Consider the following 56,622-nt stretch of genomic DNA (forward strand, 5'->3'; position numbering starts at 1 on the left):
CTCGAACACCTTCGCGGCTCAGCCCTGGGCTTCAGGAACCTCACCAACTACATCACCAGATCACTCCTGGAATCAGGCGGCTTCAGACCCCAACTGCACTCTCAATTACGATGAGCCGGTTTTGCCCGCTAGTCACGCCAGACAATTAGGTAACTTTAAAGACGCTCTTAGAACTACGCCCACCCGTCGCTTCTCCTTCGATTACATGGTTAAAGAGCTCGACGGGGAGCTAACCTCCGGGCAAATTAAAGCGCTGCTGAAGCAGATGTTCGAAACAGGCGGAATAGGCATCCAGAACGGGAGTTATACAGATTTTGTCTTTCGCGCCACTTCTGGGGGCGGTTTCAGCACTAGATATACGTTTTTACTACACGATGCTCTGGTTAGAGCTTGGAATCGGCCCTGGCACTGATGCATACGCGTCCGAGAGACAGCGAGTGCGCAAGTTCTAGCCTCGATCTTTCATGAGGCGGTTCCGTTGGTGTGATCGGGGCTTACTGGCCGCCTGATTGTGTTGATTCTGGCATGTGGGTGTGACGATTCCTGCCGCTGTCCGGTGGCGGTGGTCGGTGATGGTTCCACGTCCATCACGGTGGGGTGGTGCTGGTCTTTCCTGGTCAGTGGTCGGCTGCTGGTTGTGGGTGGTCAGGGTGGGGCGAGGGTGTTTAGCCGGTGGAGGGCTGTGATGAGCAGCGGCGTTTCGGGTGCTCGTGCGGCGAGGTGCACGGTCCACCGCCGGGCGTGAGAGGTCACCTTCCCGGCGATCTCGAAGATCCTCATCCGGAGTCTCTTGGGTTCCCAGCGTCTAGCTTTGGTGCTGTGGAGGGCGAGCATTTGGGACCAGGCGATGAGCTCGGCGGCGAGCATCACCAGGTGACACCACAGTGTGTTCCCGGCGAAGGAGTGCAGGGGTAGGTTCGCCAGTCCGGTGTCCTTGGCGTTACGGATCCGGTCCTCGCAGCGGGCCCGTAAGCGGTGCCGGACCTCCAGGTCCGCTAACTGACCGGTCTCCTGGTTCGTGGCCAGGGCGGTGTAGCGCATCCCGTCGACGTCGGTGATCCGCAACTGCGCACCGACGTGAGGGACTTCCTTGCGGACGATCACGCGCATCCCCTCCGGCCAGGAGGAAAGATCCAGCATCCCGGTGATGTCCGCGACCTGCTCTCATAGACGATGACCCGTCGCGTTCTACCCCGTCGCTGTTATACGCCCTGGTCCAGGCGTTCTGCGGGACCTTGGGCAGGACGGCTTCGACGGCCCCGTGCAGCGGAAAGCCCACGGAGTAGCTGAGGTTCCGGCGTGGGTGGGTCAGCCAGTCCAGGAACTCGTGGGGGCCACCTGCTGAATCGGTGCGGATCATGACTTTCCGCCCGGACCGGAACCCGGCCGGCAACTGCTTGAGCGCATCACGGGTGACCTGGATGTGGTCGGCTGCGGTGTTCGATCCGGCGTTCCCGGGCCGCAGGAGGACCGCCAGGGGTTCTCCGGTGCCGTCGGCCCCGTGGTCGACGAACGCGGCCAAAGGGTGGAAGCCGTAGCCTCATCTTCCACGTCGGGCGGGCGTCCTCTTTGTCCGAGTGCGAGGCCACCAGGGTCGCATCCAGGTCCACGACCAACGGTGCCTGCTTGCTCACCCCGTGCACCGGGGAGTGCTCCCCGGCCAACATCCATACCTGGGCCCTGGCTGCGGCGCGGGCGGTGTTGATCGCCGCCAACGCCTTCGAGGGTTGGATCGTGGACAAGGTCGTGATCAGCCGGCTCACCGTCGGATCCGACGCGACCCGCCCGTAGACCTGAGGTTGGGAGCGCAGCCGGTCCACGTCCGCCAAACAGTCACCGCCGGTCGCCAGCGACAAGCCCAGATCGGTGAGGATCTTGCCCGGGTCGTGCACCGCGAACGGTTTACGCCATCCAGTCAACGCCTCCGACAGTCCGGCGCCGAGACCTGAGACCCGAACCGTCTGAGTCAGCAACAGACCGCCGGCCTGGGACACCACCCCGGTTCCGGCGGAATCAACGCGAACCGACGGATACAAGTGGGTAGTGTTGTTCACCTGAAAGGTGCTCCTTCTGACGCGGTACAAATGATGTGTGGTAACAACATTTTCCCACGTCAGGAGCACCTTCCAGGCCTTAAATACACCGCCCACCGGACCACCCTCATGAAAGATCGAGGCTAGGACGCGTCAAGAGCTTATGGTCCGCCGTTGCGCTGCCTGCTGACCTGTACGGCAGAGGGCCCCGCGGCGCCTGGCTGCGGGACCCTCTGTAATCCATAACAGGGAACCTGTCCCTGTCTTCATTTACAGTTTAGTCCCATGGCTTCAGCGCAACAACCACCCATCGAACGAACCCTGCAGCGCCAGATCACCCCGCAGCGCCTGGCGCCTTATCTCGCCGAGACCGGCACCCTCAGCGGCGCAATTCAGTTATACCGGTGGAACACCGAGCTCTCCGGCGCCGTCTATGAAGCCCTTCACGTCTTCGAAGTGTTCCTCCGCAACGCCATCGATGAACAACTCTGCCGTTGGAACGCCATACAGCCCGACCCGGACCAGGGACGACTTCACTCTCCCGACTGGCTCCTGGACCCCGCCGTGCTCCTGAGCAGAATTGCCGGTCGCGACATACCCGAAGCCCGCCGACGCGCCTCGAGATCCACCAGCCGCCGGCCCCACGGTCACCGCGACCCACGCCACGAAGACATCCTCGCAGCGATGCCCCTGGGCACGTGGCGGTTCCTCCTACCTGGACGCAGCGACGCAGGCAAGCAGAGAATCTGGGACGAAGCGCTCCATGAAGCATTTCCCCACCTCACCCGCACGCCCGTCCAACTCGAGCGAGCCGTGGACGGCGTGTACCGGCTCCGCAACCGGGTCGCCCACCTCGAGCCGGTCATCAACTCCAACGTCCCAGCGCAGCTGACCAACATGCGCACCGTCATCGGCGCCCTCGATCCTCGGCTCCTGTCCTGGTTCTCCAGCACCGAACGCATCAGCACCACCCTCCGGAACCGCCCAACTAGACCGTGCCCACCGACTCCTGGTTGAACATCACAGCCCCGACCCGAACCGGCTGCCTTCCTGAGGTGAATGTCTCGCATCCCAAGAGTCGCGAAACGGTCGGACGATACAGCACGACTCCCCTGCCACTACTGCGCTTGCACTGTCTTGCCCCCGTGTCCCGCAAGCAGCTGCGTCGACGCGTGACGGGAGAGCCGGCTTCGACACACTTTCGGGCGGAGCGTCGTGTTGCCATGATTACACTCAGCACCGCTGCGAACTGGTCGGTGCGGGTCTGCTCGTCCGGCGCATCGAGCGAACCTCTCGAACCGATCCACGACGACTCTCGTCCGCGTCTCTTTCCGCATCGCCCCTTTCCTGAGAAGGTAGCGGGATGACCCTGGACATCGCGGCCCTCCGCGCTCACTTCCCCGCCCTGCTCACCGGCACCGCACATTTCGACGGCCCCGGCGGAACACAGACCCCCGCCGTTGTAGGGGCTGCCATAGCCGACACGCTCACCGGGCCGCTGTCCATCCGCGGCACCGGTACGAGCTCGGAGAACAACGCCGAAGTGGCGGTCCGCGGATTCCGAGAGGCGATGGCCGACCTGCTGGGAGCGCAACCCCGCGGTGTCGTCTACGGGCGGAGCGCCACACAGCTCACCTATGACTTCTCCCGCAGCCTCGCGAAGACCTGGCAGCCAGGGGACGAGATCGTCGTCTCACGTTTGGACCACGACTCCAATATCCGCCCGTGGGTGCAGGCAGCCGCCGCGGTCGGCGCCACGGTGCGCTGGATCGATTTCGACCCCGACACCACGGAGATCGACGACGCGTCCGTCGCAGCCGCGATCACCGAGCGGACGAAGCTCGTGGCGATCACCGCGGCGTCGAACCTGCTCGGCACCAAACCGCCGGTACGCCGCATCGCCGATGCTGCCCATGAGGTCGGCGCCCTGGTCTACGTGGACGGGGTGCACTACACCGCTCATGCACCGGTCGATGTGAAGGCGTTGGGATCCGACTTCTTCGTCTGTTCGCCCTACAAGTTCCTCGGACCCCACTGCGGTGTTCTCGTGGCCGACCCGGATCTGCTGGAGTCGTTGCAGCCGGACAAGCTGCTGCCGTCCACGAACGAGGTACCCGAGCGATTCGAGTTCGGTACCCTCCCCTACGAGATCATGGCTGGAGCCACAGCGGCCGTGGATTTCCTCGCCGCGATCGCTCCCGGCACCGCAACCGGCCGCCGTGAGCGCCTTCTCCCGTCCACTCACGTGGTCGAGGAGCACGAACACGCCATGCGCTCCCGCATCGAGGCAGGACTGGCAGAACTCGGCGACGCCGTCACACTGCACTCCAAGGCCCGGGACCGGACGCCGACTCTGCTGGTCACCTTCCCGGGCCGGTACTCCACGAACGCCTACCGTTTCCTCACAGAACGGAACATCCTCGCGCCGGCCGGCTCCTTCTACGCCTACGAAGCCTTCCGTCGCCTCGACCTCGAGGACAGCGCCGCCCTACGGATCGGCGTGGCCCCGTACACCAACGACGACGACGCCGACCGCCTCCTGGCCGCGCTCGGCGAGTTCGTCACGTCGCAGCGCGGATACAGGTTCTACAGCTCCGCGAGCATCCCGCCCGGGTTCTCCATCGCGTCCGCGACGAAGCGCAGGAACCCACCGGCGGTACCGCCGTCGCAGACGCGGTGATCGAAGGCGAGCGTCAGCTCGGTGATCTTCCGCACCGCCAGCTGACCGTCCACCACCCAGGGCCGGTCCATGATCCGGCCCATGCCGAGGATCGCGGACTCCGGGTAGTTGATGATCGCCGCACTGCCGTCCACCCCGAACACGCCGTAGTTGTTGAGCGTGAACGTGCCGGAGGACAGGTCCGTCGGCGTCGCCCTGCCCTCACGCGCAACGGCGGCAAGGCGGCGGATCTCGGCGTCGAGCTCGCGCGCCGACATGGTGTCCGCACGCCGGACACTGGGCACCACGAGCCCGCGGTCGGTCTGCGCCGCGATGCCCAGATTCACGCCGTCCACGCGGATCAGTTCCTGCGTGCCGTCGTCGCCCGTGGCGATCCGGCTGTTCAGCTCGGGATAGCGGGCCAGACCGGCGACGACGAAGCGCGCCACGAAGGCCAGGATGCCCGGTACGGCGTCGGGTGTGCGGCGCTTCATGCCCTCACGCAGCTCCACCAGCGCGGTGACGTCGACGTCGACCCAGACGGTCGCTTCGGGGATCTCCCGCCTGCTGCGCGTCATGGCGTCGGCGATCGTGCGGCGGACCCCGCGCAGGGGTGTTCGCTCCAGGACGGCCAGACCGGACCGGGTGTCGGCTGCGGGTTCAGATCCGGGTACACCGGCAGACTCCGCTGAACCCGATGTGCCGGCATCCAGCGCTTCAACGGAGGCAGGTGCGTCCATGAAGTCCGCCGAATCCGTAGCGCTTGCTGAGATCGCCTCAACGACGTCGCGGCGCAGGATCAGGCCCTGGTCCCCTGATCCGTCCACATCAACGAGTCTCACGCCGTTCTCCCGGGCGAGTCTGCGCACGAGGGGCGAGATGCACAGGGGAGCCACCAGGTCCGACGGCGACCTCCGGCCGGATGCCGGCTCGACATCTGATCCTGGCGCGGCATCGGCTCCTGCATCGACTGTCCCGAGCTCCGGCGACGTCATCCCGGTCTGCGGCTGGATGGCCCGGCGGATCTGCGGAGACGGCTCCGCGGATATCCGGCTCGCCGCAGCACTCGAGGCCATCCTCTTCCGTGGACGCGTCCGCCCTCCGGTCAGACCGCCGGGGGTGCCGTACCCGATGAGCACATTGCCCGACCCCTCAGCGGCCACGGGCGGATCATCGTTCGCCTGGGTAGCGGCGGTCGGCACCCCGGCCTCCTCGCGGACCGTGGCTGCCGCCGTGAGCACGGCGGGGTCCTCGGAGCCGGGCGCTACGCCACCGGCGGCCTGTGCATCATCGGAGCCGTCCGAGCCGGCGGCACCCGGGCCATCAGCACTCTCCATACCCTCGGGACGTACGGACAGGAACGGAGCCCCGACCTCGAGCACCTCCCCGGGCTTGCCGTGCAGGACGGCGACGGTTCCCGCGAAGGGCGAGGGTACCTCCACGACGGACTTGGCGGTCTCCACCTCGGCGATCGGCTGATCGACGGCGACGGCGTCGCCCTCGGCGACGAGCCAGGACACCAGCTCCGCCTCGGTGAGTCCCTCCCCGAGATCGGGGAGGGCGAAGACCTGGAGTTTCGCTGTCTCTGGAGCGGCAGTCATGTCAGTCCTCCCACTGCAGATCATCGACGGCGTCGAGGATGCGGTCCACGCTCGGCAGGTAGAAGTGCTCGAGCTTCGGTGACGGGAAGGGGATGTCGAATCCGGTCACGCGCAGCACCGGCGCGGCGAGCGAGTGGAAGCAGCGCTCCTGGACCCGGGCCACGATCTCGGAGGCCACCGAGGCGAAGCCCGGGGCCTCGGCCACGACGACGGCGCGGCCGGTACGCCGGACGCTCGCGCTGACGGTCTCGTCGTCGAACGGGACGATGGAGCGCAGATCGATGACCTCGATCGAGCGTCCCTCCTCGGCGGCCGCAGCAGCGGCGGCGAGCGCCGTCGGCACGGACGGGCCGTAGGTGATGAGGGTCGCGTCGGTCCCGGCGCGGGCGACGACGGCGCGTCCGATGCGGCGCGGTGCCTCGCCGTCGTCGAAGGTCCTGCGGAGGTCCGCGAGATCGACCTCCTCCTTGGACCAGTACAGCTTCTTGGGTTCCAGGAACACCACGGGATCCGGCGAGGCAATGGCCTCACGCAGCATGAAGTAGGCGTCGCGCACGGTCGCGGGGGCCAGCACCGTCAGACCGGGCGTGTGGGCGTAGTAGGCCTCGGACGAGTCGCAGTGGTGCTCCACCCCGCCGATCCCGCCCGCGTAGGGGATCCGGATGACGATCGGCAGGCGGACCTTGCCCTTGGTACGGTTCGGCATCTTCGCGACGTGGCTGACCACCTGCTCGAAGGCCGGGTAGGCGAACGCGTCGAACTGCATCTCGACCACGGGCCGCATGCCGTTCATCGCCATTCCCACGGCCATACCAATGATGCCGGCCTCGGCGAGCGGCGTGTCGAAGCAGCGCTCCTCACCGAATCGGGCCGTGAGCCCGTCGGTGATGCGGAAGACCCCGCCGAGGGGTCCCACGTCCTCGCCGAACATCAGCACGGCGGGATCGGCCTCCATGGCGTCGGCGAGGGCGGCGTTCAGAGCCTTGGCGAAGGTCGAGGTGACTTTTGCGGCGCGGGTCGGGGTGTCGGACTGTCCGACGGCGTTCCCGGCCGGCGCCTCTGTGGTCTGCGTCATCGCTGGTTCCCTTCCGTCCGGCTCGCAGCGGAATCCGGACCCGCGGCCGCCGGTTCGACAGCCCTCGCGAGTTCCTCACACAACTGCTCCGCCTGCTCGCGCAGCTGGGTGGTTTTCTCGGCGTAGACGTACTCGAAGAGCTCCGCCGGGTTGATCTCCACGTCCGTATTGAGGCCCTTGCGGATCACTGCGGCAATCGCGTCCGCCTCGGCGGCGAGGGCCGCCTCGCCATCCTCGGTGAGCAGGTCCAGTCCCGACAGGTACGAGCGCATGCGCACGAGCGGGTCCTTCGGGATCCAGCGGTCGACGTCGTCCGCCGACCGGTAGCGCGTGGCGTCGTCAGCGTTGGTGTGCGCCTGCATGCGGTACGTGTGCGCCTCGACGAGGGAGGGGCCTCCGCCGTCGCGCGCCCTGCTCACCGCGGAGCCGAGCACCGCCAGCAGCGCGGCCAGATCGTTACCGTCCACGCGCTCGCCGGGCATGCCGTAACCGATCGCCTTGTGCGCGAGGGAGGGTGCGACGCTCTGGCTCGCCAGGGGCACGGAGATCGCGAACTCGTTGTTCTGGACGAAGAACACCACGGGGACGTGGAAGACCGCCGCGAAGTTCAGGGCCTCGTGGAAGTCCCCCTCGCTCGTCGCGCCGTCACCGCACATGGCGAGGACCACGGTGCTCTCACCGCGCAGTTTCGCGGCGTGCGCCATCCCGACCGCGTGCAGCAGTTGCGTGGCCAGCGGGGTGGCCTGCGTCGCGACCCGGTGCTCGTACGGGTCGTAGCCGCTGTGCCAGTCGCCGCGCAGCAGCGTGAAGACCTCGAGCGGATCGACGCCGCGCGTGATCACGGCGACGGTGTCGCGGTAGGTGGGGAACAGCCAGTCCTCTTCACGGAGAACGACGGCGGCGGCGACCTGGCAGGCCTCCTGCCCGTGGGAGGACGGATAGACGGCCATCCGGCCCTGCCGGACGAGCGCATTGGCCTGATCGTTGATGCGACGTCCGGCGACGAGTCGGCCGTAGGCGCCGAGCAGGCTCTCGTCCGACGGTGAGGGGTAGCGCTCGTCGGGCGTGTGATGTCCGTCCGGATCCACCAGCTGGACCGGGCGCGCGGACGGCAGCAGTGCACTGTCCGTCGACTGCAGGGCAGGTGCATCCGCACTGCCCGTCGCGTGCTCACGGCCCTGGTTCGTTACCGCACTCATGCTGCCTCCATCACCGGCCGCTACCGCGGCGCACCTCGATCGCGCCGACCTCCAGCGCTGGATACTCTGTGGACAAGTATGATCCCGGGCCTGGTTTTGTCGCCATGAAATGCAGTGAATGTGGAATCTCTCGTCGGATGGACGGTATTCTGTGGACGAATCGTAAGTGTGAGCTGCATTACGCCAGGAGGCGTGGACACATGGAAGCAGGACGGCTCGACGACGTGGACCGGAAGATCCTCGCGGAACTGACCCGCGACGGTCGGCAGTCGGTGACCTCCGTGGCTGAGCGGGTCCACATCTCACGGGCGCATGCGTACTCGCGCATCGCTCGGCTGAGCGACGACGGCGTCCTGATGAAGTTCACGGCGATCATCGATCCCACGAAGGCAGGCCTCCGTTCCTCGGCCTACGTCACGCTGAAGGTGCGGCAGCACTCATGGCGTGAGCTACGGGGACGGCTGCGCGAGGTTCCGGAGATCCACCACATAGCGCTGGTCGGTGGGGACTTCGACGTCATCCTCCTGGTACGCGCCGAGGACAATGCGGGTCTGCGCCGGGTGGTGTTCGATCAGCTGCAGTCCATGCCGGGTGTCCTCGACACCCAGACGTTCCTCGTGTTCGAGGATCTCGACACGCGGTGAGTGCTATCGGCCGGCGAAGAACATGGAAACCCACGACGGCCACGAAGCAGCAGGAGCCGGGCAGATCCTGTCTGCCCGGCTCCTGGAAATGCTCTTGCGCACAAGGTATCAGCGCAACTTGGGGATTCCTCCGCCCCACAGCGCACCCGCAATGAGCGCCGGCTGGAAGAACAGACGGCCGAATCGTTTGCGATCGGAGGTCAGGTTGAACGCGTCCAGACGCTGCGCATACTGATTGATGTTGCCGGGGAAGATCGCCGTGTAGAAGCTCGCGAGGGCCACACCGATCAGGCGTCGATGGCGGGGCAGGGCGAGGAAGGACACGCCGAGACCGACCTCGACGACGCCGGAGGCAAGCACCACGAAATCCTTGTCCAGCGGAATCCAGCCCGGAACCTGAGCCTGGAATGGTTCCCGCGCGAAGGTCAGATGGGATGTTCCCGCAAAGGTCATGAACGCGCCAAGACCGATTCGGGCGACGGTCTGAGAAACAGGTGAGGAATTCATGCCTCAACCCTAGGACATGATCGGAGCGGGTCCACCTCGATGACTCATTGCCCTCGAGCCTGCCCTGCTCCACCTGCGGTGCTAGGCATCCTATGAACTCTCTGCCCTTGCGGGGAGGGTCCTTGTACCTGACATGGCGCAGGGTCCGCGCCCTAGGCTCGATCATGGTGCAGCGGCGCGAACTGCGTCCGAGCTGTTCCGGCCGCGCCCGGCTACACGGCAATGGGAAAACCCGCCGGATGTCCGTGCGCGTCGACAGCGGCAGGTGGTGGGCGTGCCCGCCGGAGAGGAATGGACAACGATGATGGAAGATCAGCACTCCCCGGCTCTGCGCCAGGGAGTGGATTTTCGCGGGACGCCGAACGCGACGGAGAGGGTGACGGAGCACCTGAGACCCGGGAAGAAGCGAGCGCCCCTGCTGCGCTACATCCGGATCAATCTTCCGAGGACCACCCGACTCCTGCTCCTGTTCGTCATCGCAGTCATCGGCATGGCTTCGGCCACGATAGCTCTCAGCGACTACGAGCCCTTTCCCTTCGCGGCTCCGCTCCTGTGGTGTGTGGTCGTTGCAGCCGTCATCTTCGTCGCCGTCGGGCTCCTGACGAAGAACCGGATCTGGACAGCAGGACTCGGCATCGCCGCGGCGTCGACGCTGATCTACGTCGGGGGCATCCTGGGCGATGCGCCCTACGTCTGGAACGGGGCCTCGATCACGCTGGCAGCGGTCTGGAACATCACCCTCTTCGCTTCGCTGGGGTACGCGCTTCTCTATTGGGCGCTGAGATACGGCATGATCGTGGCCGCTCCCGACGACCAACACTTCATGGACTGACGAAGGAGCACAATCATGGAATTCGGCTTCCCCTGGTGGCTCCGCGTCGAGCACTTCCTCAACATCATCTTTCTTTCGTTCCTTGTCCGTTCGGGTATCGAGATCCTGGGAACCTACCCCAAGCTCTACCGTTCTCAGCACACCGTTCCGGGTACGGCCTGGTCCCAGTTCACGGTGCAGCGAGCGGCGAAGCACAAGTACTACACCGTGGGCGGCGAGTACGACGACTACTCCCCGCGGATCTCACTGCCGGGTCGGGGGCTGCTGGGACTCGGCCGGTACTGGCACTTCATCACCGTCACGGGTTTCGTGACCAGCTGGGTCATCTACATCGTCCTGCTGTTCGGCACCGGGCAGTGGCGACGGTACATCCCGACGAGCCTCGACACCTTCGTCCAGGCCGGACGCGACATGGTCTCCTACCTGGCCTTCGTGGTGCCGGAAGCCGCTGACGGAGCGCCGTTCAACGCGATCCAGCAGCTCTCCTACGGGTTCGTCTTCCTCGTCCTGACGCCGCTCGTCATCCTCACCGGTGTCTTCCAGTCGCCGGCGGTGGCCAACTACTTCTCCCGGATCACCCGCATGCTCGGCGGGCGCCAGGTGATCCGCACGGTCCACTTCCTCTGCATGATCGGCTACATCGTCTTCACGGTGATCCACGTCGCCATGGTGATCCTGCACGGCTACGGGTACGAGACCTCGAAGATCGTCTTCGGGCACACCGACCTGCCCGTCGCCGGCGGGGTCGTCTTCACGATCGGCCTGGCTCTCGTGGTCCTGCTGCACGTGATCGCGACCCGCTGGACCCTTGCGGAGGGACGGGCGGTCGAGAAGCTGCACAACATCGTGGTGCGTCCCTGGACCAATCTGCTGTACCACCTACCGGCACGTATGCACTACGACCGCGACAACGTCTCCGGCAAGGACGTGGTGCTGAAGAACACCACCCAGAACTTCCGGGGAAGTGGCCGCCCGCCGGAGACGCCGGAGTACCTGGCACTCATGGCCAACGGCTACGAGGACGACTACGTCCTGGAGATCGGCGGCTATGTGGAGCGCCCGATGAGCCTCACGATCCGCGAGCTCCGCGAACTGGCGGAGGGTCATTCGCAGACCACCCTGCATCACTGTGTCCAGGGATTCACCTCGATCGGCAAGTGGCGCGGAATCTCGGTCTCGGATCTGCTGGATCTCGCCGGACCCCTCCCGGGCGCCACGGACGTGGTTTTCATGAGCTTCCAGGACATGGGACGCGATGACGCTCTCTACGAGGGTGGCACCTACTACGAGTCCACCCCCATGATCGAGGCGCGGATGCCGCAGACCCTCATCGCCTTCGACCTCAACGACGAAGGCGAGATACCGGCGAAGAACGGTGCCCCGGTACGCCTGCGTACCGAGACCTCCACCGGATTCCGCAATCTCAAGTGGCTGGAGCGGATCGAGGTCGTCAACCGCTACGACATCATCGTCGAGGGCCGCGGCGGGTACTTCGAGGACGTCGACTTCTACGACCGGAACCAGCTGATCTGATGCGTGAGAGTCACGGAAAGAGGACGTACATGGCACACACCGACACCCAACCGCGCACCCAGGCCGAACTCGATGCCTACATCGATTCGCTGGGCCGCCCCAGGCGCAACACCTTCAACGGGATGTTCCCGCTGCACGAGGACATGGAGCTCGACGACGACCAGATCCGCATCGTCCTCGACTACCTCCAAGAGGTGGATTTCCATCTGCCCGGCGCCACGCCGGAGGAATTCCTCGTTGTGCGCTGGGCCCGGTACACCGGATTCCAGTTCATCCAGGAGCCCCTCGAGGCCTACGCGGTGGGACTGAGGTGCACGCACCCCGGCATGGAGGACCAGCACACGTTCATCCGCATGTCCTGGGCGCAGCTCATGGGTCGGCCCGACGCCGAACGGCTTCCGGTCAACGAGCCGGTGCTGGCGAGCGACATGATGACGCTCGCTCGCTACCGCGATACCCGAACAGGTCCCTCACGGACCGGCGTCGACTCCTACGCCGGTGAGGAGGTCCCGGGGGCGGACTTCGATCTGAAACTTCTTCACGGCGCTCTGGAGGACCTGCTGTCCCAGCAGGCCAGCGGCAAGGGCAGGGAGATCAACACCTGGTGGACGCCGGCCCTGAACTGGGGTGCGGCCATGGCCGGCCGTTATCCACGCCTGAAGTACTTCGAGTCCAAGGGTCGGCTCGGTGAGAGGCAGCTGGCCAGGCTGCACGACTTCGAACGGCGCGCGAACCAGGCCGCATCCGTGCTCCGGGAACTCGGCGTCGCACTCCCCGAGCGCGTTGCCCAGGACTCCCTCCGGCAAGCGGCCAAGGCCGAGAGGGGATCGTTCCTGCCGCGGCTGAGGATCCGGAACCCCCAGCCGCTCACCGAGGTGGGTCAGGACACCGAAGCAGGCGCGGACGATCAGCGCCCCTACACGGACCCGCAGTCCGACGCCGACTTCCCCACCGCTGACGATCCCACCGGGGTGTCATCGACGGACGGTAACCGCCAGGCCGCCGATTCCTGAACCCTCCACTACAGAAAGGACGTCCTTCCATGTCATCCATGGTGGTACTAGGGCTCATCGCATCGGTAGCCCTTCTCGCGGGTTTCGCCCTGCTCAATCTGGGCAAGCTCACTCCGGATCATTACACCTACCAGCTCCTCAACTTCATCGGCGCGGGCTTCCTCACGGCCTCCGCGGCCGATCCGTTCAACGCGGGCGTCTTCTGGACCGAACTCATCTGGTCGCTCCTGGGACTCTTCGGCATCATCAAGATCTGGACGAAACGCCGTAAGCAGACCGCACCCGAATCGAGCACACCCCTGGTCGCATCGCGCCCGGAAGGAGAGAAGTAGACCATGACTTTTTCCTACGAGATCGGGATCGCGGCCGGCATCTGCTTCGTCGTCGGATTCGGCCTGCTGAACTTCGGTGTCCTGACATCGAAGTCACCCATGTACCAGACACTGAATTTCCTGGGCGCTGTCGGTTTCACCTACACGGCCATCTCACCGTTCAATCCCGGACTGTTCATCACCGAGGTCGTCTGGGCCATCGTCGCGCTGTACGGCCTGTGGAAGATCTGGGCCAAGCGCCCGGATCCCGCTCCGGAGGTTCCCGCTCAGCAGGAGATGAGCTGACGCCGGCTGTTGTCATCGATGTGCCGTCACATGTGACTCCGGGGGGTTTCGACTCTGAGAGTATGAGGCCATGGCTTCGGACAACGCCCACGACCTCGACAGTGATACGGAAGGAGGCCAGGCTGGTGGCGTCCAGTCCGTGGACCGCGCGCTCACCGTCCTGGAGATCCTGGCGCGCGACGGCGACGCCGGGGTGAGCAGCATCGCCGTGGAGATGGGCATCCACAAGTCCACCGCCTCCCGCTTGCTGGCATCCCTCGTGACCCGGGAGCTCGTCCAGCAGGACAGCGAGCGCGGGAAGTACCGGCTGGGCTTCGGCATCCTGCGCCTGGCAAGCTCCATTCCCGGAAGGCTGAGCCTGGTCCGCGAGGCCCGCCCCGTGCTGGAGGGCCTGGCAGAGCGATTCAAGGAGACCGTCAATCTCGCCGTACTGCGCTCCAGCTACGCTGTCAACCTCGATCAGGCCATGGGTCCCTCGACGTTGGCCACCTATGACTGGGTGGGCAGTCTGACACCCCTCCACGCCACCTCCAGCGGCAAGGTACTGCTGGCAGCCCTGGAGCCGGAGGACCGGGCCCGCCTGCTCGACGAGACCGGTCTACCGGCCCGGACCCCGCGGACCATCACCAACCGTGACCAGCTCGAGCGGGAGTTGGTCTCGGTTGCCCGAAGCGGACACGCGATGGTGAAAGAGGAGTTCGAGATCGGGTTGAACGCGGTAGCGGTCCCGATCGTCAGCCATCTCGATATCGTGATCGGCGCGATCAGCGTCTCAGGCCCTGCGTTCCGCTTCGATCCGGAGGCGATGCCGGAGGTCGTCGACGGCCTCCAGGAAGCAGGCCTGCGTATCAGCACCAGGATGGGGCACACCACCACCTGAACGGGCCCTGACGAGTGGCTGGGCGCGGCCGGGTTACGTCCGACCTCGTCGGGCTCAGGGGCGCGGGACGACGTCGCCCACCTTGCCCTGCACCCACTCGTGGAACGCGCCGATGTGGTGCTCGCTGGGGACCAGGACACCGCCGTTGGCGTAGACCTTCGAGCTCATGGCCGGCTGGCAGCGCTCGCATGCGTCGAAGTCCTGCTGATTGACCCGGTGGAACAGCTCAACGGAGGCGCTGACGTCCTTGCCACTCTCGACGACGCTCGGCACGTACAGCCAGTCGCACTCCACCACCGTGCGGTCCGCTGCCAAGGGGAACATGCGGTGGATGATCACGTGGTCCGGCACCAGGTTCACGAACACGGTGGGCTTGATGGTGATGGCGTAGTACCGGCGGTCCTGATCCTCGTCGATCCCCGGGATGCGCTCCAGTCCCTCGGAGCCGTCGACGGTGAAGCCCTTGATGTCCTCGCCGAAGTCGGCGCCGTGGCCCACGAAGTACTGCGCGGCCAGACCGTCGGCGAACTCCGGGAGCACCTCGGTGAGCTCCGGGTGGATGGTGGCGCAGTGGTAGCACTCCATGAAGTTCTCGATGATGAGCTTCCAGTTCGCCTTCACGTCGTAGCGGACGCGCCGGCCCAGGCTGAGATGGGCGACGTCGTAGCCCTCGATCGCCTTCAGGTCGCCCAGCCTCTCCTCGATGGCGCCCATGACGTCCGCCTCGAACGACGGCGGATCGTCGGCGAGACAGACCCACACGTAGCCCAGGTACTCACGGACGTGGACCTTGACCAACCCGTAGTCGTCGCGGTCGATGTCCGGCATCTTCGTGAGATTCGGTGCCGCGATGAGCTTGCCGTCGAAGTCGTAGGTCCAGGCGTGGTAGGGACACTGGAACGACCGCTTCGCCTCACCCTGCTCCTCCATGCACAGCCTGACGCCGCGATGGCGGCAGACGTTGTAGAAGGCGCGGATGCCGCCCTTCCGGTTGCGGCTGATCAGGACGCTCTCGCGCCCGATCTGGACCGTCCGCCATGCACCCGGTGTGTCCAGGTCGGAGCTGCGGACCGAGCAGAACCACATCTGCTCGAAGATCCGCTCCTGCTCCGCCGCGAAGACAGCTTCGTCGACGTAGGTGCGGCCGGGAAGGGTGGGGATCAGACTGGGGGTGGTCACCTCGACGGACAACTCATCCTCCTCACAACTAGCTGATGGTGGTCAAGCAGGAACAAGTTCGCTCACCGGTGCGCGGAGAGCGAGTCCGCGGCGCCGCCTGGTGAACAATTTCGGCTGATCCAGGCCGAGAACCGCAATCGGAGTACTCCCCCGGTAGTAGACGGCGAGGAAGCTGGTGGTCGTCAGATCACCGGCCTCGATCTCCAACCGGTCGTACCCGGTGGCGTCGCCCACGAACTGGAGCCTGACACCGTACTGATCGGACCAGAAGTAGTGCGGAGCGGATGGCTTCGTCGGAGCATCCGGGGCCAGGAGTGCCTCCACGGCGAGTCCGGCGCGCTCCGAAGCCCCGGTCCAGTGCTCCGCGCGGCAGTGGCGTCCGGTGGCCGGATCGAACCACGCGGCGCAGTCCCCCACGGCGGCGATGCCCGGGACACCGGTTCGACCCATGGCGTCGCAGAGCACACCTCGATCCAGTGCCACCCCGGAGGATTCCAGCCATTCGGTGTTCGGATCGGAGCCCACACCGACCACCACGACGTCGGCTGCGACGCGACGCCCGTCCTCGAGCCGCACGGCCGTGACACCGGACCCTGCGGTCTCGAAGCCCTCGATCACCGCGGACGAGATCAGCTCGACACCGTTGGCGGCGTGGAGCGCGGCCAGTACGCCTCCCATATCCGGCCCCAGTTGAGCCACGAAGGGAAGCGGTTTGGTGTCGATGACCGTCACGCGCATGCCACGCAGGACCGCTGCGGAGGCGACCTCGGCGCCGACGAACCCGGCGCCGATCACCACCAGCCTGCCACCGGGCCGCAGCGCGGGAGCAAGGCGCTGTGCGTCCGGCAGACTCCGCAGGGTGTGGACGTTGTCCAGACCGGAGAGCGCCGGCAGCGTGCGGGCCCGGGCTCCCGTGGCAATGACGATTCCGTCGGCAGTCAGAGCCCGGCCGTTCTCGAGCAGCAGTGTTCGCGAGGACGTGTCGAGGGCGACCGCCGCTGTCCCGAGCACCCACTCGGCCTCGATCTCCGCCGGATCCGACTCGAGCAGCAGGTCCTCGGCCCTGATCCGGCCGAGGAGGAAGTCCTTCGACAGCGGTGGCCGGTCGTAGGGCCGGTGGTGCTCATCACCGATCATGATCAGCCGCCCCGCAAATCCTCGGGCTCGTGCGGCTCGGGCCGCCGACAACCCGGCAAGAGATGCTCCTACAACCGCGAGGGTCTCCATCGACCTGTCCTCTTCATACTGCTTCTACTGCAACGCAAATCGTTATACGCAACAGGGTGTCCGATGCTCAGTGGCTACGTCAACCCTTTCCCGGTGCGGAAATCCAAAACCACAGGGCTCTTGACACGTCAAGAACCACTGCCAGACTGGTTGCATATCGTGATCAAAGTTGCTCACTGCGGAACGCTCCCGGCGGTCCAGGAGGAAGGTGCCACCCATGCACAAGGCATGTCCACTCAGCGAACTGGCACCGGGGGATACCCTGCGACTGGACACCTCGCCCCCCATCGCCGTTTTCCATACCGAGGAGGGCGAGCTCTTCGCTCTCGACGACACCTGCACACACCAGGACGCGTCCCTGGCCGACGGTTGGGTGGAGGACTGCTGGGTCGAGTGTCCGCTCCATGCCTCGAGGTTCAATCTGCGCACCGGCGGGGTCGATGCGCCACCTGCCAAGCTGCCGGTTCGCACCCACGAGGTCACGGTGGTCGACGGCGACATCATGGTGACGGAATCGACGGCGACACCCAATCTTCCGCCAGGTCTCTCGGTGGGAAGCGACACGTAGCTGCACCCGCCGTCTTTCGCTGACGCAGATCCAGGAGGCCCACCTGTGAGAACATCACCACGCGTCGTCATCATCGGAGCCGGCATCGTCGGCACCAATCTCGCCGACGAGCTCGCCGAACGCGGCTGGACGAATACGACGGTCGTGGAGCAGGGACCACTGGACCTGGCGGGGGGATCCACCTCGCACGCGCCCGGCCTGGTTTTCCAGACCAACCCCTCCAAGGCCATGACCGAGTTCGCCGGCTACACGGTCGGCAAACTGCTCTCGCTCAGCGCGGACGGTGTCTCCTGCTTCAACCAGGTGGGCGGCCTCGAGATCGCGACGACACCCGCCCGGTTCGAGGACCTCAAGCGCCGGCTGGGGTTCGCGACCTCCTGGGGTCTGGAGGGGCGCCTGATCGACCCGGACGAGTGCGAGAAACAGTACCCCCTCCTCTCGACGTCGCCCCTCGCCGACGGCCGCCGGATCCTGGGCGGCTATTTCGTCCCCTCCGATGGGCTCGCGTCGGCCGCACGTGCGACCCAGCTGCTGATCCGCAGGACCCGGGCGGCCGGAGTCGAGTATCTCGGGTCCACCACGGTCACCGGGATCACGCGCTCGGGGAGCAGGGTCACCGGTGTCGAGACGTCATCGGGCATGATCCAGGCCGACCTCGTGGTCTCCTGCGCAGGATTCTGGGGGCGTGAGCTGGGCCGGCTGGCGGGACTTGCCGTGCCGCTGCTGCCCCTGGCGCATCAGTACGTCACGACCACCCCGCTACGCGAGCTGCACGGGGTCAACGAGCTGCCGAACGGTGCGGGTAGGCCCATCCTCCGCTACCAGGACCGGGATCTGTACTTCCGCGAGCACGGCGACCGGATGGGCATCGGCAGCTACGCGCACAAGCCCCTGCCGGTGGACATGGACGAGCTGCCCCGGATCGATGCGAACGAGATGTCCGACCACCGCATGCCCTCCCGCCTCGCCTTCACGGAGGAGGACTTCGCCCCGTCCTGGGCGGACAGCCAGGAGCTGCTGCCCGCGCTGCGGTCGGTAGGGATCGAGGACGGCTTCAACGGCATCTTCTCCTTCACGCCCGACGGCGGCCCGCTCATGGGTGAGTCCCCCGACCTCGAGGGCCTCTTCGTCGCCGAGGCCGTCTGGGTGACGCACTCCGCCGGCGTCGCCAGGGCGATGGCCGAACTGCTGATCGAGGGCCGGTCCCGCACGGACCTGAGCGGCTGCGAACTCACGCGCTTCGAAAAGGTGCAGACCTCCGATGCCTATGTCAGCGAGACGTCGCAGCAGAACTTCGTGGAGATCTACGACGTCCTGCACCCGCTCCAGCCCAGGACGTCGCCCCGGGACCTCCGCGTGAGCCCGTTCAACGTCCGCCAGCGGGAGCTCGGCGCGGTGTTCCTCGAAGCGGCGGCATGGGAGCGCCCGCACTGGTTCGAAGCCAATCGTGGTCTGCTGGACGAACTGCCCGAGGAGTGGCGGCCGCCGGAGCGCGATCCCTGGTCCGCCCTGTTCTCCTCCCCCATCTCGGCGGCCGAGGCCTGGAGGACGCGCACCGCCGTCGGGCTCTACGACATGACGCCGCTCAAGCGGCTCTCCGTCACCGGCCCCGGTGCCGAGGCACTGCTGCATCGCCTCAGTACCGGCAACATCACCAAGAAGCCCGGCGCCGTGACGTACTGCCTGCTCCTGGCCGACGACGGCGGCATCCGCAGCGACGTGACGGTGGCCCGATTGTCGACAGAGGACTTCCAGCTGGGGGTCAACAGCAATGTGGATTTCGACTACCTCAGGGTCGCAGCGCGGCACCAGAGCGCCGCGGATCCCGCGCAGTGGGTGCAGATCACGGACATCACGGGCAGCACCTGCTGCATCGGACTGTGGGGTCCGCTGGCCCGCGAGGTGATCGGCAAGGTCAGTACCGACGATCTCAGCAACGACGCGCTGAAGTACTTCCGCACCAAGCAGATCAACGTGGGCGGGATCCCCGTCACGGCGATGCGGCTCTCCTACGTGGGCGAGCTCGGCTGGGAGCTCTACACAACGGCCGAGTACGGCCTGAAGCTGTGGGATCTCCTGTTCGAGGCCGGACGGGAGTACGGCATCGTCGCGGCCGGTCGCGGTGCCTTCAACAGCATGCGCCTCGAGAAGGGGTACCGGCTCTGGGGGACGGACATGACCTCGGAGCACCGCCCGCACGAGGCCGGCGTCGGCTTCTCCATCGCCAAGGACAAGACGGGCTTCGTCGGGGCCGAGGCCCTGGCTTCATCCCCTGCATCATCGGCGCACACTTCCCGGACGCTGCGCTGCCTGACGATCGACGACGGCACCTCGATGGTCCTGGGCAAGGAGCCCGTGTTCGTCGGTGATGAACTCACCGGCTACGTCACGAGCGCGGCCTACGGGTACACGGTCCGGACGCCGATCGCCTATGCCTGGCTGGCGGAGGCGATCGGCGTGGGAGACTCCGTGGAGATCGAGTACTTCGGGCGCCGCATCCCCGCGACGGTGACGGCCGAGCCACTCTTCGACCCCGGGATGGAGAGGCTGCGCGGTTGATCGATCGCTGATAGGCGGTTCAGCGCGTCTGGCTGCGGAGATGTTCCAGCACCACGGGGTCGATCCGCTCAGCGCCCAGCCAGCGCTCTTCCAGATTTTCCCGGCCGAAATACTCGAACAGCGCCTTCTCGACGTCCTGCCCCACGGCCACGTCATGCTTCCCCAGTAGACCGAGGACCTCCGCCCGCAGGGCCCCGTCGAGGGGCAGAGCCGTCGCCGGATCAGCGCGCTGGAAGTAGAAGTCGTGGAGTCCATGGAGGCGGCGAAGTTCCGTGATGGGTTCCGGATGGTCATCGACCCGGAGATCGAGCATCCTGTCATGGTTGCCGCCGTAGCCGCCGCCCTCCTTCACGACCAGGAGTGCTGCGGACTGCTGGCCCCGTTGATCCCCGCCTGCCTGCTGGGCGCGCTCGAGGGCGTCGATCAAACGGGTGACAAGGGGTTCTTGCGGTCTCGCCTGGAACCCGGCCGCAAGTCCCTCGACCACAGCGCGCCCGGCGAGGATGTTGCCCTGCGCCGCGAACCCGTCCCCGAGGAGCGACGAGGCGTGGTCGAAGCACTCCTGCCCGGTGAACGCGGCGCTCCGGCCGTCCGCGCTCACCATGCCGAACTGCCGTTGCTCGCGCAGCGGATCGTCGTGCAGCAGTCGCTCCACGCAGTCCTCCGGGCTGACGCCCTCACGCAGCAGGTCGAGGCCCCTGGAACCGATCGTCACGTCGACGAACGCCTGGCTGGCGATCGCACCGACACCGGCTGCAGCATACGGAACGAGGGCACCGACGGCCAGGAACTTCGACTGGACAGCGACGCCGAGCTCTCCGGACTGTGCATCGACCGCGACGATGGAGAAGGTCATCGGCCTCAGGCCCCGAATCGGGGCACCCGCTTCTCGCGGAAGGCTTCGAGACCCTCGCGGTAGTCGTCGGAGGCCGCGAGCACGGCCTGGGCGTCGTTCTCGGCGCTGATGGCGTCCCACAGCCCGAGGCGCTCGTCGCGGATCCGGTTGATCAGCTGCTTCGAGGCGACGTGTGCCTGCACGGGCCCGCTCGCCGCGCGGGAGGCCTTGGTCCGCGTGAAGTCGAGCAGGCCATCGGCGGGAAGCGCCCGGCTGAAGAGCCCGCCCCTCACGGCCTCGGTCCCGCTCATGAGATCACCCGTGTACATGAGGTCCAGGGCGCGGTGTGCGCCGAGCCGTTCCATGAACAGCCAGTGGCCGCCCGAATCGAGGACGAGTCCCAGATTCGCGAAGGGCGAACCGACCTTGGCGTTCTCAGCCACGTAGACGACGTCCGTGGCGATCAGCAGTCCGAGCCCGACGCCGAGGCATGCTCCCTGCGCCGCGGCGAAGGTCGGAGCGGGGAAGTCGGCCATCTTCTGCAGCAGCGGCGTCAGCGTGGTGTCGAGGAATCCGAAGGCGTCGTCATTGCCGGGTTCGACGGTGCCGAGGTTGCGGCCAGCGCAGAACGCCCGGCCCTCGCCGCGCAGGACCAGCGCCCGCACAGTCCCCTCCCGCACACCGACGGCGGCGTCGTCGTAGGCCGTCGCGAGATCCTCGAGGGCCTGCGTGTCGACGGCATTGAGGCGGTACGGGGCGTCGAGCACCACCTCGGCGATGCCGTCGGCAATGGTCAGGCGGATCATGCCGGCGTCGGTACCGGCTGACGACGTCGTTTCGGACTCTGCTGACACGGACCTGCTCCTAGGCGTCGTAGTCGACGGTCACGGCGTCGCTGGTGGGGTGGGCCTGGCAGGTGAGGACGAAGCCGTCGGCCACCTCGTCGGGCTCGAGGGCGTAGTTCTCCGCCATGTCCACCGTCCCCTCGACCACCTTGGCCCGGCAGGTGCCGCACACCCCGCCGGCGCAGGCGAAGGGCACATCCGGGCGTACCCGCAGGGCCGCGTTGAGAATCGACTCGCGCGCGTGGGTGGGGCTCTGCACGGAACCCTTCAGTCCGTCGAGATTGAAGGAGATCGTGTAGCTCTCGCCGCTCTCGTCCGCGACCACGGGACGCCCGATACTTCCCTCGGGCCGGGTGGGCTCTCCTGTGGTGAACAGTTCGAAGCGGATCTTCTCGGCCTCGACCCCGCGCTCGGCCAGGGAGTCGCGGCACAGCTGCACGAGCTCGAACGGCCCGCACAGGAACCACTCGTCCACCTGATCGGCCGGCAGCACCGACCCCAGCAGCTTCTCCAGCTTCTCGGAGTCGATGCGCCCGGAGAGCAGGGGCGAGATGCGCTGTTCCCTGGACAGGACGTGGTGCACGGCGAAGCGCGCGGGGTAGCGGTCCTTGAGGTCGGCGATCTCCTCGAGGAACATCACGTCCATCGCGGCCTTGTTCGCGTACACGAGATCGAACCGCACATTGGGGCCGGCGGCGAGCATGGAGCGCGCGATGGAGATCACGGGGGTGATCCCGGACCCGGCGGCGACGGCGACGAGCGAGACGGCCTGGTCCCCCGGCGTCGAGCGCGGGGTGAACTGCCCGAGCGGGCTCATGGCCTCGAGCATGTCTCCCGCCGTCAGCGACTCGTTGACCCAGGTGGAGAAGACACCACCGAGGTCACGCTTCACCGCCACGCGCAGCTCGCCCGGTCTGGGGTCCGCGCAGATCGAGTAACTGCGGCGCACTTCCTTCGGCTCGCCGTCGATGTCGAGGGTGGTCCGCAGCGCCACGTACTGCCCGGGGAGGTAGTCGTACTTGTCCTGCAGCTCTGCGGGGACGTCGAGGGTCACCTCGACGGCGTCGTCGGTCAGGCGACGGACCTCGCGCACGGCGAGGCTGTGGAAGGCGCTGCGGCGCTTGGTGGAGGGGGCGAGGACGACGGCCATCAGTGCACCTTGAAGTAGTCGAAAGGTTCCTTGCAGTCGCTGCAGACGTAGAGCGCCTTGCAGGACGTGGAGCCGAAGCGGGTGAGCTCGCGCGTGTTGAGCGACGAGCACTGGGGGCACTTGACGCTGAGGCCCACGCGGACGGGTCCTGCTGCGGCCTTACCCGTGGGTGGGGCGATACCGTACTCCTCGAGCTTCGCCTTGCCGTCGTCGCTCATCCAGTCGGTGGTCCAGGCCGGCGAAAGGACAAGCCGGACCGCGACGTCGTCGTACCCTGCCCCGCTCAGCGCGGTGGTGACGTCGTCGCGGATGGCATCCATCGCGGGGCACCCCGAGTACGTGGGGGTGATCGTCACCTGCACCTGCCCGGACTCCGCCAGGTGCGCATCGCGGAGAATGCCGAGATCCTCGATGGTGAGCACGGGGATCTCCGGATCGCACACGGTGGCGGCGATGTCCCACACGGCGGCGTCGGTCGGCGTGGGCGGCCGGAGCTGACCGACGGTCACCACGATGCTCCCGGGTACTCGCGCGCCAGGACCTGCAGTTCGGCGAGGATGTAGCCCAGGTGCTCGCTGTGGCGACCCTGCCGTCCGCCGCCGATGGCGCCGGGCACCTCGGGGACGTCCAGTTCCGCCTCGTCGAGCACGATCCCGACCGCCGCGTCGAAGGACGGCCGGAGACTGCTGGGGCGCACACCGGCGTCGCCGAGCTCGTCGTTGAGCGGCTGGTCGGTGAACAGTTCCTCCACGTAGGGCCAGGTGACTCTCAACCCCGCGATCATCCGGCGGCGGGACTCCTCCGTGCCCTGCGCGAGGCGCAGCACCCATTGGATGCTGTGGTCGCGGTGGTAGTCCACTTCCTTGACCGCCTTCGCGGCGATCGCGGCGAGAGTCGGGTCGCTGGAGTCCACGAGGCGCGAGTACAGCTCCCACTGGTACAGGGCGACGACGAACTGGCGGGCGATGGTGCGGGCGAAGTCCCCGTTGGGCTGCTCCACGAGATGCACGGAGCGGAACTCGGGTTCGCGCCGGAAGTAGGCGAGATCGTCCTCGGTCTTGTCCCACGCACGACCGGCGTAGGTGAGGAACGAGCGGGCATGACCGATCTGGTCGAGTGCGATGTTCCCGAGGGCCACGTCCTCCTCGAGTTCGGGCGCCCGGGAGATCCACCAGCCCAGCCGCTGCGCCAGGATGAGCGCGTCGTCGCCGAGCCATAGCGCGTACTGCGCGACGGCGTCGTCGGGCCCCGTCTCCAGCAGCGCGATGTCCTCGGGGCGCAGCGCGTTGCCCGGGGTGATGCGGGTGGCGCTGGCATTGGCCTCGCTCACAGGTGCTTCACTCCCTCGCTCTTCGTGTAGTAGGTGGCGTGCCGGTAGTCCTTGCCCTGCGGCGACTCGAAGAACTGGTCCTTCGCGTCGGGATCACTGGTGACGATCGACGTCGCCGGCACCACCCACAGACTCACGCCCTCATTGCGCCGCGTGTAGAGATCGCGGGCATTCCTGAGGGCCATTTGCGCATCCGGTGCGTGCAGCGAGCCGGCATGGACATGGGAGAGCCCGCGCGAGGACCGCACGAAGACCTCCCACAGCGCCCAGGGTGCGCGGGGTTCCTGGGGGCCCGACGACGGTGCCGTCGCGCCGTCGTCGCCCGTCGTCGATCCGCCGGTCACCTAGGCCGCCTGCGCATACTTGAGGGCCTGCTTCTCGGCGTAGGCCGCCGCGGCCTCGCGGACCCAGGCGCCGTCCTCGTGCGCCTCGCGCCGGCGTTCCATGCGCTGGGCGTTGCAGGGTCCGCGGCCGGCGAGGACCTCCTTGAACTCGTTCCAGTCCAGGGGTCCGTGCTCCCAGCGGCCGGTCTCCTCGTTGTAGCGGATCTCCTTGTCGGGGAGCTCGAGACCGAGGGCCTTCACCTGCTCGGCGATCATGCCCACGAAGCGCGAGCGCAGTTCGTCGTTGGAGAAGCGCTTGATCTTCCACTCCATCGACTTCTGCGAATTGGGAGAATCCTCGTCGGGCGGACCGAACATCATGAGCGAGGGCGCGTACCAGCGGTTCACGGCGTCCTGGGCCATGGCGCGCTGCTCGGGCGTGCCGTTGGCGAGTTCGAGCAGGATCTCGAAGCCTTGCCGCTGGTGGAACGACTCCTCCTTGCACACGCGTACCATCGCGCGGCCGTACGGGCCGTAGGAGGCCCGGCAGAGAGGCACCTGGTTGCAGATGGCCGCGCCGTCGACGAGCCAGCCGATGGCACCGATGTCCGCCCAGGTCAGGACGGGGTAGTTGAAGATGCTCGAGTAGCGGGCCTTGCCGGCGATGAGGTCCTCGGTCATCTTGTCGCGCGGCGTCCCGAGGGTCTCGGCGGCCGAGTAGAGGTACAGGCCGTGGCCCGCCTCGTCCTGCACCTTGGCCATGAGCACGGCCTTGCGCTTGAGCGAGGGCGCCCGGGTGATCCAGTTGGCCTCGGGCTGCATACCGATGATCTCGGAGTGCGCGTGCTGGGAGATCTGCCGGGTGAGGGCCTTGCGGTAATCCGCCGGCATCCAGTCGCGCGGTTCGATCCGGGAGTCCTGCGCGATGAGTTCGTTGAAGAGCTGCTCTCCGGCAGTGTCCTCGTCCACGCGGCTACCCGCGTCGATCGCTGTGGTCGTCATGGTGTCTACCTCGTTCGTCCGGACGCCCGGCTCAATTACCGACCGTTCGTTCAGTATAGGGAGCGCTTCTCCGGGCAGTCAACGGCAAACCGACCGACCGTTCGTGCGAAAATGACATCATGACGACTGTCGGTCCCGCATCTGCCCCTTCCACGCGCCGTGGTCGGCCGGGCTACGATCAGCAGTCCGTGCTAGCCGTCGCCGTCACCGCCTTCAACCGCTACGGCTACGAGGCGACGTCGATGGGCATGCTGGCCGAGGAACTGGGGATCAGCAAGTCCGCCATCTACCACCACGTCCCCTCCAAGGGTGACCTGCTGCGGCTGGCTCTGGACCATGCGCTGGGTGGACTGGAGTCGGTCCTCGAGGACGATCGCGCCGTCACCGGTGCTGCCGATGCCCGCCTCGAGTTCGTGCTGCGCGGCACCATCGCCGTCCTGATCGAGCGGCTGCCGTTCGTGACGCTCCTGTTGCGACTCCGCGGCAACACGGAGATCGAGCGGGAGGCACTCGACCGACGTCGTACGTTCGACCGGGAGGTCGCGGCTCTCGTCGACGCCGCCCGTCAGGAGGGGTCGATTCGCAGGGACATCGATCCCAGGACCACCACGCGCTTCATCTTCGGCACCATCAACTCCATCGTGGAGTGGTACCGGCCGGGCGGGCCGCTGACCGCCCAGAAGCTGGCCGACGACGTCATCCTGATGGTGTTCGAGGGCCTGCACTGCCGCTAGCCGGCCCGTTTCTCGCGGCTCGGGCGTTCGGGGCCTCGCGCGCTCCTCGTTCCCACCGTCCGGGCTCGTACGGTGGGAACGACCGTTCCTTCCCTCTGCTCTGCCTCGACCGGTGGGATTGCCCGTCCGGGGTGGCGTCGCTCCCACTGCTGGGCTTCGTCCGGTGGGATTGCCCGTCCGGGGCGGCGTCGCTCCCACTGCTGGGCTTCGTCCGGTGGGATTGACCGTCCGGGGCGACGCCGCTCCCACTGCTGGGCTTCGTCCGGTGGGATTGACCGTCCGGGGCGACGCCGCTCCCACTGCTGGGCTTCGTCCGGTGGGATTGACCGTCCGGGGCGGCGTCGCTCCCAACGATCGGCCTCACCAAGTGGGATCGACGGTTCTTTCCCAGCTCCCGCCGCCGAACCCTGGGATTGGGCGGCACCAACGTCGTCAGGCATTCCGCGTGGCGCCCTGTTCCCTATGTGCCGCTCGCTAAGAGGAGCGATCATCCCTTGCAGCAAACGCCACCGAATCTGCGGACCAGATTGATGTCCACATAGCCCTCCCGGTGCATCACCATCGGTGCCATCTCGGGCAAGCTCGGCGCATGGATGTTGTCGATGTGCTGACGAAGCTCGGCGGGGTGGCACGGACGCGCGAACTCGTCGCCGCCGGAGCGAGCACGAGCGCGCTCGCCCGGGCGTGCAGCGGAGAACTGATCGTCCGCGCGGCGAGGGGAATATACGCCCTGCCCGGTGGGAACGGTGACCTGTTGGCGGCACGCTGCTCCGGCGCCGAGCTGTCCTGCATCAGTGCAGCCCAGCAGCGCGGGCTTTGGGTGCTACGACCTCCGACCCTCCTGCACGTGAGCGTCGACCATGGCAGATTCGTTCCGAGCAGTCGCCTGCGACTTCACCGCGCCAGGCTTCCCCTCTCGACCCTGTCGATCTGCATCCAGTGTGCCCGTTGTGTTCCGCAACTCGACGCCCTGTGCGTCGTCGAGTCGGCCGTCGTGCTCGGCCTCGTCGATCTTGCCGAGCTGAGAACGGCCGCAGGGAGCCGCCGGGCCGGTGCACTCAGGCACGTGATCGAGCTGATCGACCCGCATTCCCAGTCCGTTCTCGAGACCGTTGCGCGGTATCACCTTGTTGAAGCGGGTTTTACCGTCGCATCGCAGGTGCATGTCGGAGGAGTCGGGCGGATCGATCTGTTCGTGGATGGCGTCCTGGGGATCGAAGCGGACGGACGCGAGTTCCACAGTGAGCGCCGCGAATTCGAGGAGGACCGCCGCCGTTGGAATCTGCTCACCACCAAGGGTGTGCCAATCCTTCGCGTCAGCCGGAACCTTCTCCTTAATCAACCGGCTCAGTTCATCCACCTCGTCACCTCAGCGCTGGCCTCACATTCACCGCAGAGATAAGGCGCCGGATCGAAACGTGCCGTCCTGGTTCGCGTGCTTCACTCCCGCCGTCCAACGTTGCCCGGCGGGAACGAGCACCGTAACGGCCTCGAGCAGCGCGTCGGCCCCAGTGCTCGGCGTCCGGCAGCGGGAACGAGCAACCGATCCCACCAACCGGGCTCGACCAATGGGAACGAGGGCCCCAACAGCCTGGAGCAGCGCGTCAATCTCAGCACTCGGCGTCCGGCAGCGGGAACCAGGGCGCCGACAACCTGGAGCAGCCCGCCAATCCCAACTCTCGGCATCCGCCAGTGGGGACGAGCAGCCGATCCCACCAACCGGGCTCGACCACTGGGAACAAGCGACCCTACAGCGTCAATCCCACCAACCGGGCGTGAACAATGGGGACGAGCGACACAGCGGCGCGAAGCAGCCTGCCGATCCCAGCACTCGGCCTCCGGCAGTGGGAACAAGCGACCCTACAGCGTCGATCCCACCAACCGGGCGTGGACAGTGGGAACGAGCTACCCCACGGCGTCGATCCCACCAACCGGACCCAACCAACGGGAACGAGCACCGTAAGGCCTCGAGCAGCGCATCGATCCCACCAATCGGGTCTGAACAGCGGGAACGAGCACCCTGACGACGTGGAGTAACATGTCGATCCCAGTACTCGGCCTCGGGCACTGGGAGCAAGCAGCCAATCCCACCGACGAGTTTCCACGGGTGGGATCGAGGCTACGAAGGAGCCCGGCGCGAAGAACCCGTCACGAAGAACCTCGTCACGGGCGGGATCGAGGCTACGAGGGAGCCGGACCCAAAAGCCGGGCCCGGAAACAGAGCTACTTCTCCACGAGGGTCAGGACGTCGTAGGTGGCCACGATCTCGTCGTCCTGGTTGTGCAGCACCGCGTCCCAGGCCACCTCGCCGTACTCGTCCGTCTCCCGCGGCGTGATGCGCTTGGCGGTCAGGGTCACGCGGATGGAGTCCCCGGCGGCGACGGGCGTGATGAAGCGCAGATTCTCCAGGCCGTAGTTCGCCAGCACGGGCCCGGGCTCCGGATCCACGAACAGACCGGCACCCCAGGACAGCAGCAGGTAACCGTGCGCCACGATCCCCGGGAAGAAGGGATTCGCCGCTGCGGCCTCCTCGTTGGTGTGGGCGTAGAACGTGTCGCCGGTGGTCTCGGCGAAGGCGCTGATGTCCTCGAGGGTCACCTGGCGCAGCTCCGAGCGGACGGCGTCGCCGATGCGCAGGGTCGCGAGGTCCTTGCGGAACGGGTGGCCGTCGTCGAACCGGCGATCGGCCCCGGCGTGCCACTCCCCCGTGATGCTGGTGAGCATGTTCGGCGAGCCCTGGACCGCCGTGCGCTGCATGTGGTGCAGCACCGAGCGCATGCCGCCGAGTTCCTCGCCGCCGCCGGCCCGTCCGGGTCCGCCGTGCACGAGATGCGGCACGGGCGAGCCGTGACCGGTGGAGCTGCGGGCGTCCTCGCGATTGAGGATCAGCACGCGCCCGTGGTGCGCGGCGATGCCCAGCACGAGTTCCTGCGCGACGGCGGGGTCGTCGGTGCAGACGGTCGCCACGAGGGATCCCGAGCCGAGCGCCGCGAGCCGGATGGCGTGCGGCAGATCCTCGTACCCGATCACCGAGGCCACCGGCCCGAAGGCCTCGACTGAGTGCAGCGCTCCGGCCTCGACGTCGTCCCAGGTGAGCAGCACCGGCTCCATGAACGCACCGTCCGGCGCCTTGCCGGAGGTGTTGTCGGCGAGCACGACGTCGGGCGCGTCGAGCGAGCCGAAGGCCACCGACGCTCCGCCGGCGAGGAGTTCCCGAACGGAGTCCTGCACACCTTCGAGCTGCGCCAGTGACGCGAGCGCTCCCATGGTGACGCCCTCGGCGCGCGGATCGCCCAACGTCACCCGCGACCGGATGCGCTCCCCGGCGGCGCGGACGACGTCGTCGACCAGCGCCTCGGGCACGATGGACCGGCGGATGCTGGTGCACTTCTGGCCCGCCTTGACCGTGACCTCCGTGACGAGGGACTTCACGAAGGCGTCGAACTCGGGCGTGCCGGGAACGGCGTCGGGGCCGAGGATCGCCGCATTCAGGGAGTCCGTCTCGCTCGTGAAGCGCACCCCGCCCTGCTCGACGGACGGATGCGACTTGAGCATGGTGGCGGTCGACGCGGAGCCCGTGAACGCCACGAGATCGCGGTAGTCGAGATGATCGAGGATGTCGCGTGCCGGGCCGGAGATGAGCTGGAGCGCTCCGGCGGGCAGGATCGCCGAACCGATCATGAGCTTCACCACGGCCGCGGTGAGGAAGCCGGTGGGGGTCGCGGGTTTGACGATCGTCGGCACACCGGCGAGGAATGCGGGCGCGAACTTCTCGAGCATGCCCCACACCGGGAAGTTGAACGCGTTGATCTGCACGGCGACACCGGGGATCCGCGTATAGATGTGCGTGCCGAGGAACGAGCCGTCCTTCGAGAGCACCTCCGCGGGACCGTCGACGATCACGTGCGAGTTCGGCAGTTCGCGGCGCCCCTTCGAGCCGAAGGTGAACAGCACGCCGATGCCACCATCGATGTCGACCATCGAATCGATCCTCGTTGCGCCTGTCCTGGCGGACAGTTCGTACAGCGGGTCGCGCTGCGCGTTGAGGTACTGCGCCAGCTCCTTGAGCTTGAGCGCGCGCTCGTGGAAGGTCATGCGGCCGAGCTCGGTCTGCCCCGTGGTCCGTGCGAAGCGGATGGCGGCGGCGGTGTCGATCCCCGCGGTGCTTACGACGGCGAGCTCCTCGCCGGTGCTGGCGTCGCGGACCACGGTGCCGTCCTCATCCGCTGCTGCGCGGTCGGGTGTCCACCAGGCGTCCTCGAGGAAGCTGGGGACGACGTCGATCTGTACTCGCTCCGGGGCGGTGGTCATGATCCGCTCACCTTTCACTGGTTCTGTCGGGGTCTGTCGGGGGAGGTTCGGGACCGGTCAGGGCTGACAACTGTCAGGGAGCGGGCGACGCCGGGGTGCCCCAGTCGAAGAAGCCGCCGCCGCTCTTGCGCCCGAGCCGGCCCTGCGCCACCAGCTCGCGCAGGATGACAGGCGGCGCGAAGCGCGGACCGAGGGTCGATTCGAGATACTCCGCGATGCCGAGCCGGACGTCGAGACCCACGATGTCGGTGGTGCGCAGCGGCCCCACCGGGTGCTTGTACCCGAGGACCATCGCCGCGTCGATGTCCTCCGCCGTCGCCACGCCCTCCTCGAGCATGCGCATGGCCTCCAGGGCGATCGCGACGCCCAGCCGGGAACTGGCGAAGCCGGGGGTGTCCTGCACGACGACGGCGGTCTTGCCGAGCGCCGCGACCCAGGACCGCGTGGCCGCCTCGAGCTCGGCGGATGTCTGCGCTCCGAGGACCACCTCGATGAGCGTGGAGGCGGGGACCGGATTGAAGAAGTGGAGACCGCAGAAGCGCTCGGGCCGCTCCAGCGCGCCGGCGAGCGCATCGACCGAGAGTGAGGACGTGTTCGTGGCGAGCCAGGCGTCGTCGTCGAGCACGGCCTCCACGGCCTGCAGGGCCTCCCGCTTCAGGGCCGGGTCCTCGGGCACGGCCTCGACCACGAGCCCGCACGGGGCGAAGGAGCCGTACTCCGTGGACACGGACACCCGGTGCTTCAGCGCCTCGTGGTCCTCCGTCGTCGTGCCGCGCTCCACACTGCGGTCGATCGCTGCGGCGACACGGTCGAGCGCGGCGGCCGCAGCGGCGTCGTCCCGCTCGACGACGACGACGTCGGCGCCCGCGAGGCAGAAGGCGTGGGCGATGCCGGCTCCCATGCGCCCTCCGCCGAGCACACCGACGCGCGCGGGGATCCCGCTCATGAGCTCTTCTTCCGGTCCAGGAACCCCTGCATGCGGTCGAATTTCGCCTCGGACTCGAACAGGACGGCCTGCGCGAGCTGGTCGATCACCGGATGTGCCTCCCGCGGCGCATGGAACACGCTCTTGGTGATGCGGGTCGCCAGCGGATCCTGCCGGCCGATCCGGTCAGCGAGCTCGTGGGCCGCCGTCAGGAGATCCTCGGGCTCGTGGAGGGTGCTGACGAGCCGGACGTCGAGGGCCTCCTCGGCCGAGAGGATGCGTCCGGCGAGCAGGATTTCCTTTGCCAGCGGCTCCCCTACGAGCTCCTTCAGCCGCCACGTCGCACCGGCCGCCGGGAGGATGCCCAACCCGGTCTCGGGGTTGCCGAGCCGGAGGCGCGGTGTCCCCAGGCGGAAGTCGGCGGCGAAGGCGAGCTCGGCCCCGCCGCCGAGCGCATGCCCGTCGAGGGCCGCGATGACGGGCAGGGGCAGGGCGGCGATGCGCGCGAACAGGGTCGAGTTGATGCCCGCGAGCGCGTCGTCGCGCCGACGCTCCCGCAGTTCGGCGATGTCCGCCCCGGAGGCGAAGACGCCGTCGGATCCGGTGAGGATGAGGATGCGCGGCGTCTGCTCGAGCGAGGCGCAGACCGCGTGCAGCTCGTCGACCATCTGCCGGTCGATGGCGTTGCGGACCTCGGGCCGGTGCAGTTCGACGACGACGCGATCGTCGCCCTCCGTGATCCTGAGCGCACCGGCCATCAGACGCCCTCGACGAGCATCGCCGTGCCCTGCCCCACGCCCACGCACATGGTCGCGAGGCCGAGCCGCCGCGACGAACCTGCGAGTTCGCGCTCGAGCCGGCCGAGCAGGGTGATGGCGATGCGGGAGCCCGAGGAGCCGAGCGGATGCCCGAGGGCGATCGCGCCGCCGTCGCGGTTGACGATCTCCTCGTCGAGGCCGAGCCGGCGGATGCAGGCGAGCGACTGCGTGGCGAAGGCCTCGTTGAGCTCCACGGCACCGAGTTCGCCGACGGAGAACCCGGTGCGGTCGAGCACCTTCTGTGTGGCCGGCACGGGGCCGATCCCCATGATCTCGGGCGGCACACCGGCGGAGGCGCCGTCGAGGATACGTGCGCGGGGCGTCAGGCCGTGGCGCTGAAGGGCGGCCTCGGAGGCGACGATCACGGCGGAGGCGCCGTCGTTGAGCGAACTCGAATTACCTGCCGTGACGATGCCGTCGGGCTTCACGATGGGGCGGAGTCCGGCGAGCGCCTCGAGCGTGGTGTCGGCGCGGGGCCCCTCGTCGGTGTCCACGGAGAAGGAGGTCTTGCCGCGATTGACCTGCACGGGGAGGATCTCGTCGGCGAAGTGCCCTGCCTCCGTCGCCGCGAGCGCCCGCTGGTGCGAGCGGAGCGCGAAGGCGTCGGCGTCGTCGCGGGAGATCCGATCGACCTCCGCGACCTCCTCGGCCGTCTCCGGCATGGAGTAGGTGGCCTTGTCGCGGGCGGCGAGCACCGGGTTGGTGAAGCGCCAGCCGATGGAGGTGTCGGCGACGGCGCCGGGCCGGGCGAAGGCTTTCTCCGGCTTCTCCATGACCCAGGGCGCACGGCTCATGGACTCGACCCCGCCGGCGATCACGATGTCCGCCGCTCCGGCCTTGATCATGTGGGACGCCATGATGATGGCGGACAGGCCCGAGGCGCAGAGGCGGTTGACCGTGATGCCGGGAACGGTGTCGGGGAACCCGGCGAGGAGGGAAGCGAGGCGTGCCACGTTGCGGTTCTCCTCGCCGGCTCCGTTGGCGTTGCCGAGGATCACCTCGTCGACGGCGGCGGGGTCCAGGCCGGTGCGCTCGACGACGGCGGAGAGTGTGAGCGCCGCGAGATCGTCCGGTCGGATACTGGAGAGCGCTCCGCCGTAGCGCCCGACAGGGGTGCGGACACCCCCCACCAGGAAAGCCTCGGCCATTCTCGTCTCCCTCGTCGTCGTGGTGCGTCAGGCTCACATCCGGAGGAATTACCGAACGCTCGTTCTGTAAAAGCCTGCTCAACGATTGCATGCCCTCCCAGCACGGTCAACCGCCTGTTGCCAGGGCGCGGAGCGAGGGTGGCAGGATGGAATGCATGACCGCTGAAGCCGCCACACCCGAGCCCCGTGTACCCGAACCCGCGAGGAGGGTGCCCTCGGAGCGCACCCACCACGGCGACACCTTCGTGGATCACTACGACTGGATGCGCGACAAGGAGAACCCCGACGTCGTCGAGTACCTCACGCGCGAGAACAGCTACACCGACGCCGTCACCGGCCACCAGCAGCCGCTCCGGGACGCCATCTTCGCCGAGATCAAGGAGCGGACGCAGGAGACGGATCTCTCCGTGCCGTCCCGCAAGAAGGGCTGGTGGTACTACGCACGGACCGAGGAGGGCCGGCAGTACGCGATCCAGTGCCGCGTCGCCGCCGAGGAGACCGGCGATCCCACCCGCGACTGGACGCCGCCCGAGGTGGTCCCCGGGCAGCCCGTACCCGGTGAGCAGATCATGCTCGACGGCAATCTCCTCGCCGAGGGCAAACCGTTCTTCTCGCTCGGCGGTCTGGCCGTGACCGAGGACGGCACTCTGCTGGCCTACAGCGAGGACAATGCCGGTGACGAACGCTTCACGCTGCGCATCAAGGACCTCGCTTCCGGCGAGCTCCTGCCCGACGAGGTCCCCCACGTCTTCTACGGGCTGGCGTTCTCGCCCGACGGCTCGCGCGTCTACTACACCGTGGTCGACGATTCCTGGCGCCCCTACCAGGTGAAGGCGCACGTGCTGGGCACTCCGGTGGCCGACGACGTCGTCGTGTACCAGGAGGACGACGTCGCCATGTGGACCGGCTTCGAGATCTCGGCCGATCGCAGCCGGCTCATGATCAGCATCGGCCACTCCGAGTACAGCGAGTACCGCGTGCTGGACCTCGCCCGGCCCGACGCCGGGCTGAGAACCCTGATCTCCCGCGACGAGCGCATCCTGTACGATGCCGAACCCGTCACCGTCGCCGGCGTACCGCACTACCTGCTGACCCACAACCGCGACGCGAAGAACTCGATGGTGAGCCTCGTGGCCGCCGATCAGTTCTCCCTCCCCCTGGCGGAGCAGGCGTGGACCACGATCATCCCGCACGACGACGCCGTGCGCGTGGACGGGCTGTCCCTCACGCGCACCCACGTGGTGCTGTCGGTGCGCCGGAACACGATCGACCGCGTGCAGGTCCTCCCACTCGACGGTCTCGGGACGCCCGAGCAGTTCCTGCCGGCCGAACCGGACTTCGACGAGGAGCTGTTCACGAGCAACCTCGCGAACGCCGAGTTCGACTCCCCGGTCATCCGCCTCTCCTACACCTCCTATCTGACGCCTCCGCGGGTGTACGACTACGTGCTTCAGGACGGTTCGCTGCTGCTGCGCAAGGAGACCGAGGTGCTCGGCGGCTACGACAGCACCCAGTACGTGGCCGAGCGCCAGTGGGCGCCGGCGGCCGACGGGACGCTGATCCCGCTCTCGGTGGTCCGGCCCGCGGAGCTCGTCCGGGACGGGACGAACCCGGCCGTGGTCTACGCCTACGGCAGCTACGAAGTGAGCATGGACCCGGGGTTCTCGATCGCCCGGCTGTCCCTGCTGGACCGTGGGATCATCTTCGTCACCGCCCACGTCCGCGGCGGCGGCGAGATGGGGCGCAGCTGGTACGAGCAGGGCAAGAAGCTCGCGAAGAAGAACACCTTCACGGACTTCGTCGACGCCACCTCGTACCTGGTCGGCTCCGGGTGGGCCGACGAGCACCGGATCGCCGCCATCGGCGGTTCCGCAGGCGGTCTCCTCATGGGCGCCGTCGCCAATCTGGCCCCGGAGAAGTACCGGGCCATCGTGGCGCAGGTCCCGTTCGTGGACGCCCTGACCACCATCCTCGACCCGGAGCTGCCGCTGTCGGCCCTCGAGTGGGAGGAATGGGGCAACCCGATCACCGACCCGGAGGTATACCGGTACATGAAGGAGTACACGCCCTACGAGAACGTGCGTCCCGTGGCCTACCCGCGCATCGCCGCCGTCACGAGCTTCAACGACACGCGCGTGCTCTACGTGGAGCCGGCGAAGTGGGTGGCCGAGCTGCGGCGGACGACGACGGGCACGGAGCCGATCGTCCTCAAGACCGAGATGGACGGCGGTCACGGCGGGGCCAGCGGACGCTACTCCCGATGGCGCGACGTCGCCTGGGACTATGCCTTCGCCGCGGACGCCATCGGTGCCACCGACAGGGTGGACAGCGACAGAGTGGACAGCGCCCGAGTGGACAGCGCCCGAGAAGCCTCCGACGATGTACAGGACAGCCCGTCATGACGGACCCCAGGAGCATCCGGTGACACCTGCGACGTCGGACGACGCCACCCCGTGGACCATCACGCTCGGCGAACTGGACGAGAAGATGGGCGTGCGCATCCTCGAACAATCCGCGGACCGCGTGGTGGCGACGATGCCGGTCGAGGGGAACCGGCAGTCCTTCGGGCTCCTGCACGGGGGTGCCTCCCTCGCCGTGGGGGAAGCCGTGGGCTCATGGGCGGCCGTGATCCACGCCTCGACCCTCGGCAAGACGGCGGTGGGCGTCGACGTCTCGGCGACCCACCACAAGGGCGCCCGGGAGGGCCTGATCACGATCACCGCGACCCCCCTCCACCTGGGCCGCACCGTGACCACCCACGAGGTCCTGCTCAGCAACGAGGCGGGCCAGCGCATCTGCACCCTGCGGATCACGAATCTCCTCCTCGACCGGCCGATCCCCACGGCTCCGCCCACCGCCTGACACCGGGCGAAGCCCCGCGCCGGACGGGACCTGGCGCCAGAAGTGCGCCGAACCTGACGGTGGCTGCCGCGCGTTCAGGAAAGGCGCCTGGGTGCACAGGGCTTCGGCCCGGCCGTCGTGCAAACGCCGGACACGCGCTGCGTGCAGTCTCAGGATCAGTCGGCCCAGCCCGGGTCGGTCAGGCGGGCCCTCAGCAGCTCCAGCTCCTCCTCGCTCAGGCCGCCGGTGCGCAGCAGCTCCGCCGCGTCCAGGGATGCGAGCAACTCGTGCAGGAACCCTTCGGCGTCCTCGAGCCAGGCGGCCAGCTCCTCGTCCGAGCGGGGGGTCTCGTGCGGAGTCTCCTGGCCCCGGTACCGATCGTTGACGGCGGTCACGGCCGCGGCGTAGTCGGCAACAATGGCGGAGTGCGGCACCTGCGCGGCGCTCAGGAGCAGCGCCACCACCATCCCGGTGCGATCCCGGCCCGCGGCGCAGTGCACCACGACACCGCCGACGGGAGCGGAGACGAACGCTCGGGCTATCGCAGCGAACTTGCGGGGCCAACGTAGGAGATTCTCGCCGTAGTGCTCCGGAGTGTTCAGATAGGGGCCGGTGAGTGCCATGAATTCGGCGTCCGACTGGTCCTCGGTGGGCAGATTGTGGAGCCTGAACCGGTCGAGGACCTCGGGCGGAACGGCCGGGTCGGTGGGGCGGCGGCCGAGTTCGAAGGGATTGCGCAGATCGATGACGGTGCGCACGCCGTCGTCCCAGGCCTGGTCCCACCCGCTCTGCGTGACCCACTCATGTCGGCCCATCCGGTAGAGCCGGCCGCGTTGCACGAGGCCGGTCCCGCCGAGATCCCGCGCGTTCACCGCGCCCTCCCACAGAGCATCCGGGGACGAGCCGACGGCGGCGGGCGGAGGGGCTGCTGGTACGGCGTCCATGCCCGAAGCGTAGCAACGCCTGCCGACGCCCGGGCAGGTTCGCGCAGCTAGACTCGACGGGTGACTCCAGAGCTCCCCCGCACGGTATCCGACATCTTCGACCCCTTCCGCTGGCGTACGGTCACGGGGTTCGAGGACTTCACGGATCTGACCTACCACCGCCAGGTGGAGCGCGACGCATCGGGGGCCGTCGTCCGTGACCTCCCCACCGTCCGCATCGCCTTCGACCGCCCGGAGGTACGCAACGCCTTCCGCCCCGGCACCGTGGACGAGCTCTACCGGGCCCTGGATCATGCCCGCATGACGCCCGACGTCGCCACCGTTCTCCTGACCGGCAACGGCCCCAGCCCCCGCGACGGCGGACACTCGTTCTGCTCCGGCGGCGACCAGCGTATCCGCGGCCGTGACGGCTACCGGTACGCGGACGGTGAGACGACGGAGACCATCGATCCCGCACGTGCCGGGCGGCTCCACATCCTGGAGGTGCAGCGGCTCATCCGCACCATGCCCAAGGTCGTCATCGCCGTCGTCAACGGGTGGGCCGCCGGCGGCGGGCACAGCCTGCACGTCGTCGCGGATCTGACGCTGGCCAGCGCCCAGCACGGCAGGTTCAAACAGACCGACGCGAGCGTGGGCAGTTTCGACGCCGGGTACGGCTCAGCCCTGCTCGCACGGCAGATCGGCCAGAAGAAGGCGCGGGAGATCTTCTTCCTCGCCCGCGAGTACTCCGCGCAGGAGATGGTGGACATGGGTGCGGTCAACGAGGCCGTCGACCACGCCGACCTGGAGACGACGGCGCTCGCCTATGCCGCTGATATCGCAGCCCAGAGCCCGCAGGCCATCAGGATGCTGAAGTTCGCCTTCAACCTCGCCGACGACGGCCTGGCAGGCCAGCAGGTCTTCGCAGGCGAAGCCACCCGACTGGCCTACATGACGGACGAGGCGGTGGAGGGCAAGGAGGCGTTCCTCGAGAAACGAGCTCCGGACTGGTCCCCCTTCCCCTACTACTTCTAGGAGCAGCGTGGAACTCCTCCCTGTCCACACGCCCCAGGACTTCGACCCCTTCGGACTCCTCAAGCCCCTCGCTGCGGCCCTCGCCGGCGAAGGGCCGGCCGTCGCGCCGTACGCCGCAGCGGACCAGTCCTTCGACGGGGCCCTACCCAACGACGACGTCGCGGCCGTGATCAGCACCTCGGGATCCACCGGGACCCCCAAACAGACCATGCTCAGCATCGATGCGCTCGCGGCATCGGCCATGGGCACGGCCTTCGCGCTCAGGGCCGAGGGGCAGTGGCTGCTCGCCCTCCCCGTGCACTACGTCGCGGGGTTCCAGGTCCTGGTCCGTTCCCTCTTCGCCGGCACGCGGCCCACAGCTCTGGCCACCACCTCCGGCTTCACCCCTGAAGCATTCACCCACGCCGCAGCGGAGATGACCGATCGTGTGCGCTTCACCTCCCTGGTCCCCACCCAGCTCCACCGCCTCCTGGCGGACCCCTCGTCCGAGACCCTGCGCCTCCTGCGCCGCTTCGACAGGATCCTGCTCGGAGGCGCGGCGATGGGTCCCGCGCTCCGCGCCGTCGCCAGGAGTCATGACCTGAAGATCGTCGAGACGTACGGCATGAGCGAGACGTGCGGGGGCTGTGTCTACGACGGGACCCCGCTCGACGGCGTGACGCTGCACTCGGAGGACGGACGGCTGCGCATCGGCGGTGCCGTCCTCGCCGAGGGCTATCTCGGGGATCCTGAGCTCACCGCGGAGAAGTTCGTGTTCAATTCCGGCCGGCGGTGGTTCATGACCGACGACGCCGGCGACCTGGCCTCCGACGGCACCGTCACCGTGCACGGACGGCTCGACGACGTCATCATCACGGGTGCGCTGAAGGTCTCCGCCGCGAAGGTGAGCGACGTGATCCAGTCCCTCCCCGGCGTCGACCAGGCCCTGGTGCTCGGGGTCCCGAGCCAGGAGTGGGGCACCGCCGTGGCCGCTGCGGTGCTCGGGGATGTCGACATCGAGATCATCCGGCAGGCGGTCCACGTGGAACTCGGGGCGCACGCCGTCCCCAAGACGATCGTGACACTCGACGCGTTCCCCGTCCTGCCCGGAGGCAAGCCCGATCGCCGCGCCATCAGGGCGCTCCTCGAACGCGCCCGGTAGAGTGCCGTCCCCCGATTTCTCCTCCTCTCATCGATCCCACCAGAAGGACTGACTGTGGCCACCGCTGCTCAATGGCTCGAAGGCGCCCGCCCCCGCACGCTGCCGATGGCCTTCGCCCCCGTCATCATCGGCAGTGCCGCTGCCTTCGGGCTCGGCTCGTTCGAACCACTCAACGCGGTCCTCGCTGCGATCGTCTCGGTGGTGCTGCAGATCGGCGTCAACTATGCGAACGACTACTCGGACGGCATCCGGGGCACCGACACCGACCGCGTGGGGCCGCTGCGCCTGACCGGTTCGGGTGCAGCACCTCCCCGCCAGGTGAAGCTGGCGGCATTCACCTGCTTCGGCATCGCCATGGTGGCCGGACTGGTACTGGTGATCCTCGCGCAGACCTGGGTGCTGCTGATCGTCGGTGTCGCCTGCGTAGCCGCTGCCTGGGGCTATACCGGCGGAAAGAATCCGTACGGCTACCGGGGTCTCGGGGATGTCTTCGTCTTCGTGTTCTTCGGCCTGGTGGCCACACTCGGGACCACCTACACGCAGGCGAACCAACTCAGCGCGGCCGCCTGGATCGGTGCGGTCGGCACCGGTCTGATCGCGATGGCCCTGCTGATGGCCAACAACGTGCGGGACATCCCGACGGACAGCGTCGTGGGGAAGAAGACCCTCGCGGTGAGGCTCGGGGATACAGCGTCCCGGGTCACCTACGTGATGATGCTTGCCGTCGCGATCCTGCTGCCGCTCTTCCTGGTCCACGACTATCCCTGGGTACTGCTCGTCCTGGTGCTGATCCCCGCCTGCATCATGCCCAGCCGGCGCATGCTCACCGGAACGCACCGCACGACCCTCATTCCGGTGCTCAAGCAGACGGGACTGATCAATCTCGGCTTCAGCATCCTGTTCGCCGGAGGGATCGTCATCACCACGAATCTGGCCTGATGGTCCCTGCAGTCCTCACCACGGGTGCCGGGGCTCACCCGCTTACCACCTATCGCGCTTCGTCGCGGGGCTTCCGGTCGGCGTTGACGGGCAGGTTCGGGTCGAGACGGTCCTCGGCCGCGGCATCGTCCAGCTCCACCGCCGAGCGGACGGGCGGAGCACCAGGGGTGAAACGGCGCTGGAGCGTTGCCGCTGCATCGTTGCGCAGATTCCGCGCGAAGAGATACGTCACACACCATGCCAGGATCGCGGCCACGATCGCGGACATGAGGATTCCCAGACCCAGCTGCACGCCCACGATGTAGAACACGACGATCAGGAGCACGCGGAGGGCGGAGAATTTAAGGAAAGCCACGCCCCAACTTTACTCGCCTACAATTGGAGGATGCCCCGCCTCCTGCTTTTCGCCGCGATCCTGGGGGTCGCCGTCATCATCTATTCGTTGATCGACTGCGTTATGAGCCGCAAGGATCAGGTGCGGAGCATCTCGAAGACCGCCTGGTTCCTCATCATCCTCCTGCTGCCACTCATCGGGGCGGGAATGTGGTTCCTGTTCGGGAGGCCGCGCAGCGAGGGGCCCTCCGGCCCCCAGCGCCCTGCTCCACGGAAACCTCTGGCGCCCGACGACGACCCGGACTTCCTGCAGAACCTCGAGACACAGCGGCGCCAGCAGGCACGCGAGCAGGAACGGCGTCGTCGCGAGCAGGCCGACCGCGAGGCCAAGGCTCGTGACAACGGCTCTACCGACGGCAAGCTCGAGGGCGAAGGAAGCGACCAGCAGTAGGCGGCACGACCAACCCGTGTCGTAAAGCGCCTCTTCCCGTGAGAGCTGTCGCACTGCCGTGCCAGTGTGAAGCCTGTGGCCGAGCAGTCAGGAGAAACCATGAGCAGTTCCGCGGATGGACGAAGCGAGGGACCCCAGGGCGCGGCGGCGTCCCTGCTCAACGGACTGCGGGTGCTGGAGGCATTCCGGGTCGACGATCCCACTCTTGGTGTCACCGACGTCGCCCAGCGTGTTGGTCTGCACAAGAGTACGGTGTCGCGTATTCTTTCCGGCTTGGCCGAGGCCGGCTACGTGCACCGCGACCAGAGCACGGGACGGTACCGCCTGGGTCTGGGTGTGATCAGCCTCGCCGGTCCGCTGCTGGCCGAACTCGATGTTCGCCGTCTCGCTCAGGGAGAGCTCGAGAAGTTGACGAAGGTCACTGCGGAAACCAGTGCTCTGTCTGTCTGGAACGGCATGGAGGCAGTGGTCGTCGAGCAGATCCCCAGCCCGCAGTTCGTCAAGCACACGGCGTACATCGGGACCCGCTACGACCGCTACGAAAGTTCATCCGTCAGGCTCTTCCTGGCCCACCTCGCAGCCGAGAACGTGAAGTCCCTGCTCGGATCGAAGCAGATCTCGCGTGATCCGGCCGAGGTGCTGAACGACGACGTGGCGGCGCACCTGGCTCAGGTCCGCGACGATGGTTTCGCCATCAACGACGGGTACACCGATGCCCAGGAATTCGGGATATCCGCTCCCGTGTACGACTATGCGGGAGCGCTGGTCGGATGCGTCACGCTCTCCGCGCCGCGAGCCCGGATCGGGCAGTCCGATGTGCCGCGCCTTCTCACGGAGGTTCAACACTGCGTCGAACGTATCAGCGACGGCTTCGGCGCCCACGCGCGATCAGTGGACGCAGACATCCGTTCGCACGCAGAACGCGGACGGTAATCGATCGAGAAGGGTATCGAACCCTCAGTTCTGACTGCTCCCTCGAGTACCTCCTGTGCAGAGCAGCTGTCCTGTTGATGCCCGGAGCCTGTGTCCTCGAGAATGTGCAACAGTCCGGCACCCGCTGAGGGGTGCCGGACTGTCGTGTCGTCGGGTGGAACTGAGAATGTCGGTCGCAGGACTCGACGGGACGGTGACTCAGGCAGGATCCGCCGGAGCCTCCACCTCGGGCTGGGGGTCCGAGAGGGTCTTCGGGACCGTGTCCTCGAACTGCGGGAGACGGTTCAGGTACTCCACGACTGAATCCGTGGACTCCACGTCACCGAACTTGTTGTCGATGTCGTAGAGGTTCCACTGCACGACACCCGGGACGCGGTCGCCGATGGTCTCCCTGGGGACGATCGGGCGGAAGCCCTTGGCGATGGCGTCCTCGACCGTGTGGCGCACGCACCCGGCTGCGGTAGCACCGGTCACGATCAGGGTGTCGATGCGGTTGGACGTCAGGAAGAGTTCGAGGTTCGTGCCCGGGAACGCCGAGGCGCGGTTCTTCTCGATCACGACCTCGCCCTCCGCCGGAGCAATGCGGTCATCGATCTGCGCCCAGTAGGAATCCGCAGGAAGGGTCTCCGTGGGGATCTTCGAGTACCACAGGCCCATGTCGTTCGTGCCGGAGCTGGCGTCACGATTGCGGTACACGTTCGTGGTGTAGAAGACCGGGACCTTCTTGGCGCGCGCGGCCTCGTTGATCCGCTGCACATTGGGGATGATCTCCTCCATGCCCGGGCAACTGAACGGGTGGCCCGGCTGCGTCCAGGCGTTCGCGAGGTCGATGTGAATGACGGCAGGGCGATTACCGTAGCCGATCCGACGTTTGAAACCGCGCTTGTTGTAGATTCCGGCGCCGGCTTCGAACGCCTCCTCCAGTACTGCTGCAAGGCGGGCTTCGATGTCATTGGACGTGATTGCCATGGCTTTCTCCATCTTTGCGTATGAGTCGTTGCTATGCGAGCAACTAAGTTGCTTTTTCAGATACTAGAGCACGGACGGGCTCGGCGCCAGGGCTCCACCGGGACAGACCGCTCCGTCGCCGAAAAGATCGAGCAAATGTCACTCAGCCATTGCTTGTTGCTCTTTGAAGAACTAGATTGCATGCTAAGCAACCTAGGTGATCTGCATTACACATATGCCGGAAGATGTTCCGGCTCATCTGACTACTTCCCGACCGCGGCGCGGCCCAGGAACCGTCGCCCACATCTTCTTCTTCCTTCTTCCTCAACATTCCTAGGTACTCGCCCCTCGAAAGGACCCATCATGAAGCGCATAGGAGTCGACGTCGGCGGCACATTCACCGACCTGTATTTCTCGGACGACGAGCAGCGCATTGCCGTCGTGGAGAAGGTTCCATCCACCCCGCACGATCCTGCCGAAGGGGTGATCAATGGTCTGAGGATGCTCAGTGAAAAGGCAGGGGTGTCGCTGTCGGAGATCGACCAGCTCGTCCATGGCACCACTGTTGCGACCAACACTGCGCTGACTCACACCGGCGCCGAGGTCGGCCTGATCACCACCGACGGGTTCCGGGACATCCTGCACATCGCCAGGCACAAGAAGCCCTTCAACTTCTCCCTGCAGCAGTCGATGCCGTGGCAGACCAAGCCGCTCATCAAACGCCGCCACCGCCTGACGGTCAAGGAGCGCGTCACAGCCCCCAACGGTGACGTGCTGGTTGCCCTGGACGAGGACGAGGTCCGGGATCGAGTGCGCGAACTCAAGAGCGCTGGGGTCGAAGCCATCGCCGTCTGCCTGCTGCACTCCTACCTGAACCCTGCGCACGAGAAGCGCATCGGCGAGATTGTCTCTGAGGAGTTCCCCGAGGCCTTCCTCTCGCTCTCGCACGACATCGTGCCTCTGTACCGCGAGTACGAGCGGTTCTCCACCACCGCGTTGAATGCGTACGTGGGCCCGCGGGTGTCCCGCTATCTTCATCGGCTGCAGGACCAGGCAGAAGGTCTCGGCTACAAACGGGAGATTCTGCTGATGCAGTCCTCCGGTGGCATGGTGCCCATCAAGGAGGCCGCGAAACGCCCTGTCACCCTCATGCTGTCCGGACCCGTCGGTGGTCTGATCGGTGGCATCTGGGCAGGACGGCAATCAGGTTTCGAGAACGTCGTCACGCTCGACATCGGTGGTACCTCGGCTGACATCGGTGTGGCCTACCAGGGTGAGCTGCGCATGCGTCATCTCCTGGACACCAAGATCGGTGATCACCAGGCGATGGTTCCCATGGTGGACATCGACACGATCGGTGCCGGCGGAGGTTCGATCGCCTATGTGGACGCCGGCGGCGTCTTCCGCGTCGGCCCCCAGTCCGCCGGAGCGGATCCAGGTCCAGTCTGTTACGGCCGAGGAGGCACTGAACCGACGTCCACCGACGCCCAGGTGCTGCTGGGACGGATGCGCCCCGACCGAATGCTGGCAGGGTCCGGAATGGACCTCGATCTCGACGGCGCCCGGACCTCTATGCAGGGACTAGCGGACAAACTCGCCATGTCCGTCGAGGAGGCCGCCCTCGGAGCGCTCCAGGTCCAGAAGTTCGGCATGACCCAGGCCATCGAGCAGAATTCGGTGCGTCGCGGGTACGATCCACGCGACTTCACCCTGGTTGCCGCTGGCGGAGCAGGCGCTCTCTTCGCCTGTGAGATCGCCTCCGAGCTCGAAGTACCACAGGTACTCGTTCCTGCTCATCCGGGCATCATGGCTGCGACCGGCCTGCTGGCCACCGACGAACAGTACGAATTCGTTGCGACGAATCGCTTCAAGTTCCGCGAGGCCGACCCCGCTGAGATCCAGGCTTCCTTCGAACGTCTCGAGCGGGAAGCTACGGCTCAACTCGATGCCGAGGAGGTCCCGGTGGACCGCAGGAAGCTGGACTGGCTGGCGGACGCCCGCTACGAGGGCCAGGGCTACGAGATCCGCTTCGACGTACCGGAGGGCCCGGTGGACCAGGAGTGGATGACCACGGCAGAGACGGCCTTCCACGATGCACACTTCGAGGAGTACGGCCACCGCTTCAAGAACGGCACCGTCGAGGTCATCAATATCCGGGTTGAGGCAAGTGCCCTCATGGACGAGCTTCCGAGCCCGATCCCCACGCACTCGGGGAGCATGGACGACGCACTCGTGGAGACTCGACCCGTGACGTTCGACCAGGACGGCAAACCCGCCACGATGGACACCGGCTTCTACGACCGGGGGCGGATGAGCGTCGGAACGGACTTCGCGGGCCCGGCAGTCATCGAGCAGTACGACGCCACCGTCGTCGTGCCACCGGGCTTCTCCGGCACCGTGGACAGTGCCGGCAATCTCGTCATCACCTGCCCTGCGGCAACCGAAACGGCGGAGAAGCTGGCGACCCCGATCCTGATGCGTGTGATCGGAGGTGCCCTCAATTCTGCCGCCAAGGAGATGGCGTCGGTGTTGTTCCGCATGGCCTATTCCTCGATCATCCGGGAATCGGAGGATCTGGGCGCAGGACTGTTCGACAGGGACGGCAACGTGCTGGCCGAATCAGATTCGACGCCGATGTTCATGGGCTCGATGCCCAAGATCGTCAAGGGCGTCATGTCGGTGCTCGGTGATGACATCCACGAGGGCGACGTCATCCTGCACAACGACCCGTACCTCGGTGCCACGCACTCTCCGGACGTGGCGATCATCGAGCCGATCTTCCACGACGGCGAGCTTGTCGGTTTCGCCGGTGCATCAGGACAGCTGATCGACAACGGCGGTGCATTCTCCGGCCTCATGGTGGACATCCAGGACATCCAGTCCGAGGGCACCATCTTCCGTGCCATCAAGGTCTACGAGAAGGGTGTGCGCCAGGAGTCCCTGATCCGGCACATCCTCAACAACAGCCGGACACCGACCTCGAACGAGGGGGACTTCCAGGCGATGATCGCTGCGTGTGAGCTCGCCAAGTCCCGGTACATCGCGCTCATCGAACGCTACGGTTTCGCCGCAGTCCGGGATGCCGGTCAGAATTGGATCGACTACTCGGAGCGCATGCTGCGCCAGGAGATCGCCAAGATCCCGGACGGGGTGTACGAGACCGAGGTCGGCTACCTGGACGACGACGGACGCAATTACGGGAAGAAGCTGCCGATCGCCGTCAAGGTGATCGTCGAGGGCGATGAGATCACGTACGACCTCACCGGATCATCCGAGCAGGTGCCCACGGCCTACAACTGCGCGTTCGAGGGCACGACCGTGTCGGCGTTCACCTTCATCACCCGCATGATGTTCCTGGACGAGGTTGCCTTCCCGGTGTTCGTCCCACAGAACGAGGGCATGCTCAAGCCCCTGAAGGTGATTGCACCGGAGGGCACCATCTTCAATCCGACCTACCCGGCCGCGACATTCTCCAGGTTCTCCCAGGTACAGCGGGCGGTGGACCTGGCCCTGAGAGCGCTGGCGCCGGTCATCCCTGATCGGGTGACAGCCGGTAACTCCGCGCACATCCACTTCGTCTCCTACTCGGGCTGGGACGAGAAGGCCGGCGAGTACTGGGTGTATCTGGAGGTCAACGAGGGCTCCTACGGTGCGCGGTCCAAGTCCGACGGCCCTGATTCCGTGGACAATCTCATCGCCAACACCCGCAACAATCCCATCGAGGAGCTGGAGTGGCGCTTCCCGATGCGGACGGACCGCTATGAGCTCCGCGACGAGCCCGCAGCAGCTGGGGAGTACCGCGGCGGTATCGGTATCGTCCGGGAGAACACCTTCCTGGTGGACACAGCGGTCACCTGCGAGGGTGAGCGCCATGAGTCCGATGTCCCGTGGGGTGCGTTCGAGGGGCATGAGGGCCTGAATGCGTCCCTCGTGAAGAACCCGGGCAGGGCGGATGAGGAGTCCTGGCCGTCCAAGGTCACCGGCTGGCAGCTCAAGGCAGGCGACTCGCTGCAGATCACGGTGCCCAGTGGTGGCGGTTTCGGCCACCCGACCCAGCGTGATCCCCAGCAGGTCCTCGAGGACGTCCTGGACGGGTTCACCACCATCGAGGCAGCCGAACGCGACTACGGCGTCGTGCTGGTCGAGGAAGCAGACCGCATGCGGCTCGATGCGGAAGGCACGATCGCACTCCGGGAGCGCATGAACTCCCGGACCGTCCTGACCCAGTAGGTCAATCACGCAGTAAGAGGTCGTCCTGGGGCAGCACTCAGCCTGCCCCAGGACGACCGTCGCTGCCCTCACCCGCATTCCGATGACAAGGAACCTGCAATGGACATCACTCAGCAACCGCAAGCCACCATCACCCAGGTCACTCCGAAAGACGTACGCATCGCGACCTGGATCTGCTTCTTCGCCTGGACCTTCGCAGTCTACGATTTCGTGCTCTTCGGCAATCTCCTCCCCGTCCTCGCGGAGGACTTCGGTTGGACCGGAGCCCAGTCCACCCAGGTCAATACCTGGGTCACCGCCGGGACGGCTCTCGTAGCCTTCGCCATCGGACCCATCGCGGACCGTATCGGTCGGCGGAAGGGAATCCTCCTGGCTGTGACCGGCGCTGCCGTCGCCTCGGTGCTGACCGCGACGACCGGACTGGTCATAGGCCTGGCTGCAGGGGTGGGCGTCGTCTTTTTGATCCTCGTCCGCTCCCTGGCCGGGCTCGGCTACGCCGAGCAGGCCATCAACGCCGCCTACCTGAACGAGATGTTCGCCCACAGCTACACCGATCCGGCGAAGGCTCGGCGGCGCGGATTCATCTACTCCCTCGTCCAGTCCGGCTGGCCCATCGGTTCCGTGCTTGCCGCAGCATCCGTCTATCTCCTGTTCCCCATCGGCGGCTGGCCGCTCTGCTTCGTCGTCGCGGCCATCCCTGCCGTCTTCATCGTCATCGCGGGGCGCTGGCTCAAGGAGAGCCCCCAGTTCACCACGCGGCGCCGGATCGAGGAACTGGTCAAGGCCGACCGCCAGGCGGAGGCGAAGGAACTGGCCTCGGCAAGCGGCATCGACATGACCAATCAGTCCACTCCGCTGGTGGCCGTCTTCCAGGGTGAGTCACTGCGCTCCACCCTGGTGATCGGCACGTCGTTCCTGTTGAACTGGGTCGGAGTCCTGGCCTTCGCGATCCTCGGCACGTCCCTGCTGACGGCCGCCGATGGGAAGAACATCACCTTCAACAGCGCCCTGGCCATTCTGGTCATCTCCAACGCCACGGCCTTCGCGGGCTACCTCTTCCACGGCTGGCTGGGCGACCGGATCGGGCGCCGCAACACCATCGGCATCGCGTGGATCCTCAGCAGCGCGTCCTTCTTCGGAATGCTCCAGGCTCCGGACGGAAACTTCGCCGTCATCGTCACGCTCTACAGCGCCGGTCTGTTCTTCCTGATCGGACCGTTCTCCGCCCTGTTGTTCTTCACGGGCGAGAGCTTCCCCGTTCACACCAGGGCCACCGGAGGTGCCCTGATCAATGCCTCGGGTCAGGTCGGAGCAATCATCGGAGGTCTCCTGATCACGATGACCCTCTCCTCGGGCGGAACCTGGACGGAGGCCGGCCTCTGGTGGGGCTGCCTGCCCATCCTCGCCTCGGGTCTACTCGTCTTCGCCGCACGCAAAAGGGACCCTCGCGTCATCCGTGTCGGCTGAGGGCGAAGAAGGCGACCAGCAGTAGGCAGCACGGTCTACTTCAGCTCGGCATCGTGCACGTAGCGGGCAATCTGAACTCTGTTCGAGACACCGAGCTTGGTGAAGATGCTCCCCGTGTGCGTCTTGACCGTCGGGACGCTCAGGTAGAGGTCGGCTGCGATCTGGGCGTTGGTCAGTCCGCGGCCTATCGCCACGGCGACTTCCTGCTCGCGCTCGGTGAGGCCGGCGAGCAGGTCGACAGCACGCTTGCGCCGATCATCGGGGACGCGACTCACCGTGGCGATGAGCTGCGCGGTCACGCTCGGCGAGAGGATGGGCTCCCCCTTGGACACCCTGCGGACGGCGTCGACGAGGTCGGCCGGAGGAGTGTCCTTGAGGAGGAAGCCCGATGCGCCGTACCGCAGGGCGGTGAGGACCATGTCATCGGTGTCGAAGGTCGTCAGGACGATCACCCGCGCGCTGTCGCCGCGATCGTGCAGCGCTCGGGTCGCCGCAAGTCCGTCCATCGTCGGCATCCTGATGTTCATGAGCACGACGTCGGGCACCGTCTGCTCGATCAGGGTCAGGGCTTCGCGCCCGTCAGAGGCCTCCCCGACGATCTCCAGGGACGGACACCCGCCGAGGATCAGGCGAAGCCCCGCCCGCACGAGTGAGTCGTCGTCCACCAGAACCACGCGCACGGTCAGATCCACGGCAACCATGCTCTCAGCACGAAGGTACCGTCCGGAGCATGGACGTAACCAAAGTTCTTGACTGACTATTCTAGAACGGTCATTCTTGAATCATGGGACGCCCCAGAGAGTTCGACATCGACGCCGCTGTAGCAGCAGCAACGGAACTCTTCATCGCAGAAGGGTACGAAGGCTGTTCAATGGACCGCATCGTGCAAGCCACCGGTGTGCATCGAGGGAGCCTCTACGCGGTGTTCGGAAGCAAGCGGGGCATCTTCGTCGAGTGCCTGCGGAAGGTCGCTGCGACGTCCGGTGAGAGGAAGTCCGGGGAGAGATCGGATCTCCTGCTGATCGCGCTGGTCGAACTTGCAGCGCGGGACGACGAGGTTCGCAGTATCTGCGCCGGGACCATAAGCCTCTGGCGCACTGACGCCGCCCGGGAACTGGGAACGAGACTGCTGGCGCGAGCCGGCCTGAACGAAGGAGCACCATGAACAAGGTCTTCATCGACACCGCGCGCCGGGTCCTCGTGGTCGAGCCGCGGGGACTCGACAAGCTCTGGGGCTTCGTGCGCAGGATCGAGGTACCTCTCGACCAGATCCGAGGTGCGACGCACGACCCCGGAACCACCGAGGACTACAAGGGAGTGCGAAGTCCAGGCCTGGGAATCCCCGGACACAAATGGGTCGGCACATGGAAGAAGGACGGTGAGCGACACTACTGGAACGTAACCGGAGGGAAGACCACCGTCGTCATCCAGACGACAGCTCCACGTTTCCAGCGAATTCATCTCAGTGTCGACGATCCACGGAGGATCGTGGACATGATCAATGCTGCGATGCCTCGTCGGGCTGACCGCGACTGACCACGCCCTTGTCTGCCACTGCGAACCGGGAATGATCCTTCGAGCCAGCGGCACAGCTACGCCAGTGGCTAGACCCCGGCGTAGCTGTGCAGGCCCGAGAAGTACATGTTGACGATGGTGAAGTTGAAGACGATGCAGAGGTAGCCCACGATCGAGAGCCAGGCCGCACGTGTCCCCGTCCAGCCCCTCGTCGCTCGGGCATGCAGGTAGCCGGCGTAGACGGTCCAGATCACGAACGTCCAGACCTCCTTGGTGTCCCAGCCCCAGTAGCGCCCCCAGGCCTGCTCGGCCCAGATGGCGCCGGCGATCAAAGTGAAGGTCCAGCCGATGAAGGCGATGGCGTTGAGCCGGTAGGACAGGTTCTCCAGACTCAGCGCGGACGGCACGAGCCGGAGGAACCGCGCGGTGTCGGTCTTTCCGGCGAGGAGCTTCGCCTCCCGCGAGGTCTGCAGCAGTTGCAGCACGGACATGGCGAACGTGATGGTGAACAGGGCCGAGGACGCGACGGCGATGGATACATGCACCACGAGCCAGTAACTCTGCAGCGCCGGGATCAGCCGGGAGACGGGTGTGGGAAAGCCGACCGTCGCGGCACACAGCATGATGACCACGAGCCCCACCACGAAGGAACCGATGAACCGCAGATCCTTGCGTGTGAGAGTGATCAGGAAGATCACGGCGACCAGGAATGCGCCCGTGGTGCAGAACTCGTACATGTTGCCCCACGGCACGCGGTGGGCAGCGAAGGCACGGCTGACAACTGCTGCACCATGAATGAGAGCTGCAAGGACCGTCAGGGCGACGGCGATACGGGCACTGCCCCGCCGGGCCCCGGAGCCGTAGTCCATCGAGTCGTCCGCGGTCACGGGCGCTGCCGGCCGAGCCGCCGTCGACCCCGGATCCCGGCCTCCCACGTGGGCCAGCGTGCGCGCCGATGCTGCCTGCTCGCTCGCGAGCCGTGACTCGACGGCACTGATGGTCTTGCTGGACTTCACCAGGTCCAGTACGAAGAAGACGAAGGCCACCACGTAGGCGATGGAGGCCAGCAGCATCAGCAGCTCACTGACCTGACCGAGCTCGGCGTTGACTGGTTGTGGCATCAGTTGTCCTTTGTGTTGTGCTGCGACTGCCCCGTGCCGCCGGCCGATGACACGGCCTCCGGCACCCTATTGTCCTCCGTGTTGTCCCCCGTACCGCTCGGCACCGACCAGCGGTCCGCGAGCAGCTTCCGAACCCGCAGACCCTCGTCCGCGAGGCGGTGATCCTCGCCCCGGGCGAGCAGCCCGTACTCGACCCGGATACCTCCGTCGTCGCGCCGGCTGGTCTTGACCCAGAGCCTGCGCCGCGCGATGAACAGGGACGCGCCCAGACCGAGGAGAGCCAGCGTGGCGAACACGAAGGCTGCGGCCTTCGCCGGGTCGTGATGGATGTCCAGGGCGATGTAGCGCTGCAGGCCGTCGAAGGTGATGGAACCCTTGCCCTCGGGTAGATCGTACGTCTGGCCGACGGCGAGCACTATCCCGCCGTCGTCGTTGTTCCGGCTGTTGAGCTCGGTGAGATTCTCCGTGTCGAGCACGTAGACGTTCTCCGGCGTGCCGTCGTCGAGCCCCAGATCACCGTAGTACGAGTTGAGGTTGAGCTGCGGATTGAACGGATCGGGGTCCCGTGAGAACGAGACGCCATCCTCGTCCACGAACGCCGTTGGCAGGAAGAACCCCACGAAGCCGAGCTGGTCCGGCTGGGCATCGGGTGCCTTGATGACGATCAGCGAGGTGTAGAGCCCGTCCGAGGGAACCGCGACCACGGGCCCCTGTGAGGCGATGTCACCCTCACCGTCACGCACCGTGACGATCGGCGCGTAGCCGTTGCCGACCAGGTACACGCTCGTCCCGCCGATGGTGACCGGCGCGTTGACCTTGAGCACCTGCTGCTCCTCCGGCGCCCCGGGCCCGTCCTGCGTGGTGAGATTGGCCGTGAAGTCCAGCGGCTGGCCGTAGTGGCTCTCCTGCTCGCGATCGAAGCGCACGTCGAAGCTGTCCAGGCGGATCGAGTAGGGCTCCAGCTGATCGTCCGAGAAGTTGGACCCGGGATTGAAGCTGTCATAGCCGATCAGCGTGTTCACGAAGCTGTCACCCTCGACGATGACCTTCTGGCCGTTGTAGCCGAACAGTCCGCCGATCGCGACCGCCACGAGCACCCCGATCAGTGAGATGTGGAAGACGAGGTTGCCGAGCTCCTTCGCCAGCCCACGCTCGGCACCCACCGATGCCTCGTCCGTACCGACCCCGCGCACGTCCACGCGATAACCGCGCTTCTTGAGGACGGCGGCGGCCTGCCCGGCAGCGGACGACGGCGTGAGGTCGGCGTCCTGTACCTCTGCGGCCGGGATCTCCAGCGTGCCATGGACCGGCAGCCGCGACAGGCGCTTCGGTGTCCGTGGCGGAGTGGAACGGGCGGCCCTGAAGTGGGCTCGGGCGCGCGGTATCACGCAGCCGATGAGCGAGATGAACAGCAGGAGGTAGATCGCGGAGAACCAGACCGACGAGTAGACGTCGAACAGCTGGAACCAGTCCAGGACGGGGCCGGTATCGGGGTGCTCCTCGATGTACTGCGTGACGACCGCAGGATTCGCCGAGCGCTGCGGGAAGAGGGACCCCGGAACCGCCGCCACTGCGAGCAGCAGCAGCAGGAACAGCGCGGTGCGCATACTCGTGAGCTGCGTCCATGCCCAGCGCAGGGTACCGACGAAGCCGAGCGCGGGAACGGCGACGTCGGCCTTCGAGCCCGCCGTGCCCTTGACGCCCGGCGCAATGTCCTGCTTCACCACGCCGGCCTCCTGGGCACCGATCGGTGCAACTGATTGTGTTCCCTGTTCACTGTCCTGCGGGTCATATCTCTCCTGCCGGTCATATCGGCAGCACCACACCACTGATCAGTGCATCCTGCAGGCGCGTGATCCAGAAGGTCCAGACACCGGTCACCATGAGGAGCCCGACGAGTACGAGCAGTCCACCGCCCGTCCGCTGGAGGAGGAGCCGATGCCTCCGGAAGAACGCCAGTGCCCCCATGCCGCGCCGCACCCCGAGGGCGATCAGCAGGAACGGCAGGCCGAGTCCCAGACAGTAGGCGAAGGTGAGGAACGCACCCTTCAGCGCGGTGGCGTCGTTGCCGGAGATGGCCAGTAGCTGCACCGCACCGAGTGTCGGACCGATGCAGGGAGCCCAGCCCAGCCCGAACGTGATTCCGAGCAGCGGAGCGCCCACCAGCCCGGCAGGAACCCTGGCATGGACCCTGCTCTCGCGCTGGAACCAGGAAAATCCGCCCATGAAGATGAATCCGAGCAGGATCACGACAACACCGAAGATCTGGATGAGCCAGCCCTGGGACACGCGCAGGAACGCCCCGAGCTGCCCGAAGAGTGTGCCGTAGGCCATGAAGATCACGGAGAAGCCGAGGACGAACAACCCGATGCCGGCGAGCATCCGGCCCCTGCGCTGTTTCTCGAGGTCGATCCCGGTCAACCCGGTCACGTAGCCGAGGTACCCGGGGACAAGAGGCAGCACGCACGGTGAGACGAAGGAGACGAGGCCGGCCAGGAGAGCGACCGGCAGCGCGAGGAGCACGGAGCCGTTGAGTACCGCGTCCGCAAAGGCATTCCCGGCGACGAGGGGGATCGACGACGGCGAGATCGCCATGACCGACATCATCGGCCGGCCGGGTGGGGCGCGCTACAGGACATCGCGGATCAGGGCGTCGAGCGTGCTGCGATCGGCGATTCCGAGAATGCGGGCGGAGACCCTGCCCTCGCGGTCGAGCACGATGGTCGTGGGAACTGCCTGGGGCGGGACGTACTGGGTCATGTCGAGCAGGACACCGCCGTCCTTGTCGTTGAAACTCTCGTAGGGAATGCCGAAACTCCGCTCGAACGCCTCGGCCGTGGCCTGCTCGTCGCGGATGTTGACGCCGTAGAATGCGGCGCCCTGCGGCGCGTACTCGTCGTGCAGTGCTACGAGGTCGGCAGCCTCCTCGCGGCATGGAGCGCACGCCGCGTACCAGAAATTGAGAACGGTCACCTGGTCATCCCACTCGGCACTGGAAACCGCTGCCCCACCGAACAGGGTTCCCGAGACATCCACGGGCTCTCCCCGCTCGGAGGCGGCATACTCCGTGACCGAACCGTCTCCGGCGATGTAGTTCTTCCCGTCTCCTGCTGCAGCCTGCTGAGCCAGAGGATCATCGGCCGCGCAGGACACGCTCGCCAGGCACAACGACACGCCGATGGCCGCGCCCAGTCGGGAGAGGGTGCTGTGTTTCGAGGAGCGGGTGATTGTGGTCACGGCTTCTTCCATTGATTTCTACGGCGTGTAGTAACTCTATTACGCACCGGGGACATTGGCCGCACCGGGCAACAGGTCCGCGCACGGCTCCGCGTAGCGCACACGCTGGATGGTGTCGCCGTCGAAGTCGAGCGAGGTGACAGAGGCGAGAGTGCACTCTCGCTGCCGAGGATCATGCCAGAGTCGACGATGCTCCGCCTTGAGCCGGGTGACCCAGATGGGGAGCTGGTGGCTGACGATGATCGCCTCGGCAGGGCGGCCGGCCCCGTCCTCCACGAGCCCGAGCGCCCGCCGTCGTGCATCGTGAACGGCTGCCATCACGCGCTCCGCCTGCTGGTTGTAGGGCTCTCCCCAGGATGGCTTGAACGGGTTGACCAGGAGGGGCCAGTACCGTGGCTGGCGGAGTCGGCTCTTGATCTTCGACATCCCCTCGAAGCGGTTCTCCGCCTCGATGACGCGCACGTCCGTCGTGAGCTCCAGGCCCAGTGCCTCGACAGTCGGCCGGGCCGTCTCCTGAGCGCGGACCAACGGTGAGGCCACGAGGTGGACGAGCCGTGCCCCGGTCGCCCGCTGCTCCCCGAAGTAGTCAGCCACTCGCCGGGCCATCTGCTGGCCCAGGTCGGAGAGGTGGAACTCGGGGAGCCTCCCGTAGAGAACCCCTTCCGGGTTGTGGACCTCCCCGTGGCGCACCAGGTGGACGGTTGATCGCTGCATACCCCCAGTTTCCCGCATCCGCAGGCGCATCACCGAATCCTGCCGACGGAGCTGATCCTCCGCGCGATCAAGGGTTATGCTGACATCCGGAATAAAACATGCAAACGCATGCTTATCCACCCCGTAAGCATCCGCTACCAGCTACTACAGGAGATCATCATGAATGTCCCCGCAGGACTCACCACCGGCGCCTGGTCCATCGATCCCGCGCACAGCGAGGTCGGCTTCAGCGTCCGTCACGCAGGAATCAGCAAGGTCCGGGGCTCCTTCAAGGATGTCGACGCAACCCTCACGGTCGGTTCGAGCCTCGAGGATTCCACGATCGTAGCGACCATCAAGACCGCCTCGTTCAGTTCCGGCGACGAGAACCGTGACAAGCACGTCAGGAGCGCGGACTTCTTCGATGTCGAGCAGTTCCCCGAGATGACCTTCGTCTCCACCTCCCACGAGGGTACGGGTGAGAACTACACCATCCGCGGCAACCTCACCATCCGGGGCATCACCAAGTCCGTGGTCCTGGACGCCGAGTTCAACGGTGTGGCCGTGGATCCCTTCGGTGCCACGCGCGCCGGGATCTTCGCCTCGACCACCATCTCCCGCAAGGAATTCGGCCTCACCTGGAACGCAGCTCTCGAGACCGGCGGAGTGCTGGTCAGCGACAAGGTGACCATCAGCATCGACGCCGCGTTCGTCGCACCCGCGGTCGCCGCCGTCTGATCGACCTCGCCCTGGTGCCACGTCCAGGACTCGTGCGAGCGGCCGGCGTCCCCTGAGGGACACCGGCCGCTCGCATCGTCGAGCCCCTCTTCCCCGACGACGAACTAGGCTTGCGAGGACCTGCACCCGCGCCGGGGACGTCCATGGGGGCACCGGCGCGGGCACGATCACGACGACGGAGGACGCCGCAATGAGTACGCCACAGGAGAACCCGAACACCGGTCCGGACGATCAGTACCCGTCCCAGGGGAGCCCGGAGGGCCGGACGACGCCGGAGGTTGGCGCCAACCGGTTCGACCAGCAGAACCAGTACGGCTACCAGGGCACCCAGCCCGCGGGTTACGCCTACCCCACATCGGGGGTCGAGGCCGCACCTGCGTCGAAGGGGCCGGCGCCCAAGGAGGTCATGACGGCCTATTACCTGATCCTCGCGGCGGGCGTCGTCTACCTGGTGAGCTCGATCCTCTCGGCGCTCACGACTGATTTTTCCGACGTCGCCGGGGCGTCGCTCGTCACTGCGCTCACGATCG

General features: G+C 66.8%; 53 protein-coding genes and 1 pseudogene (1 of these 54 only partly in view). 27 read left to right on the forward strand and 27 right to left on the reverse strand.

The features are described from left to right. Nucleotides 1–412, forward strand: a 412-nt coding sequence (locus E8P82_RS15125; RefSeq protein WP_211096781.1) for a hypothetical protein, incomplete at its 5' end; no start/stop codon positions are given. A 233-nt stretch (nt 413–645) separates the two neighbouring features. On the opposite strand, the pseudogene E8P82_RS00010 reads toward E8P82_RS15125, so the two are convergent. Then, a pseudogene (locus E8P82_RS00010) lies at nt 646–2,054 on the reverse strand (IS1380 family transposase). A 264-nt stretch (nt 2,055–2,318) separates the two neighbouring features. On the opposite strand from E8P82_RS00010, the gene E8P82_RS00015 reads away from it, so the two are divergent. Together E8P82_RS00015 and E8P82_RS00020 are read left to right on the forward strand one after the other, a co-directional pair. Next, on the forward strand, nt 2,319–3,050 hold the full coding sequence (locus E8P82_RS00015) for an Abi family protein (protein ID WP_136452448.1): 732 nt from the start codon (nt 2,319–2,321) through the stop codon (nt 3,048–3,050). 346 nt (nt 3,051–3,396) lie between these two features. Continuing rightward, nucleotides 3,397–4,713, forward strand: coding sequence for a cysteine desulfurase-like protein (locus E8P82_RS00020; protein ID WP_136452449.1), 1,317 nt, complete (start codon nt 3,397–3,399; stop codon nt 4,711–4,713). Here the strand turns inward: E8P82_RS00020 and E8P82_RS00025 are convergent. From E8P82_RS00025 to pdhA, 3 genes are read right to left on the reverse strand one after another with little or no spacing between them, the layout of a single operon-like run. Beyond that, nucleotides 4,620–6,293, reverse strand: coding sequence for a dihydrolipoamide acetyltransferase family protein (locus tag E8P82_RS00025; protein WP_136452450.1), 1,674 nt, complete (start codon nt 6,291–6,293; stop codon nt 4,620–4,622). The two genes, E8P82_RS00020 and E8P82_RS00025, sit on opposite strands and share 94 nt — an antisense overlap. A 1-nt stretch (nt 6,294) precedes the next feature. Further along, complete coding sequence (locus E8P82_RS00030; RefSeq protein ID WP_136452451.1) at nt 6,295–7,368, reverse strand: alpha-ketoacid dehydrogenase subunit beta; 1,074 nt, start codon at nt 7,366–7,368, stop codon at nt 6,295–6,297. Then, nucleotides 7,365–8,567, reverse strand: a complete 1,203-nt coding sequence (gene pdhA, locus E8P82_RS00035; RefSeq protein ID WP_136452452.1) for a pyruvate dehydrogenase (acetyl-transferring) E1 component subunit alpha — start codon at nt 8,565–8,567, stop codon at nt 7,365–7,367. The genes E8P82_RS00030 and pdhA overlap by 4 nt, the downstream gene beginning before the upstream one ends. 200 nt (nt 8,568–8,767) lie before the next feature. Between pdhA and E8P82_RS00040 the strand changes: the two genes are divergently transcribed. Continuing rightward, the gene (locus E8P82_RS00040; RefSeq protein WP_136452453.1) at nt 8,768–9,211 is read left to right on the forward strand and encodes an Lrp/AsnC family transcriptional regulator; all 444 of its coding nucleotides are present in this window, start codon (nt 8,768–8,770) and stop codon (nt 9,209–9,211) included. Between the two features lie 108 nt (nt 9,212–9,319). On the opposite strand, the gene E8P82_RS00045 is transcribed toward E8P82_RS00040, so the two are convergent. Then, the gene (locus E8P82_RS00045) at nt 9,320–9,718 is read right to left on the reverse strand and encodes a DoxX family protein (protein ID WP_136452454.1); all 399 of its coding nucleotides are present in this window, start codon (nt 9,716–9,718) and stop codon (nt 9,320–9,322) included. A gap of 301 nt (nt 9,719–10,019) precedes the next feature. Here E8P82_RS00045 and E8P82_RS00050 point away from each other — a divergent pair, with 301 nt between their 5' ends. From E8P82_RS00050 to E8P82_RS00075, 6 genes are all read left to right on the forward strand, one after another. After that, nucleotides 10,020–10,550, forward strand: coding sequence for a hypothetical protein (locus E8P82_RS00050; protein ID WP_136452455.1), 531 nt, complete (start codon nt 10,020–10,022; stop codon nt 10,548–10,550). A gap of 15 nt (nt 10,551–10,565) precedes the next feature. Beyond that, complete coding sequence (locus E8P82_RS00055; RefSeq protein WP_136452456.1) at nt 10,566–12,083, forward strand: molybdopterin-dependent oxidoreductase; 1,518 nt, start codon at nt 10,566–10,568, stop codon at nt 12,081–12,083. Nucleotides 12,084–12,112: 29 nt separating this feature from the next. Further along, nucleotides 12,113–13,096 (forward strand): hypothetical protein, encoded by a 984-nt coding sequence (locus tag E8P82_RS00060; protein WP_211096762.1) that lies wholly within the window; start codon nt 12,113–12,115, stop codon nt 13,094–13,096. A gap of 29 nt (nt 13,097–13,125) precedes the next feature. After that, entirely contained in the window at nt 13,126–13,428 is a 303-nt protein-coding gene (locus E8P82_RS00065; protein ID WP_136452457.1) for a CBU_0592 family membrane protein, read from the forward strand. Nucleotides 13,429–13,431: 3 nt separating this feature from the next. Continuing rightward, nucleotides 13,432–13,713 carry a CBU_0592 family membrane protein gene (locus E8P82_RS00070; protein ID WP_136452458.1) on the forward strand — a complete coding sequence of 94 codons (282 nt, stop codon included), beginning with the start codon at nt 13,432–13,434 and terminating at the stop codon, nt 13,711–13,713. Nucleotides 13,714–13,783: 70 nt separating this feature from the next. Further along, complete coding sequence (locus E8P82_RS00075; protein WP_136452459.1) at nt 13,784–14,593, forward strand: IclR family transcriptional regulator; 810 nt, start codon at nt 13,784–13,786, stop codon at nt 14,591–14,593. 54 nt (nt 14,594–14,647) lie between these two features. Here E8P82_RS00075 and E8P82_RS00080 read toward each other — a convergent pair whose 3' ends face one another. Together E8P82_RS00080 and E8P82_RS00085 are read right to left on the reverse strand one after the other, a co-directional pair. Further along, the gene (locus E8P82_RS00080) at nt 14,648–15,784 is read right to left on the reverse strand and encodes an aromatic ring-hydroxylating oxygenase subunit alpha (protein WP_136452460.1); all 1,137 of its coding nucleotides are present in this window, start codon (nt 15,782–15,784) and stop codon (nt 14,648–14,650) included. Nucleotides 15,785–15,814: 30 nt separating this feature from the next. Beyond that, the gene (locus E8P82_RS00085; RefSeq protein ID WP_136452461.1) at nt 15,815–16,999 is read right to left on the reverse strand and encodes an NAD(P)/FAD-dependent oxidoreductase; all 1,185 of its coding nucleotides are present in this window, start codon (nt 16,997–16,999) and stop codon (nt 15,815–15,817) included. A gap of 217 nt (nt 17,000–17,216) precedes the next feature. On the opposite strand from E8P82_RS00085, the gene E8P82_RS00090 reads away from it, so the two are divergent. Both E8P82_RS00090 and E8P82_RS00095 read left to right on the forward strand, forming a co-directional pair. After that, nucleotides 17,217–17,567, forward strand: a complete 351-nt coding sequence (locus E8P82_RS00090; protein ID WP_136452462.1) for a bifunctional 3-phenylpropionate/cinnamic acid dioxygenase ferredoxin subunit — start codon at nt 17,217–17,219, stop codon at nt 17,565–17,567. 45 nt (nt 17,568–17,612) lie between these two features. Next, nucleotides 17,613–20,126, forward strand: a complete 2,514-nt coding sequence (locus tag E8P82_RS00095) for a GcvT family protein (RefSeq protein WP_136452463.1) — start codon at nt 17,613–17,615, stop codon at nt 20,124–20,126. 19 nt (nt 20,127–20,145) lie between these two features. Here E8P82_RS00095 and E8P82_RS00100 read toward each other — a convergent pair whose 3' ends face one another. From E8P82_RS00100 to paaA, 7 genes are read right to left on the reverse strand one after another with little or no spacing between them, the layout of a single operon-like run. Next, on the reverse strand, nt 20,146–20,982 hold the full coding sequence (locus E8P82_RS00100; protein ID WP_136452464.1) for a DUF1028 domain-containing protein: 837 nt from the start codon (nt 20,980–20,982) through the stop codon (nt 20,146–20,148). Nucleotides 20,983–20,987: 5 nt separating this feature from the next. Next, nucleotides 20,988–21,767, reverse strand: coding sequence for an enoyl-CoA hydratase/isomerase family protein (locus E8P82_RS00105; protein ID WP_136452866.1), 780 nt, complete (start codon nt 21,765–21,767; stop codon nt 20,988–20,990). 58 nt (nt 21,768–21,825) lie between these two features. Next, nucleotides 21,826–22,956: a 1,2-phenylacetyl-CoA epoxidase subunit PaaE gene (gene paaE, locus E8P82_RS00110; protein ID WP_136452465.1), complete on the reverse strand. Its 1,131-nt coding sequence runs from the start codon at nt 22,954–22,956 to the stop codon at nt 21,826–21,828. Next, nucleotides 22,956–23,468 carry a 1,2-phenylacetyl-CoA epoxidase subunit PaaD gene (gene paaD, locus E8P82_RS00115; RefSeq protein ID WP_136452466.1) on the reverse strand — a complete coding sequence of 171 codons (513 nt, stop codon included), beginning with the start codon at nt 23,466–23,468 and terminating at the stop codon, nt 22,956–22,958. The genes paaE and paaD overlap by 1 nt, the downstream gene beginning before the upstream one ends. After that, complete coding sequence (gene paaC, locus E8P82_RS00120; RefSeq protein WP_136452467.1) at nt 23,462–24,286, reverse strand: 1,2-phenylacetyl-CoA epoxidase subunit PaaC; 825 nt, start codon at nt 24,284–24,286, stop codon at nt 23,462–23,464. The genes paaD and paaC overlap by 7 nt, the downstream gene beginning before the upstream one ends. Continuing rightward, on the reverse strand, nt 24,283–24,630 hold the full coding sequence (gene paaB, locus E8P82_RS00125; protein ID WP_136452468.1) for a 1,2-phenylacetyl-CoA epoxidase subunit PaaB: 348 nt from the start codon (nt 24,628–24,630) through the stop codon (nt 24,283–24,285). The genes paaC and paaB overlap by 4 nt, the downstream gene beginning before the upstream one ends. Then, on the reverse strand, nt 24,631–25,611 hold the full coding sequence (paaA, locus tag E8P82_RS00130) for a 1,2-phenylacetyl-CoA epoxidase subunit PaaA (RefSeq protein WP_136452469.1): 981 nt from the start codon (nt 25,609–25,611) through the stop codon (nt 24,631–24,633). A 119-nt stretch (nt 25,612–25,730) separates the two neighbouring features. On the opposite strand from paaA, the gene E8P82_RS00135 reads away from it, so the two are divergent. Both E8P82_RS00135 and E8P82_RS00140 read left to right on the forward strand, forming a co-directional pair. Continuing rightward, nucleotides 25,731–26,345 carry a TetR/AcrR family transcriptional regulator gene (locus E8P82_RS00135; protein ID WP_136452470.1) on the forward strand — a complete coding sequence of 205 codons (615 nt, stop codon included), beginning with the start codon at nt 25,731–25,733 and terminating at the stop codon, nt 26,343–26,345. A 589-nt stretch (nt 26,346–26,934) separates the two neighbouring features. Further along, complete coding sequence (locus E8P82_RS00140; protein WP_136452471.1) at nt 26,935–27,747, forward strand: type IV toxin-antitoxin system AbiEi family antitoxin domain-containing protein; 813 nt, start codon at nt 26,935–26,937, stop codon at nt 27,745–27,747. 821 nt (nt 27,748–28,568) lie between these two features. Here the strand turns inward: E8P82_RS00140 and paaZ are convergent. The 4 genes from paaZ to E8P82_RS00160 form a co-directional block, all read right to left on the reverse strand. Further along, nucleotides 28,569–30,656: a phenylacetic acid degradation bifunctional protein PaaZ gene (paaZ, locus tag E8P82_RS00145; protein WP_136452472.1), complete on the reverse strand. Its 2,088-nt coding sequence runs from the start codon at nt 30,654–30,656 to the stop codon at nt 28,569–28,571. Between the two features lie 73 nt (nt 30,657–30,729). Further along, entirely contained in the window at nt 30,730–31,602 is an 873-nt protein-coding gene (locus E8P82_RS00150; RefSeq protein ID WP_136452473.1) for a 3-hydroxyacyl-CoA dehydrogenase family protein, read from the reverse strand. Beyond that, nucleotides 31,599–32,339: an enoyl-CoA hydratase/isomerase family protein gene (locus E8P82_RS00155; RefSeq protein ID WP_136452474.1), complete on the reverse strand. Its 741-nt coding sequence runs from the start codon at nt 32,337–32,339 to the stop codon at nt 31,599–31,601. Before E8P82_RS00155 ends, E8P82_RS00150 begins: the two co-directional genes overlap by 4 nt. Continuing rightward, the gene (locus E8P82_RS00160; RefSeq protein ID WP_136452475.1) at nt 32,339–33,547 is read right to left on the reverse strand and encodes an acetyl-CoA C-acyltransferase; all 1,209 of its coding nucleotides are present in this window, start codon (nt 33,545–33,547) and stop codon (nt 32,339–32,341) included. The genes E8P82_RS00155 and E8P82_RS00160 overlap by 1 nt, the downstream gene beginning before the upstream one ends. A 155-nt stretch (nt 33,548–33,702) precedes the next feature. On the opposite strand from E8P82_RS00160, the gene E8P82_RS00165 reads away from it, so the two are divergent. Next, a complete protein-coding gene (locus tag E8P82_RS00165) occupies nt 33,703–35,949 on the forward strand; it encodes a S9 family peptidase (protein ID WP_136452476.1) in 2,247 nt (748 codons plus the stop codon). Nucleotides 35,950–36,034: 85 nt separating this feature from the next. Beyond that, the gene (locus E8P82_RS00170; protein WP_246020891.1) at nt 36,035–36,409 is read left to right on the forward strand and encodes a PaaI family thioesterase; all 375 of its coding nucleotides are present in this window, start codon (nt 36,035–36,037) and stop codon (nt 36,407–36,409) included. 155 nt (nt 36,410–36,564) lie between these two features. Here E8P82_RS00170 and E8P82_RS00175 read toward each other — a convergent pair whose 3' ends face one another. Next, the gene (locus E8P82_RS00175) at nt 36,565–37,332 is read right to left on the reverse strand and encodes a tyrosine-protein phosphatase (RefSeq protein ID WP_136452478.1); all 768 of its coding nucleotides are present in this window, start codon (nt 37,330–37,332) and stop codon (nt 36,565–36,567) included. A gap of 60 nt (nt 37,333–37,392) precedes the next feature. Here E8P82_RS00175 and E8P82_RS00180 point away from each other — a divergent pair, with 60 nt between their 5' ends. From E8P82_RS00180 to E8P82_RS00190, 3 genes are read left to right on the forward strand one after another with little or no spacing between them, the layout of a single operon-like run. Continuing rightward, nucleotides 37,393–38,346, forward strand: a complete 954-nt coding sequence (locus tag E8P82_RS00180; protein WP_136452479.1) for a 1,4-dihydroxy-2-naphthoyl-CoA synthase — start codon at nt 37,393–37,395, stop codon at nt 38,344–38,346. A 7-nt stretch (nt 38,347–38,353) separates the two neighbouring features. Beyond that, on the forward strand, nt 38,354–39,487 hold the full coding sequence (locus E8P82_RS00185) for an AMP-binding protein (RefSeq protein ID WP_136452480.1): 1,134 nt from the start codon (nt 38,354–38,356) through the stop codon (nt 39,485–39,487). Nucleotides 39,488–39,541: 54 nt separating this feature from the next. Beyond that, entirely contained in the window at nt 39,542–40,426 is an 885-nt protein-coding gene (locus E8P82_RS00190; protein WP_136452481.1) for a 1,4-dihydroxy-2-naphthoate polyprenyltransferase, read from the forward strand. Nucleotides 40,427–40,475: 49 nt separating this feature from the next. Here the strand turns inward: E8P82_RS00190 and E8P82_RS00195 are convergent, their stop codons facing one another. Continuing rightward, nucleotides 40,476–40,781 carry a DUF4229 domain-containing protein gene (locus E8P82_RS00195; protein WP_136452482.1) on the reverse strand — a complete coding sequence of 102 codons (306 nt, stop codon included), beginning with the start codon at nt 40,779–40,781 and terminating at the stop codon, nt 40,476–40,478. Between the two features lie 30 nt (nt 40,782–40,811). Here E8P82_RS00195 and E8P82_RS00200 point away from each other — a divergent pair, with 30 nt between their 5' ends. Then, the gene (locus E8P82_RS00200) at nt 40,812–41,210 is read left to right on the forward strand and encodes a PLDc N-terminal domain-containing protein (protein WP_136452483.1); all 399 of its coding nucleotides are present in this window, start codon (nt 40,812–40,814) and stop codon (nt 41,208–41,210) included. A gap of 99 nt (nt 41,211–41,309) precedes the next feature. Continuing rightward, entirely contained in the window at nt 41,310–42,143 is an 834-nt protein-coding gene (locus E8P82_RS00205; RefSeq protein WP_136452484.1) for an IclR family transcriptional regulator, read from the forward strand. Between the two features lie 198 nt (nt 42,144–42,341). Here E8P82_RS00205 and E8P82_RS00210 read toward each other — a convergent pair whose 3' ends face one another. Continuing rightward, nucleotides 42,342–43,112, reverse strand: a complete 771-nt coding sequence (locus tag E8P82_RS00210; RefSeq protein ID WP_136452485.1) for an N-carbamoylsarcosine amidohydrolase — start codon at nt 43,110–43,112, stop codon at nt 42,342–42,344. A gap of 342 nt (nt 43,113–43,454) precedes the next feature. Between E8P82_RS00210 and E8P82_RS00215 the strand changes: the two genes are divergently transcribed. Both E8P82_RS00215 and E8P82_RS00220 read left to right on the forward strand, forming a co-directional pair. Continuing rightward, nucleotides 43,455–47,321: a hydantoinase B/oxoprolinase family protein gene (locus tag E8P82_RS00215; RefSeq protein ID WP_136452486.1), complete on the forward strand. Its 3,867-nt coding sequence runs from the start codon at nt 43,455–43,457 to the stop codon at nt 47,319–47,321. Nucleotides 47,322–47,420: 99 nt separating this feature from the next. Then, nucleotides 47,421–48,788, forward strand: a complete 1,368-nt coding sequence (locus E8P82_RS00220) for an MFS transporter (RefSeq protein ID WP_136452487.1) — start codon at nt 47,421–47,423, stop codon at nt 48,786–48,788. A 35-nt stretch (nt 48,789–48,823) separates the two neighbouring features. Here the strand turns inward: E8P82_RS00220 and E8P82_RS00225 are convergent, their stop codons facing one another. After that, nucleotides 48,824–49,489 carry a response regulator gene (locus E8P82_RS00225; protein ID WP_136452488.1) on the reverse strand — a complete coding sequence of 222 codons (666 nt, stop codon included), beginning with the start codon at nt 49,487–49,489 and terminating at the stop codon, nt 48,824–48,826. A gap of 83 nt (nt 49,490–49,572) precedes the next feature. Here E8P82_RS00225 and E8P82_RS00230 point away from each other — a divergent pair, with 83 nt between their 5' ends. After that, nucleotides 49,573–49,953 (forward strand): TetR/AcrR family transcriptional regulator, encoded by a 381-nt coding sequence (locus E8P82_RS00230; RefSeq protein WP_136452489.1) that lies wholly within the window; start codon nt 49,573–49,575, stop codon nt 49,951–49,953. Next, nucleotides 49,950–50,324, forward strand: a complete 375-nt coding sequence (locus tag E8P82_RS00235; RefSeq protein WP_136452490.1) for a hypothetical protein — start codon at nt 49,950–49,952, stop codon at nt 50,322–50,324. The genes E8P82_RS00230 and E8P82_RS00235 overlap by 4 nt, the downstream gene beginning before the upstream one ends. A gap of 68 nt (nt 50,325–50,392) precedes the next feature. Here E8P82_RS00235 and ccsB read toward each other — a convergent pair whose 3' ends face one another. From ccsB to E8P82_RS00260, 5 genes are all read right to left on the reverse strand, one after another. Next, nucleotides 50,393–51,424, reverse strand: a complete 1,032-nt coding sequence (ccsB, locus tag E8P82_RS00240) for a c-type cytochrome biogenesis protein CcsB (protein WP_136452491.1) — start codon at nt 51,422–51,424, stop codon at nt 50,393–50,395. After that, nucleotides 51,424–53,151: a cytochrome c biogenesis protein ResB gene (gene resB / locus E8P82_RS00245; RefSeq protein WP_425455959.1), complete on the reverse strand. Its 1,728-nt coding sequence runs from the start codon at nt 53,149–53,151 to the stop codon at nt 51,424–51,426. Before resB ends, ccsB begins: the two co-directional genes overlap by 1 nt. Nucleotides 53,152–53,230: 79 nt before the next feature. After that, nucleotides 53,231–54,028 carry a cytochrome c biogenesis CcdA family protein gene (locus E8P82_RS00250; protein WP_425455972.1) on the reverse strand — a complete coding sequence of 266 codons (798 nt, stop codon included), beginning with the start codon at nt 54,026–54,028 and terminating at the stop codon, nt 53,231–53,233. Between the two features lie 24 nt (nt 54,029–54,052). Beyond that, nucleotides 54,053–54,661, reverse strand: coding sequence for a TlpA family protein disulfide reductase (locus tag E8P82_RS00255; protein ID WP_425455961.1), 609 nt, complete (start codon nt 54,659–54,661; stop codon nt 54,053–54,055). A gap of 39 nt (nt 54,662–54,700) precedes the next feature. Beyond that, entirely contained in the window at nt 54,701–55,375 is a 675-nt protein-coding gene (locus tag E8P82_RS00260; protein WP_136452494.1) for a histidine phosphatase family protein, read from the reverse strand. Between the two features lie 159 nt (nt 55,376–55,534). On the opposite strand from E8P82_RS00260, the gene E8P82_RS00265 reads away from it, so the two are divergent. Together E8P82_RS00265 and E8P82_RS00270 are read left to right on the forward strand one after the other, a co-directional pair. Then, nucleotides 55,535–56,092 carry a YceI family protein gene (locus E8P82_RS00265; RefSeq protein WP_136452868.1) on the forward strand — a complete coding sequence of 186 codons (558 nt, stop codon included), beginning with the start codon at nt 55,535–55,537 and terminating at the stop codon, nt 56,090–56,092. Between the two features lie 190 nt (nt 56,093–56,282). Further along, nucleotides 56,283–56,622 carry the 5' portion of a hypothetical protein gene (locus E8P82_RS00270; RefSeq protein WP_136452495.1) on the forward strand. It continues 308 nt past the right edge of the window, so the window shows 340 of its 648 coding nt (coding positions 1–340); it begins with the start codon at nt 56,283–56,285; the stop codon falls past the right edge of the window.

The organism is Arthrobacter echini (assembly GCF_004803505.1).
In the GTDB taxonomy this organism is placed as follows: domain Bacteria; phylum Actinomycetota; class Actinomycetes; order Actinomycetales; family Micrococcaceae; genus Arthrobacter_D; species Arthrobacter_D echini.

Excerpts from the sequence above, each read along its gene's own strand:
- E8P82_RS00015 (WP_136452448.1), top strand. The coding sequence starts at position 2,319 with ATGGCTTCAGCGCAACAACCACCCATCGAACGAACCCTGCAGCGCCAG.
- E8P82_RS00020 (WP_136452449.1), top strand. The coding sequence starts at position 3,397 with ATGACCCTGGACATCGCGGCCCTCCGCGCTCACTTCCCCGCCCTGCTC.
- E8P82_RS00025 (WP_136452450.1), bottom strand. The coding sequence starts at position 6,293 with ATGACTGCCGCTCCAGAGACAGCGAAACTCCAGGTCTTCGCCCTCCCC.
- E8P82_RS00030 (WP_136452451.1), bottom strand. The coding sequence starts at position 7,368 with ATGACGCAGACCACAGAGGCGCCGGCCGGGAACGCCGTCGGACAGTCC.
- pdhA (WP_136452452.1), bottom strand. The coding sequence starts at position 8,567 with ATGAGTGCGGTAACGAACCAGGGCCGTGAGCACGCGACGGGCAGTGCG.
- E8P82_RS00040 (WP_136452453.1), top strand. The coding sequence starts at position 8,768 with ATGGAAGCAGGACGGCTCGACGACGTGGACCGGAAGATCCTCGCGGAA.
- E8P82_RS00045 (WP_136452454.1), bottom strand. The coding sequence starts at position 9,718 with ATGAATTCCTCACCTGTTTCTCAGACCGTCGCCCGAATCGGTCTTGGC.
- E8P82_RS00050 (WP_136452455.1), top strand. The coding sequence starts at position 10,020 with ATGATGGAAGATCAGCACTCCCCGGCTCTGCGCCAGGGAGTGGATTTT.
- E8P82_RS00055 (WP_136452456.1), top strand. The coding sequence starts at position 10,566 with ATGGAATTCGGCTTCCCCTGGTGGCTCCGCGTCGAGCACTTCCTCAAC.
- E8P82_RS00060 (WP_211096762.1), top strand. The coding sequence starts at position 12,113 with ATGGCACACACCGACACCCAACCGCGCACCCAGGCCGAACTCGATGCC.
- E8P82_RS00065 (WP_136452457.1), top strand. The coding sequence starts at position 13,126 with ATGTCATCCATGGTGGTACTAGGGCTCATCGCATCGGTAGCCCTTCTC.
- E8P82_RS00070 (WP_136452458.1), top strand. The coding sequence starts at position 13,432 with ATGACTTTTTCCTACGAGATCGGGATCGCGGCCGGCATCTGCTTCGTC.
- E8P82_RS00075 (WP_136452459.1), top strand. The coding sequence starts at position 13,784 with ATGGCTTCGGACAACGCCCACGACCTCGACAGTGATACGGAAGGAGGC.
- E8P82_RS00085 (WP_136452461.1), bottom strand. The coding sequence starts at position 16,999 with ATGGAGACCCTCGCGGTTGTAGGAGCATCTCTTGCCGGGTTGTCGGCG.
- E8P82_RS00090 (WP_136452462.1), top strand. The coding sequence starts at position 17,217 with ATGCACAAGGCATGTCCACTCAGCGAACTGGCACCGGGGGATACCCTG.
- E8P82_RS00100 (WP_136452464.1), bottom strand. The coding sequence starts at position 20,982 with ATGACCTTCTCCATCGTCGCGGTCGATGCACAGTCCGGAGAGCTCGGC.
- E8P82_RS00105 (WP_136452866.1), bottom strand. The coding sequence starts at position 21,767 with ATGATCCGCCTGACCATTGCCGACGGCATCGCCGAGGTGGTGCTCGAC.
- paaE (WP_136452465.1), bottom strand. The coding sequence starts at position 22,956 with ATGGCCGTCGTCCTCGCCCCCTCCACCAAGCGCCGCAGCGCCTTCCAC.
- paaA (WP_136452469.1), bottom strand. The coding sequence starts at position 25,611 with ATGACGACCACAGCGATCGACGCGGGTAGCCGCGTGGACGAGGACACT.
- E8P82_RS00135 (WP_136452470.1), top strand. The coding sequence starts at position 25,731 with ATGACGACTGTCGGTCCCGCATCTGCCCCTTCCACGCGCCGTGGTCGG.
- E8P82_RS00140 (WP_136452471.1), top strand. The coding sequence starts at position 26,935 with ATGGATGTTGTCGATGTGCTGACGAAGCTCGGCGGGGTGGCACGGACG.
- paaZ (WP_136452472.1), bottom strand. The coding sequence starts at position 30,656 with ATGACCACCGCCCCGGAGCGAGTACAGATCGACGTCGTCCCCAGCTTC.
- E8P82_RS00150 (WP_136452473.1), bottom strand. The coding sequence starts at position 31,602 with ATGAGCGGGATCCCCGCGCGCGTCGGTGTGCTCGGCGGAGGGCGCATG.
- E8P82_RS00155 (WP_136452474.1), bottom strand. The coding sequence starts at position 32,339 with ATGGCCGGTGCGCTCAGGATCACGGAGGGCGACGATCGCGTCGTCGTC.
- E8P82_RS00160 (WP_136452475.1), bottom strand. The coding sequence starts at position 33,547 with ATGGCCGAGGCTTTCCTGGTGGGGGGTGTCCGCACCCCTGTCGGGCGC.
- E8P82_RS00165 (WP_136452476.1), top strand. The coding sequence starts at position 33,703 with ATGACCGCTGAAGCCGCCACACCCGAGCCCCGTGTACCCGAACCCGCG.
- E8P82_RS00170 (WP_246020891.1), top strand. The coding sequence starts at position 36,035 with ATGGGCGTGCGCATCCTCGAACAATCCGCGGACCGCGTGGTGGCGACG.
- E8P82_RS00175 (WP_136452478.1), bottom strand. The coding sequence starts at position 37,332 with ATGGACGCCGTACCAGCAGCCCCTCCGCCCGCCGCCGTCGGCTCGTCC.
- E8P82_RS00200 (WP_136452483.1), top strand. The coding sequence starts at position 40,812 with ATGCCCCGCCTCCTGCTTTTCGCCGCGATCCTGGGGGTCGCCGTCATC.
- E8P82_RS00205 (WP_136452484.1), top strand. The coding sequence starts at position 41,310 with ATGAGCAGTTCCGCGGATGGACGAAGCGAGGGACCCCAGGGCGCGGCG.
- E8P82_RS00210 (WP_136452485.1), bottom strand. The coding sequence starts at position 43,112 with ATGGCAATCACGTCCAATGACATCGAAGCCCGCCTTGCAGCAGTACTG.
- E8P82_RS00215 (WP_136452486.1), top strand. The coding sequence starts at position 43,455 with ATGAAGCGCATAGGAGTCGACGTCGGCGGCACATTCACCGACCTGTAT.
- E8P82_RS00220 (WP_136452487.1), top strand. The coding sequence starts at position 47,421 with ATGGACATCACTCAGCAACCGCAAGCCACCATCACCCAGGTCACTCCG.
- E8P82_RS00225 (WP_136452488.1), bottom strand. The coding sequence starts at position 49,489 with ATGGTTGCCGTGGATCTGACCGTGCGCGTGGTTCTGGTGGACGACGAC.
- E8P82_RS00230 (WP_136452489.1), top strand. The coding sequence starts at position 49,573 with ATGGGACGCCCCAGAGAGTTCGACATCGACGCCGCTGTAGCAGCAGCA.
- E8P82_RS00235 (WP_136452490.1), top strand. The coding sequence starts at position 49,950 with ATGAACAAGGTCTTCATCGACACCGCGCGCCGGGTCCTCGTGGTCGAG.
- ccsB (WP_136452491.1), bottom strand. The coding sequence starts at position 51,424 with ATGCCACAACCAGTCAACGCCGAGCTCGGTCAGGTCAGTGAGCTGCTG.
- E8P82_RS00250 (WP_425455972.1), bottom strand. The coding sequence starts at position 54,028 with ATGTCGGTCATGGCGATCTCGCCGTCGTCGATCCCCCTCGTCGCCGGG.
- E8P82_RS00260 (WP_136452494.1), bottom strand. The coding sequence starts at position 55,375 with ATGCAGCGATCAACCGTCCACCTGGTGCGCCACGGGGAGGTCCACAAC.
- E8P82_RS00265 (WP_136452868.1), top strand. The coding sequence starts at position 55,535 with ATGAATGTCCCCGCAGGACTCACCACCGGCGCCTGGTCCATCGATCCC.